The organism is Pseudomonas sp. GW821-FHT05H12 (assembly GCF_059419385.1).
Genome location: NZ_JBWKRS010000003.1, coordinates 195238 through 250604, shown reverse-complemented (window position 1 = coordinate 250604; position 55367 = coordinate 195238). Strand labels below are relative to the sequence as shown.

Genomic DNA, 55367 nt, shown 5'->3' with positions numbered 1-55367 from the left:
CGGCAGCAGTTCTTCGTGTTCAACGAAGAAGTCCGGATTAGCCTCAAGGTACGCCGCGACGGCGGCGGCCTCCAGACTTTCGCTCGGGGACGCGTGTGCGGGTACTTGAGGCTTATCGGTCATTGGCTTGGCTCACTCATAGACGGACCTGTCCTTCGTATACGCGCGAGGCCGGCCCGGTCATCATCACCGGGTGGCCAGGGCCTGCCCATTCGATGGACAAGCGTCCACCGGGCAGGTCGATCAGCAGGGGCGAATCCATCCATCCCTGGCTGATCGCGGCCACGGCAGCGGCGCAAGCACCGGTACCGCAGGCCTGGGTTTCGCCGGCGCCGCGTTCCCAAACGCGCAGTTGCGCGCGGGAACGGTCGATCACCTGCAGGAAGCCCACATTGACCCGCGCCGGAAAGCGCGGGTGATGTTCGATCTTCGGCCCCAGTTCATGCACGGGAGCGTTGTTGATGTCATTGACCCGCAGCACCGCATGGGGGTTGCCCATGGAGACCGCTGCCAGGTCGACGATCTGACCGTCGACGTCGACCGCGTAGCTGGTCGCCTGCTCGGTGGCCTGGAACGGGATGTCCGCTGGCACCAGGCGCGGCGCACCCATGTTGACGCTGATCTGGCCGTCGCTGCGGATATCCAGCTCGATCACGCCGCTCTTGGTCTCGACGCGAATCTGCCGCTTGGCGGTCAGGCGCTTGTCCAGCACAAACCGGGCGAAACAGCGGGCACCGTTGCCGCACTGCTCCACTTCGGAACCGTCGGAGTTGAAGATCCGATAACGGAAATCCACCTCCGGGTTGCTCGGCGCCTCGACGATCAGCAACTGGTCGAAACCAATCCCGGTGTGACGGTCGCCCCACTGTTTAGCGTGCTTGGGCAGGATATGCGCGTGCTGGCTGACCAGGTCGAGGACCATGAAATCATTGCCCAGCCCGTGCATCTTGGTAAAACGCAGCAGCATGGCTTACTCCGGCAGCAGGCTTTCGCCAGCATACAACTCGGCTACCGTCTCGCGGCGACGCACTTCAAACGCTTGATCACCGTCCACCAGCACCTCGGCGGTACGGCCGCGGGTGTTGTAGTTGGAACTCATGACAAACCCGTAGGCACCGGCCGAATGCACGGCCAGCAGGTCGCCTTCTTCCAGCGCCAGTTGACGTTCCTTGGCCAGGAAGTCGCCGGTTTCGCAGATCGGGCCGACGATGTCATAGCTGCGGCCAGCGCCTTCGCGCGGCGTCACGGCGGTGACATTCATCCAGGCCTGGTACAGCGCCGGGCGGATCAGGTCGTTCATCGCCGCGTCGACGATGGCGAAATCCTTGTGCTCAGTGTGCTTGAGGTACTCGACCTGGGTCAGCAACACGCCGGCATTGGCGACAATGTAGCGGCCCGGCTCGAACATCAGGGTCAGGTCGCGGCCTTCGATGCGCTCACGCACGGCCTTGATGTAGTCGGCGATCAGCGGCGGCTCTTCGTCGCGATAACGCACGCCCACACCGCCACCGAGGTCGATGTGGTGCAGGTAGATGCCGCATTCGCCGAGGCGGTCAATCAACGCCAGCAGGCGGTCGAGGGCATCGAGGAAGGGGGGCAGGCTGGTCAGTTGCGAGCCGATATGGCAGTCAACACCCAGCACTTCCAGGTTTGGCAGCTGGGCGGCGCGGATGTACACGTCCTCGGCGTCGGCAATGGCGATGCCGAACTTGTTCTCTTTGAGACCGGTGGAAATGTACGGGTGGGTGCCGGCGTCGACGTCCGGGTTGACGCGCAGGGAGATCGGCGCACGCACGCCCATCTCGGCGGCCACGACCTGCAGGCGCTCCAACTCGTCGGTGGATTCGATGTTGAAGCAATGCACGCCGACTTCCAGGGCGCGGCGCATGTCTTCGCGGGTCTTGCCGACGCCGGAAAACACGATTTTGTCAGCGGTGCCGCCAGCGGCCAGCACGCGTTCCAGCTCGCCACGGGATACGATGTCAAAACCAGCGCCCAATCGCGCCAGGACATTCAGGACTCCCAGGTTGGAGTTGGCCTTGACCGCGTAGCAAACCAGATGCGGCACGCCGTTCAGCGCGTCGGTGAAAGAACGGTACTGGGCTTCGATATGCGCACGGGAGTACACATAGGTCGGGGTGCCAAAGCGCTGGGCAATCGCGGACAACGCCACGCCTTCCGCGAACAGCTCGCCGTCCCGGTAGTTAAAAGCGTCCATGGGTTTCCCTTATTCGTAGGTGTCGTGCTTATGCGCTTTGGCTGGCTTTTGCGACGATTGCGCCTGTTCATTCGGGTCTTTGCTGTCATCGGGCAGGTACAGCGGGCCTTTTTGACCACAGGCACTAACGAGGCAAGCGACCGCGACGAGCGCAGCAAGAGAAGAGATCAGGCGCTTCATGGCGAAATCCTTGAATATGCATTAATTGCGCCCGAGTATACCGACCACCCGCCAGCTTGCCTATGCGCTGGAATACCCGTCTGGCGGGGGTTTGCCGAGATAGTTGGGATGCGTACTACGCTGGCTGAGGATATTTCATGCCGTCACCTGTGATGAAATCGGTATCCTTTGCAATCGGCGAAGCTCGCCCGTATCGTGCGGCGCTTGAGCAAAACCAGACACTTTTGAGGTTGCCACAATGAGTTTGACCGAAGCCCGTTTTCACGACCTGGTGGATTCGACCCAGCAGGCGCTGGAAGATATTTTCGACGACAGCGGCCTGGACGTGGACCTGGAAAACTCGGCCGGCGTGCTGACCGTCAAGTTCGAGAGCGGTCAGCAATTGATCTTCAGTCGCCAGGAGCCTTTGCGTCAGCTGTGGCTGGCAGCACGTTCCGGTGGCGTTCACTTCGACTATGACGAAGAAAGCGGCAAATGGCAGTGCGACAAGAGTGAGGAACTGCTGGGTGAAATGCTCGCGCGGCTGGTCGAGGAATATACCGGCGAAGCGCTGGATTTCGACGAGATCTGACCGTGACCCAGCCTGCACCCATTCGCCCGCCCAAGCCGCTGTTCAGTAATGTCAGTCCGGCGGTGCCGTCACCTTGTATCAGTTTGTGTCGCCTGGATGAGCAAAAAGTCTGCCTCGGCTGCTTCCGCCACGTGGAAGACATCCGGGAATGGCGCTCCGCCGACGATGCGCGGCGCCGGGTGATCTGCGCCGAGGCCGAGCAGCGCAGGGCGCGCGCCTGAGGTCGTCTTGTTTATTTGTGACGCTGTGGTAGTGTCCGGGTACGCCTCAACTCATCGAGGCCCGTGAGAACCCCGCCTTTTCCTGGCGGGGTTTTGCTTTTTTGTGCAGAAAAAAGGAGTCTGCCTGAATCATGACCACCGCACCGTCCATCATCCTCACCCGTCTTGACGTGCAGCGTCTGGAGCAACTGATCGACCGCCTGGGCGACGAGTCTCCCGGCGTCGAAGCGTTGCAAGCCGAACTCGACCGCGCCGAAGATGTGGTTGGCCACGATGAAGTGCCTGCGGGTGTCGTGACCATGAACTCCAGCGTGCATTGCCGTGAGCAGGGCAGTGGCAAGGACTACCACCTGACCCTGGTCTACCCGAAGCACGCGAATGCCGACGAAGGCAAGATTTCGATCCTGGCACCGGTGGGCAGCGCATTGCTGGGCCTGCAAGTGGGCCAGCACATCGACTGGCCGGCGCCGGGCGGCAAGACGCTCAAGCTGGAACTGCTCAGCGTTGAAGGCCAGCCGAAAGACGGCGGCGCCTTCCCTCTCTAAAGCTGGCTCAACGCTTCGTTGAGCGACAGCTCCAGCTCGGCCTTGTAGCGCAGGTACAGGTTGCTCGGGCTTTGCACATCACCGAGCAGGCCGGACAGGTCCAGGTCGGTGATGTAGCAACGGTAGCGCTCGGTCTCGCGGCGCTGCCCGACAATCTCCTGGGCAACCACGGCAAACAACTGGTCACCAAATTCCAACTCCGAAAATTCCCGCTGGTTGCAATACAGGGTGATGCCAACCAAACCCGGCGCCGCCTTGCCGATGATCGCCTGCACATCGTAGAACGGCTTGTTCGCCGGGTTCTGCGGCGCCGGGCGTGGCTCGATGCCGCGCGCGCGCGTACTGCCGGACGGCAACAGCTGGTAATACAGGGTTTGCACGCCGCCCAAGGGTTGTTGGGTGTCCAGGGGCGAGAGCGCCTCGCGTCGATAGATGATCGACTGCAGGAAGCGTTGCAGCGGCGCCAACAGGCTCTGTTCATCATGAAATGGCAGGCGCTGTTGCCACAGCGCATTGAATTCATCCAGCACGTACAGCTCGGCGAAACCCTCATTGACCCGGTAGAACACCTGCACACAATCGGCCTGGCCCATGGGCAGCAGCAGTGCCAGGTCATGATCCTCCAGGGCCATGGCGTCAAGGTGCAGCGGGCTGTAGCTGGCCAGTTCTTCGCTGAGGTAGGCGATCAGCGCGTCCTGGGTCGGCAGCGAGACATGGGTAGCTTGCCCCGGCATCAGCTCCATGACGTGATAGTGCTGTTGCACCTGAAGCAGGTAGCGATGGTTGCCCTGGCCCAGCAGCAGGTTTTGCGCGGTGTCGAAAATTTCCTCAACGCGCTGGGCAATGAACTGCGCACGGTTGTGACAGAAGCAGCGCACCCGCAGCCGAGGCAGGTGATCCGACGGCAGTTGGTTGAGGTAGTCGCGCAGGCAATCGAGCAAGGCGTGGGGGCCGTCGTAGCGGCTGACCATCACCTCGTTCCAGCTATTGAGCGTGACCTGGTCCAGGGTCAGCACCAGGTTGTCGCGCACCCCGGCGTAGCTCAGGGAGTCGGTGCGCTCGGTGGTCATCAGGATGTTCAAATCGCGGTGATGCTTGAGCGGATCGACCCCGACGTTGATCAGCAGCAACACTTCCTCCGGCACCGCCGAGCGCAGCAGGCGCTCTTCGTCGACGCTGGCCAGGGGCAGGGCGATGGTTTGTTGCAGGCTGCCGAGCAGGTTGAACAGCTCGAACTCGGTCATGTCGCTGGTGCCCGGGTGCAGGGCCAGGCGTGTGCTGGTGTCGATCACTCCGTTGCGATGGCACCAGGTCAGCATCTCCAACAGGTCGCGGCTGCGCTTGATCGGCGCGAAGTGTTCCCACTCCAGAGCCGTGAGGTTGCCGTTGTACAGGCCCCAATGGTGCTGGCCCGGCTCCTTGCGGTTGGGCGACTGCACCAGGGTGAGGGTGTCTTCGGCCAGGTCCGGGGCGATCCCCGGGTTGATGAACTCGACCTTGCCGGCCTTGCGTTCAAAGGCTGCGTACAGGCGCCTGCCCAGCACATTGAGGTCGCGTTTGTTGATCAGGCTGACGGTCTGCTCGGTGCGGGCAAACTGGGTCAAGAAGCGGTAGCTGTAGTTGAGCTCATTGACCAGGGCGCGGCGCTCGGACGCCACCTGGCGTACTTTCCACTGGCTGCGACTGTCCAGCAGCGCCAGTTGGCGCTGGTCCCAGCCCCATTCATGGGCCAGGCGCTCAAGCAGCAAACGCTGCCAGCTGGTGCTGCCCTTGCCGGCACTGAGTTTGCGGTTGACCTTCAGGTACAGCGCCCGCCGTACCAGTTCCAGGCGTTCCGGCTCGTTACGGGCCTTAAGGTACTCCTCGATGCGGCGGTAGACCACGATGTACGGGTCCAGCTCATCCAGGTCCATCTGGTTGGCGAACACTGCGCGTTTGAAGCGCAGGCTCAGGCAATGCACCTTGGGGTGTTCGCTGGCATAGACCTCAGTCAGCAGCAGCTTGAGCACGGACTTGTAGGGGGTTTCGATGCCCTTGAACAGTTGCCACAGGCCGGCACCAATGAACTCACCCGGGGGAATGTGCGCCAAGTGGCCGAGGTCGAGGGTTTCGTCGGCGCGGATAAAGCGCTTGGAGATCAGCGCGTGGGTGAACTCGGCATAGCGAGTTTCTTCATACACCGGCACCAGCCACCAGATCGGCGTGCGCCCGGCCAGCCAGATGGCGGTGCGATAGAACTCGTCCAGCAGCAAATAGTGCTGGGTGGTGCCGCAGTCGTCGGAGCTGAGCTGGGTGTCACGCTCACCCAGCACAAAACGCGTGGGCTCGATCAGGAAGAAATGCGCCTCGGCCCCCATGCTCAGCGCCCAGGTTTCCAGCAGTTGGCATTTCTTGCGCAGTTCGGCCAGTTCGCTTTCGCCCAGGTCCGGCGCGTGGCACACCCACACGTCCATATCGCTCTGGTCGGCCTGGGCCAGTGTGCCGAGGCTGCCCATCAGGAACAGGCCGTGGATAGGCCGGGGCGGGTTGCCATGGCGCGGCTTGTAGGAAAACGAACGGGTCAGGCGCTGGGCTTCGGTCAGGGCCTGGGCGTCGGGTTCGAAGTTCGACAGCCCGGCAGGCGTACTGCCAGATACATAACCTGGCAGCAGCGGGTGATTGACATGGAAAAACAGCGGCAACAGCGTCAGCACGCTTTGCTGGCGGGGTGTCAGCCCCTCGATTGCCCGGGCCATGCGCCCGTCGTTGAGGGCCATGAAACGCGCGCGCAACTGGGCCAGCACCTTGCGGTCGATGCCTTCGTCCAGGTCGGGGCGGATTTCATGGGTGCGGGTCATTTCGGCTTCGTAGGCTCGCAGGCCCGACGTGGGCGGCCATGTAGGAGTTTACAGTCAGAAGCGTAGGAGGTTTAGAGGTAAAAGGTTTTTGACGTCAGAATTTTATCTGCCCCACGGCAACGCCCTCGGAATCCGCAATCGGCGGACTCCATGGGCGGTATCAAGTGTCAGGCAGCTTCTTTGGTCGTGGCAGTGGTCAGGATAGTCAGCAGGGTCTGGGCCTGCTCTGCAGCGTCACGGCCAAGGCTGGTCAGGTAGCCCCCGTCCGGCTGGTCGATCAGCCCTTTGGCGTGGAGGCGTTTGGCAGCGGCGATGGCAGTCGGGGAGGCGGTCTGATGGACTTTCAGGCCTTCTTTGGTGCTGTCCAATGGGAAGAGTACAAGGATTTCCAGTTCGGCAACCAACTCAGGGGTATACGACATAAGGACTCCAGACTTTCTAAGAATTTATTAGAGGCTAGCAGGCCATAAGGTGAACGCACTTTGCCGAACTGTCCAGCGTGTTGAGTGTGCCGGGTTTATTGCTTTTCAGGGGGCAGTGTTGGCAGGGCACGCAGTGCAGTTTCATACCATTCGGTATTGAACGCGCGGTCCTCTTCCAGCAACGCGTCGATCTCGACGGCCAGCACGTGGGCCATCATTTGCAGGATGTCTTCACGCTCGTAACCCACCAGGGTCAGCTTGTTGAACGTGGCCTTGGCCGCGGGCGGGTTCTCGCTTTCGATCTGGTTCTCGATCGCTTCGATCAGGGTGGTTTCGGCGAATTCTTCTTCGTCGTTGTCGATATCGGTTGGCTCGCTCATGGCAGGCTCCTCAAGGAAAGGCCGCCAGTCTACGCCCATTCAGGCGGGTGATGCTGCTGGTCAGGTGGGCGCTAGGGATCTATAACTCTTGCAGCCAACCCCATACCCGGCCTGGAGGCACCTGCAATGCTCAAGCTCTACGGTTTTTCGGTCAGCAACTACTACAACATGGTCAAGCTGGCGCTGCTGGAGAAAGGGCTGCCTTTCGAAGAGGTGCCGTTCTTTGCCGGGCAAACCCCCGAAGCCCTGGCGGTCAGCCCGCGTGGCAAGGTGCCGGTGCTAGGCGTCAAGCAGGGGTTTATCAACGAGACCAGCGTGATCCTCGAATACCTCGAGCAAACCCAGGAAGGGCCTTCGCTGCTGCCCGCCGAGCCGTTCCAGCGCGCTCAGGTGCTGGCGCTGTGCCGGGAAATCGAGCTGTACATCGAATTGCCTGCCCGCGCCTGTTTCGCCGAAGCGTTTTTCGGGATGCCGGTGCCGGAGGCAATCAAGGACAAATCCAAGGCCGAATTGCTGCTGGGGGTGGGTTCGCTGGGGCGACATGGCAAGTTCGCACCCTATGTGGCGGGGGAGAGCTTCACGCTTGCCGATCTGTATTTCATGTACAGCATGAACCTCGCCTGTGCGGTAGGCGAGAAGCTGTTTGGGCTGGATTTGTTGGCTGAGATGCCGACGGCCAAGGTGTTGCTGGACAAGCTGCACGCCATGCCCAATGCGCAAAAGGTGGCAGCGGACCGAGAGGCGGCGATGCCGGCGTTCATGGCGATGATTGCCGCCAAAAAATAGTGTCGATCAAACCCGTAGGAGCCGGCAAGCCGGCTCCTACAGGGGGTGGATCAGCGGCTGGCGAGCAGGGCCTGGCCGCGAGCGACGGCTGCCTTGACCTGTGCCGGTGCTGTGCCCCCCACGTGGTTGCGCGCATTCACCGAACCTTCCAGGGTCAGTACGGCGAACACGTCCTGTTCGATCTGGTCGCTGAACTGACGCAGTTCTTCCAGGCTCATCTCTGCCAGGTCCTTGCCGGTGTCCACGCCGTATTTCACGGCATGGCCGACGATTTCGTGGCAGTCGCGGAACGGCAGGCCACGGCGTACGAGGTAGTCCGCCAGGTCGGTGGCGGTGGAGAAACCGCGCAGTGCCGCTTCACGCATGATCGCGTGCTTGGGCTTGATCGCCGGGATCATGTCGGCAAAGGCACGCAGCGAGTCGCGCAGGGTGTCGGCGGCGTCGAACAGCGGTTCCTTGTCTTCCTGGTTGTCCTTGTTGTAGGCCAGGGGTTGGCCTTTCATCAGGGTCAGCAGGCCCATCAATGCGCCGAATACGCGGCCGCTCTTGCCACGTACCAGCTCCGGCACGTCGGGGTTTTTCTTTTGCGGCATGATCGAGCTGCCGGTGCAGAAGCGGTCCGGCAGGTCGATGAACTGGAATTGCGCGCTGGTCCACAGCACCAGCTCTTCGGAGAAGCGCGACAGGTGCATCATCGCGATGCTGGCGGCGGCGCAGAATTCGATGGCGAAGTCACGGTCCGACACGCCGTCCAGAGAGTTGCCCCCTACGGCATCAAAGCCCAACAGTTGTGCGGTGTATTCGCGGTCGATCGGGTAGGTGGTGCCGGCCAGTGCGGCGCTGCCCAGGGGCATGCGGTTGGCGCGCTTGCGGCAATCCACCAGGCGCTCGTAGTCGCGGCTGAGCATTTCGAACCAGGCCAGCAGGTGGTGGCCGAAGGTCACGGGCTGCGCGGTTTGCAGGTGGGTGAAGCCGGGCATGATGGTGCCGGACTCACGCTCTGCCTGCTCCAGCAGGCCTTTTTGCAGGCGCGTGATTTCGCCCAGGATCAGGTCGATTTCGTCACGCAGCCACAGGCGGATATCGGTGGCCACCTGGTCGTTACGGCTACGCCCGGTGTGCAGTTTCTTGCCGGTCACACCGATACGGTCGGTGAGGCGGGCCTCGATATTCATGTGCACGTCTTCCAGGTCGACGCGCCAGTCGAACGTACCGGCCTCGATCTCGCCACGGATGGTGGTCAGGCCGTCGATGATGCTATCGCGTTCGGCGTCGGTCAGTACGCCGACCTTGGCCAGCATCGTCGCATGGGCGATGGAGCCCATGATGTCGTGGCGGTAGAGGCGCTGGTCGAAAGTGACGGAGGCGGTGAAGCGGGCGACGAAGGCGTCGACGGGTTCACTGAAGCGGCCGCCCCAGGACTGGTTGGTCTTGTCGGTGCTCATGGATTCGCTCGTGATCTGCTTAAAAGAGGCGTTGAGGTGTGCTGGCGATAATAACAGGGTTGCCCGGGAAGGCGGTGCTGCGGGTGGTCGGCATTTTTATTTGTGCGAAGGATGGCTAAGTGCCTTGCCGCCGAACGCGTCCGGGAAGAGACTGGAGGCAGCTGTTTATTGAAACGATATTTGACGATTGCACAATGTCGTCTCAGTGAGCGTCTACAGTTGCACTGATAGAGCGTGAATGCACCAAAGTCGGGTGATGCGGTCAGAGCCCAGACTATCCATTTAAAAAGGGGGGTATTCGGATTGTGTATCAGCAAACCCTACGACGGTGCCCGAAGGCAGCAGGTCTTGGGCGCAATTGAACAGGTCCGGGTAAATATGGGTGCCGCTCTCGGGGCACTTTTTGCCGCTCGCGCTAGTCTTAGCGTGGATCGCTGTGACGCAAGTCACCGCACCTGTCTACGCTATCCTTGTGCGAGACTCACGCAGGAATCCAGCGCAATATGAATGTCCTGATCGTTGATGACGAACCCCAAGCCCGCGAGCGACTGAGCCGACTGGTCAGTGAACTCGAGGGTTATACAGTCCTTGAACCGAGCGCCACCACGGGCGAAGAGGCGTTGGCGTTGATCGACAGCCTCAAGCCGGACGTGGTGTTGCTTGATATCCGCCTGCCCGGCCTCGATGGCCTGCAAGTCGCTGCCCGCCTGAGCGAACGTGAATCACCACCGGCCGTGGTGTTGTGCGCCGCCCAGGACGAGTTCCCCGCGCAGACCCTGGAGGACAGTGGCGTAGCCTTCCTGTTCAAGCCAGTGACGGGCGAAGCGCTGCTCAAGGCCTTGAAGAAGGCCGAGCGCCCCAACCGTGTCCAGCTCGCGGCGTTGACCCAGCCGGCAGCCCAGAGCGGCAACGGGCCGCGCAGCCATATCAGCGCCCGTACCCGTAAAGGCATCGAGCTGATTCCCCTGAGCCAGGTGGTCTACTTCATTGCCGATCACAAGTACGTGACGCTGCGCCATGAGGCCGGCGAGGTATTGCTCGATGAGCCGCTCAAGGCCCTTGAAGATGAATTCGGCGATCGTTTCGTGCGCATCCACCGCAACGCGCTGGTTGCCCGCGAGCGAATAGAACGCCTGCAGCGCACGCCATTGGGGCACTTCCAATTGTTCCTCAAAGGGCTTAACGGCGATGCCCTGATCGTCAGCCGACGCCATGTCGCCGGTGTGCGCAAGATGATGCAGCAGCTTTAGCCCGCGGCTCTGGCGCGGCCTGTATTCCATATCCCGGTGCGACGTGGCCAGGGAGGCCCCGCACTTGCTGATTCAAATCAAAGCGTATTTGCCTGAGCTGTTATTATCTGCCGTATCTATTCAGTACGGATTGATCCATGTCCTCTCGCGAAATCCGCATCGCCACCCGTAAAAGCGCCCTGGCCTTGTGGCAGGCCGAATACGTCAAAGCACGCCTTGAGCAGGCCCACCCGGGCCTCGTAGTGTCCCTGGTGCCCATGGTCAGTCGCGGCGACAAGCTGCTCGACTCGCCGCTGTCGAAGATCGGCGGCAAGGGGCTTTTCGTCAAGGAACTGGAAACCGCGCTACTGGAAAACGAAGCCGACATCGCCGTGCACTCCATGAAAGACGTGCCGATGGACTTCCCCGAAGGCCTGGGCCTGTACTGCATCTGCGAGCGTGAAGACCCACGCGATGCGTTCGTTTCCAACACGTATGCTTCTCTCGACGATCTGCCGCTAGGCAGCATCGTCGGCACCTCCAGCCTGCGTCGCCAGGCACAGTTGCTGACCCGTCGCCCGGACCTGCAGATCCGCTTCCTGCGGGGCAACGTCAACACCCGTCTGGCCAAGCTGGATGCCGGTGAATATGACGCGATCATCCTCGCCGCTGCCGGCTTGATCCGTCTGGGGTTCGAGGATCGCATCACCTCGGCCATCAGCGTCGAGGACAGCTTGCCGGCCGGCGGGCAGGGCGCCGTGGGCATCGAATGCCGTACCGCAGACAGTGAAATCCACGCGCTGCTCAAGCCTCTCGATCACCCCGACACCGAAGTTCGTGTGACCGCCGAGCGTGCCTTGAACAAGCACCTCAACGGCGGCTGTCAGGTGCCCATCGCCTGCTACGCCGTGCTTGAAGGTGAAAACCTGTGGTTGCGTGGCTTGGTGGGCGACCCGGACGGCGGCACCTTGCTCACCGCTCAGGTGCGAGGCCCGCAGCGTGATGCCACGGCCCTGGGCATTCAGGTGGCCGAAGAACTGCTGGAAAAAGGCGCCGGCGCCATTCTGCAGAAAGTCTATGGCGAGGCCGGTCCGCAGTGACCGACTGGCGTGTGCTGCTGACGCGGCCTGCCGAGGAGTCGACGGCACTGGCGGCGACGTTGTCCGATGCGGGCATCTTCAGCAGCAGCCTGCCCTTGCTGGACACCGAGCCCTTACCCATCACACCGACACAGCAGGCTGTGTTCGATGATCTAGGCCGCTATTGCGCGGTGATCGTCGTCAGCAAACCGGCTGCGCGCCTCGCTGTGCAACGGTTGGACCAGCGCTGGCCGCAAGTGCCCTGGTTCAGTGTCGGTGCTGCGACTGCGCAGGTACTGGCCGATCAGGGCCTGGACGTTCATTATCCGCAAACCGGCGACGACAGCGAGGCCTTGCTGGTGCTGCCGGCCCTTCGCGAAGCAGTTGCACGGCCCGGTGCGCGGGTGTTGATCCTGCGGGGGGAAGGCGGCCGGGAGCTGCTGGCTGAGCGTTTGCGCGAGCAAGGTGCTAGTGTCGAGTATCTGGAGTTGTACCGCCGTTTCCTGCCGGTGTACGCCGCTGGGGCACTGATGCAACGCATCCAGTTGGAACGCTTGAATGGCCTGGTGGTCAGCAGTGGGCAGGGTTTTTTGCACCTGCAGGCGTTGGCCGGCCCGGATTGGCCGCACGTGGCACAGTTGCCGTTGTTCGTGCCGAGCCCGCGAGTCTGTGAGATGGCACGGGCAGCGGGCGCAGAAAAAGTTGTGGATTGTCGCGGTGCGAGTGCCGCGGCTTTGTTAGTGGCGTTGCGCAGCTCTGTCCCATGAGGCAAGCCGCTCCCACTCTCTGAATACGCAAAGGACGGATACGTGAGCGAAACAGCCTTGCCTAAAGAAGAAGCCCAGCCCGCACTGAGTGCGCCGGTTGAGCCACCAGTCACCGCGCCACGTCGTGGCAATGGTCTGGCAGTCGTGGCCCTGTTGCTCGGCGCCGCGGGGGTTGCCGCCGGCGGCTGGGGGATCTGGCAGGTCCGTGCCCTGCAAGCCAGCAGCCAGCAACAGCTGGGGCAGGTGCAGACCCTCGATGACCAATCCCAGTCGCTCAAGCAGAGCCAGCAGCAACTGGCCGCACGCCTGGCACAGCTGCCCGCCGCAGATGAACTGGAGGAGCGTCGGCGTCTGGTCGCCCAGCTACAAGGCGATCAGCAACGCCTGAGCCAGCGCCTGGAAACCGTGCTGGGCGCCAGCCGCCAGGACTGGCGTTTGGCGGAAGCCGAGCACCTGATCCGTCTGGCCAGCTTGCGCCTGTCTGCCCTGCAGGACATCAACAGTGCCCAGGCGCTGGTGCAGGGTGCCGACGAGATCCTGCGTGAGCAGAGCGACCCGGGTTCCTATGCCGCGCGTGAGCAGTTGGCCAAGAGCCTCGTTGCCCTGCGCAGTGTCGAGCAGCCGGACCGCACCGGGCTGTACCTGCAGCTGGCAGCGCTGCGTGACCAGGTGGTGCAACTGGCGGCCATCGCGCCGGAATACCAACTCACCGAGCCGGCGTCGCAAGGGCGTCCGACCACCGATACGGACAGCCGCTGGAGCCAATGGTGGGAGCAGATATCCCGCTATTTTCGCATCGACTTCAACCCCGATGACAACATCCGTCCGCTGCTCGCGGGCCAGGGCTTGAACCAGGTGCGCCTGGCGTTGAGCCTGGCACTGGAGCAGGCGCAGTGGGCCGCGCTCAATGGCGAAACGGCGGTGTATAGCCGTGCCCTTGGTGAAGCGCGCAGCGTATTGCAGGACAACTTCAATCAGGACAACCCGCAGAGCAAGGCCATGCTGGCGCGTATCGCCGAGCTTGAGCCGAAAGCCGTTTCGGTGGTGACACCGGACCTGGCGGCGAGCCTTGCGGCGGTGCAGGCCTACCTGGATCGTCGTCACCTGTCTGCTGATGAAGCCAAGGCGGCGGCGGGTACGCCGGCGACCCAGGAGTAGAGCCGATGAAGCGTTTCTATGTGATCCTGGTGCTGGCGGTTGCAATCGCCCTGGCACTGGCCGTGGGCATTTCGAAACACACCGGCTACGTGCTGATTACCTATCCCCATCTGCTGCATTACGAGTCGAGCCTGTGGGCCACGCTGGTCGCGTTGTTTGTGGTCGGCCTGGCGATCTACCTGGTCCGCGTGTTGCTGAGCCTGCTCACGACCTCGGGTGGGGTGGTCAACCCATGGTCGCGACGCAACCGCAGCCGCCGCGTACAGATTGCGATCGAGCAGGGCCAGATGGACCTTGCCGAAGGCCGCTGGGCCAGCGCCGAACGCCACTTGCACCGTGCCGCTGAGGCTGAGCGCCAGCCGCTGCTTTACTACCTTGGCGCCGCGCGTGCCGCCAACGAACAGGGGCGTTATGAAGAGTCCGACGGCCTGCTGGAGCGCGCCCTGGAGCGTCAGCCCCAGGCCGAGCTGGCGGTTGCCCTGAGCCATGCGCAGCTGCAACTGGACCGTGGCGATACCGACGGTGCGCTGACCACCCTGCAGGCGATGCACGAGCGCCACCCGCATAACGCCCAGGTATTGCGCCAGTTGCAGCGCCTGCATCAGCAGCGCGGCGATTGGTCGTCGGTGATTCGACTGATGCCTGAGCTGCGTAAAGACAAGGTGCTGCCTGCCCCGGAACTGGCCGAACTTGAGCGCCGCGCCTGGGGTGAAAACCTCAGCCTGGCAGCCCAGCGCGAAGACCAGAGCGAAGCCGGGTTGCAGTCCCTTGAGCGTGCGTGGGAACAACTCACTTCTGCCCAACGTCAGGAGCCGCCCCTGGTCTTGGCCTACGCCGAGCAGCTGCGCCGGCTGGGCGCCGATACGAAAGCCGAGGAAGTACTGCGCGGTGCTATCAAACGCGGCTACGACAGCCACTTGATCCGGCTCTATGGTCTGCTGCGTGGTAGCGATCCGGCCCGCCAGTTGAAGTTTGCCGAAGGCTGGCTCAAGGACCATCCGGGGGACGCCAGCCTGCTGTTGACGCTGGGGCGCCTGTGCCTGCAGAACAGCCTGTGGGGCAAGGCGCGGGACTACTTGGAGAGCAGCTTGCAGGTGCAGCGCAATCCTGAAGCCTGTGCCGAGCTGGCACGCTTGCTCGCGCAATTGGGTGACACAGAACGCAGCAACCAGTTGTTCCAGGAAGGCTTGGGGCTTCTGGACAATCGTTTGCTGGCGTCACCGTTGCCAGTACCTGTGCGAGCGTGAGATAGGAAAACAAGCGGAGGCTGGTTCGGAAGTTTCCGGGGCCAGCCGTTCGATTCCCTGTAAATACGGGGGACAGAAGATGGGCAAGCAAATTCCTACTGTTGGCTGCTCGAAGTCATCCAGGTTCTGACGGCATATCCTCATGCCCTCGCCGAATCGTCTGCTCTAGTGCGTATTGAAAGGAGTCAGGCCTTTCCTCTACCGTAGCGGCCTGTCTCCTGCGGTACGGATAAACAATGTCTTTGGCCCCTTCACGCTCCTTGTTTTTCCTGGCGTTCCTGGCGGGTGCGCTGACGTTGGGCGCGTCTTTTTATGTCGAGTACGGCGCGCTGCTACGTCCCTGCTTCCTGTGTCAGGTGCAACGCCTCTTTGTGGCGACGTTCACCTTGATCAACCTGGTGGCCGCCCTTCATAACCCCAAGCGCCCTGCGGTCGTCCTGTATGGGGTGGCCAGTATGGGTTGTGCGTTGCTGGGGGCGGTCACTGCTGTACGCCAGGTGTTGCTGCAAAATGTCGCACCGGATCAGCCGGCCGAGTGCTGGCCCAGCTTGCAATCGATGATCGAAAACCTGTCGTTTTGGCAAGCTTTGCGATCGACCATCAAAGGCACCGTGGACTGCGTCGAGATCAACTGGACGCTGTTTGACCTGAGCCTGCCGGAGTGGAGTCTGTTGTGCTTCGTGGCGATGCTGATCCTGGGCATCCTGCAGTTTTCACGGCTGTTTTTCAGCCAATCCTTGGGGTTGGCAAAGCGCTGAGAGTGGGCCGAAGGTTGTAGGACGGGATTAAACACTTGTATGAACTTTCTGTCCTGCGTACCTTGAAGCCATAGTCATGCGGGCATAATCTGGCCCGCACGCATTAGCGAAACCGTTTGTCAGATGCAGCCTTGTCCGGCTGCTGCTTTATCCTTGAAGTGTTGCGCGGGCACCAGGCGGCAGCGCCCCTACTAGGGAAGAGAGATCATCATGCTGGAAAGTTGTCAGAATGCTCAGGAACGCTGGGGTGGTGTGCATAAGCTGATCGACAGCTGGCTGAAGGCACGTCACGAACTGGTTCGGGCCTTTGATGCTCTCGGCGCCAAGCCCGAAGCATTGGCACAGAACCGCGAACCGTTGCAGGATTTCTGTGGGGTCTTGGTGGACTACGTGTCTGCTGGCCACTTCGGGGTCTACGAGCAACTGACCAAGGAGGCGGAAGCCTTTGACGATCAGCGTGGCCTGGACCTTGCCGAAACCATTTATCCGCGTATCGACGCCATCACTGAAAAGTTGCTGGCGTTCACTGATCTGTGCGATGCCGGCAACTGCGTGGCGGCGAAATTCCAGGAGCTGGGCGCGCTGCTTCATGAGCGTTTCGAGCTGGAAGATTGCCTGATCGAAGTGTTGCACAACGCGCACAAGGAAGAGTCCGCCACCCAGGCCTGAACCCTGATGGCGAGGTAAAAAAAACGGTGCGCATGGCGCACCGTTTTTTATTGGGTCAGTGGCGGGTTCCGAGCAGTTCGATCTCGAATACGAGTGGCGAATAGGGTGGGATCAACTCACCTGCGCCGTCAGCGCCATAGGCTTGGGCAGAAGGAATCACCAAGCGCCATTTCGCGCCGACCGGCATCTGCTGCAAGGCGCTGCTCCAGCCGCTGATTACGCTGTCCAGGCGGAACCACTGCGGTTGCGTGCTCTGATCGAAGACGGGCCCATCGGGCAATCGCCCCACGTATTTGACCTGTACCTCATCACTGGCCAATGGCTTGCTGCCACTGCCGGGCGAGAGCTCGGTGAGCAGGATGCCATCCGCCAATTCGCGCACGCCACTCAGTGCTTTTTCCTTGGCTAAAAATTGCTGCTCGGCGGCGAGTGCCTTTTCGGTTTGTGGAACCTGGGCATCGGCTTCGCTTTGCGCTTCATGCTGGGCGAGCACCTGTTCAATGCGCGCATTGTCCAGGGCCAGGGGTTTGCCTTGGTAGGCTTGTTTGAGACCGTCGAGCAATGCCTGGAGCTGCAGGTCGGGAACCTCTTGGCGCAAGCGCTCGCCCAGACTGGCACCCAGGCTGTAGGCGAGGTCGTGCGGGTCTGGGGCCGTCGTTTTGGACGGCGTTTGCTCGCCCGCATTGGCTGCGCAAATCGCCAAGCCAAGCACTAGAAAAAGGTAACGCGACATGGGCATTCTCCCGCCGAAAGTGCGACGGATTATGCCAGTGTGGATGGGTAAAAAGTGGCGCGGTTTTTCGTTATATCGATAAGAATTTTCGCGCGTTGCAACGCAACGCAAACGATACTGTCAACATGCCCTAGCGGCGGTAAGAGCAGAGGGCTAGTATGAGCCGCACCCACGTCAGCCAGGAGGTAAACCATGTCGGCCAAACAGAAGCCTGTTAATACCCCGTTGCATTTACTCCAACAACTTTCGGGCAGCTTGCTCGAACACCTGGAAAGCGCTTGTTCCCAAGCGTTGGCCGATGCAGAAAAGCTGCTCGCCAAGCTGGAAAAACAACGCGGTAAAGCGCAAGAGAAGCTGCACAAATCCCGCACCAAACTGCAAGACGCCGCCACTGCCGGCAAGGCCAAGGCACAAGCCAAAGCCAAAGACGCTGTCAAAGAACTTGAGGACCTGCTGGACGCCCTCAAGGATCGCCAAGCTGAAACCCGCACCTACATTTCCCAACTCAAAAAAGACGCTCAAGAAAGCCTGAAACTGGCCCAGGGCGTTGGTCGTGTGAAGGAAGCTGTAGCCAAAGTGCTGGGCGCTCGTACGCCTGCAAAAGCTGTTGCTGCGAAAGCACCTGCTAAAGCTGCTGCCAAGCCAACTGCCAAAACTGCTGCTGCAAAACCGGCCGCTAAGCCAGCTGCTAAAACTGCTGCTGCGAAACCAGCCGCTAAGCCAGCTGCTAAAACTGCTGCTGCGAAACCAGCCGCTAAGCCAGTTGCCAAACCTGCTGCTGCGAAACCAGCCGCTAAGCCAGCTGCTAAAACCGCTGCTGCGAAACCAGCCGCTAAGCCAGCTGCCAAACCTGCTGCTGCAAAACCAGCCGCCAAGCCAGCTGCTAAAACCGCTGCTGCGAAACCAGCCGCCAAGCCAGCTGCCAAACCTGCTGCTGCAAAACCAGCCGCCAAGCCAGCTGCCAAACCAGTTGCTGCAAAACCAGCCGCTAAGCCAGCTGCCAAGCCTGCTGCTGCAAAACCAGCCGCTAAACCAGCTGTCGCCAAGCCTGCCGCTGCCAAACCAGCACCGGCCAAGCCAGCCACCCCAGCGGCTACCCCGGCAGCCTCCACCGCTCCAGCCGCGACCGCCAGCAGCACGCCTGCTCCGGTAGCATCCAGCACGACCCCAACCAGCGCTTCCTAAGTGCTGGCAGCCACGGCGCGCAGCAGTTGCAGCGCGTCGTGGTCAAGGTTGGCGGCTTCGGTCGCCAAGCCTTCAAGCCATCTGTGCTGACCTTCCTTCTTCGGCCATGCCTGCGCCACTGCCTCCAGGCGCGTCAGTAATTCCCGCTCTGCATCCAACTCCAGGGCCTTGACCCGCTCCCGCAACTTATCCAAAACCTCATCCTGCTGCGCCATGGCGCGCCATTGCATGCGCACCTGTCGTAACGGCTCGATGACCTGCGCCTGCCAGAGCCCGGCGACCTGCTTGAGCGCCTGCAGACGTTCGGGTGTCTGCGCTACACCCCGTTGCTCCAGCCAGGCGCCACACAACAACAGGCACACATCCGCCCCTCGTTCCTGCAAGCGCAGGCAGGCGGCTTCGCAGCCCGAGCGGGCGTAAGTCGAAAGGGCAAAGCTCCACAGGTCAGCGCACATATTCACACCCAAGCCAGCGGCCAACGAAGCTGGTAGACTCCGCCGCCATTATGATCCGACTTCAAAGCCTAACATTACAGCGTGGCCCGCAACGTCTTCTCGAAGACGCCGAGCTGACCCTGCACGCCGGTCACAAAGCCGGCCTGATCGGTGCCAACGGCGCCGGCAAATCCACGTTGTTCGCCCTGTTGCTGGGTGAGCTGACCCCGGACTCCGGGGACTGCCTGCTGCCCGCCGACTGGCGCATCGCCCACATGCGCCAGGAGATCGACACCCTGGACCGCATCGCGATCGACTACGTGCTCGATGGCGACCTGCGCCTGCGCCAGGTGCAACACGACCTCGCCGAGGCTGAGAAAGCCCAGGACGGCGCCGCCCAGGCGCGCCTGCACTCGGAGCTCGACAGCGCCGACGGCTATACCGCCGACGCCCGTGCCCGCAAGATGCTCGCAGGCCTTGGGTTTACCAACGAACAGATGGACCGCCCGGTCGCCGACTTCTCTGGCGGCTGGCGCATGCGCCTGAACCTGGCCCAGGCGCTGATGTGCCCCTCGGACTTGTTGCTGCTCGACGAACCGACCAACCACTTGGACCTCGATGCGATCCTGTGGCTGGAAGACTTCCTCAAGAGCTACCAGGGCACCTTGCTGCTGATTTCCCACGACCGGGATTTCCTCGACGCCGTGGTCGATAACATTGCCCACGTCGAACAGAAGAAGATCACCCTCTACCGTGGCGGCTACACCGCGTTCGAGCGTGCCCGTGCCGAGCGCTTGGCCCAGCAACAACAGGCCTACGAGAAACAGCAGGCGCAACGTGCGCACATGGAAAGCTACATCGCCCGGTTCAAGGCTCAGGCCACCAAGGCCCGGCAGGCCCAAAGCCGGATCAAGGCGCTGGAGCGCATGGAAGAACTGTCGGCCGCTCACGTCGATTCGCCGTTCGACTTTGTATTCCGCGAGTCGGTGAAGATCTCCAGCCCCTTGCTGGATCTCTCGGATGCACGTCTGGGTTACGGTGACAAAACCATCCTGGAAAAGGTCAAGCTGCAGTTGACGCCGGGCGCACGCATCGGCCTGTTGGGCCCCAACGGCGCGGGCAAGTCGACGCTGATCAAGAACCTGTCGGGCGAGCTATCGCCCCTGGCCGGTCGCCTCACCCGTGGCGAGAACACGGTGGTGGGTTACTTCGCCCAACATCAGTTGGACTCGCTCGATTCCAAGGCCAGCCCGTTGCTGCACCTGCAGCGCCTGGCGCCCACCGAGCGCGAGCAGACCTTGCGCGACTTCCTCGGCGGTTTCGACTTCCGTGGCGCGCGCATCGATGAGCCGGTGCTGAACTTCTCCGGCGGCGAAAAGGCCCGCCTGGCCCTGGCGTTGATCGCCTGGGACCGCCCGAACCTGCTGCTGCTCGACGAACCGACCAACCACCTGGACCTGGAAATGCGCCTGGCGCTGACCATGGCTCTGCAGGAATTCAGTGGTGCGGTGTTGGTGGTGTCTCACGATCGCCACTTGCTCAAGAGCACCACCGACAACTTCCTGTTGGTGGCTGACGGCAAAGTTGAAGAGTTCGATGGTGACCTCGACGACTACGCGCGCTGGCTGACCGACTACCGCCTGCGTAACGCGCCGGTCAGCAACACGCCAGTCAACCCGGACAAGACCGACAAGAAAGCCCAGCGCCAGGCCGCTGCCGCCTTGCGCCAACAGCTGGCGCCGCACAAGCGTGAAGCCGACAAGCTGGAAGCCGAGTTGGGCAAGGTGCACGAGCGCCTGGCCAAGATCGAGACCAGCCTGGGTGACAGCGCCGTGTACGAAGCCGCCCGCAAGGACGAGCTGCGTGACCTGCTGGCCGAACAGGCCAAGCTCAAGGTGCGCGAGGGGCAGTTGGAGGAAACCTGGATGGAAGCCCTTGAACTGCTCGAAACCTTGCAAGCGGAGCTGGAGGCGCTGTCCTGATGGAAGCCCTGCAACTGCCGCTGCCGGCGCAATGGGTAGAGCCTGTGTGGATCGGCGTGCAGATCCTGCTGATCCTGCTGGCCGGCTACCTGGCCCAGCGTTTTGTCGCCAAAGGCCTGACTCGCCTGGGCGAGCGCTACCCGTTCCCACCGCAACTGCTGATGCCCCTGCGCGGCGGCTTGCGCTGGTTGATCATGGGCAGTGCGCTGATCTTTGTGCTGGGCCGCCTGGGCGTGTCTGCCACGGTGTTGTGGACAGCATTGTCGGGGTTTGTGGCGGTGGCGGCAGTGGCGTTCTTCGCCATGTGGTCGGTGCTGTCCAACCTGCTGTGCGCGATCTTGATCTTCACGGTCGGCCCGTTTCGCCTGGGTGACATCGTCGAACTGGTGGACACCGTCGACAAGCCGGGAGTGAAGGGCCGGGTCGTGGCGATCAACCTGCTGTACACCACTCTGGTCGAAGTCGCGGAAGCCGGCACCGACAGCGCCATGGTGCAAGTGCCCAACAGCCTGTTCTTCCAGCGCTCGGTGCGGCGTTGGCCAGGTAACCATGTGTTCCCGGGCGACCGCTAGCATTCACATCTTGTAAAAATCTATAGCCAGCCTTTGGTCGGCGGAGTTAGCTTAGGGCATCACAGCAAACTCCCTCCTGAGGTGTGTAATGGCACTCGATACGTGGCTGGCCTTTTTCGTGGCCAGTTGGATCATCTCCCTTTCTCCTGGTGCAGGCGCCATCGCTTCGATGTCCAGTGGCCTGCAATACGGTTTCCTGCGCGGTTACTGGAACGCCATCGGCCTGCAACTGGGCCTGGCGATGCAGATTGCCGTCGTGGCCGGCGGGTTGGGTGCCATTCTGGCGGCGTCGTCTACTGCGTTCTATGCGATCAAATGGTTCGGCGTGGCGTACCTGGTGTACCTGGCCATCAAGCAGTGGCGCGCCTTGCCCATGGACATGACCGATGACGCGGCGGTGCGCCCGATCGGCAAGCCGATGGCGATGATGTTCCGCGGCTTCCTGGTCAACGCCAGCAACCCCAAGGCCTTGGTGTTCATGCTGGCGGTGCTGCCGCAATTCGTGAACCCGCAGGCGCCGCTGCTGATCCAGTACCTGATCCTGGGTGCGACGATGATCAGCGTGGATATGATCGTAATGGCGGGCTATACGGGGCTGGCGTCGAAGGTATTGCGTCTGTTGCGCACGCCAAAACAGCAAAAACGCATGAACCGTACGTTTGCCGGGTTGTTTGTGGGGGCGGCGGGTTTCCTCGCCAGTCTGCATCGCGCAACGGCGTAACCCGATCAAACCTGTAGGAGCCGGCTTGCCGGCGATAGCGGTATACCTGATGTACCGCTATCGCTGGCAAGCCAGCTCCTACAGGGGGCAAGAGCGATTCAGCGCAGGATCTTTGGCGCCTCATCCCTCGGCAGGTTATTGCGCAACGCCGGCTTGCCCGGGTCCTGGTACCCGCCACCCAACTGCTCCGCCAACTGGCGCGCCACATCTTCGCCCAGCGCTTTCGACACTTCCTTCACCACACGCGGCCGATTCAGGCTCACGCGCACGTCACGGCTGTTCACCAACTTGGTGTCCTGGCCTTCACCCATGGCGGTGAACGCCGAGGTGATTTCGTAGGTGCGGGTGTTGATCAGGCTGAAATCCGCCACCAGCGTCAGGCCCAGCACCGCCGAGTAGCTGTTGGTGCGGTCGATGGCGTTGATGTCCTGGGTGAAGTCGATGTCCGACAGCGTGCCGAACAGCACGTAGTCAGCCCCCTTGAAGTGGCCAGCCTTGATGCGCTTGATCACGTCGTAAACGTCACCCTTGGCATCGGCGGTGTAGGGCGTGCCCTGTACCAGCTGGAACTGGCGGGACTTGAGGATCTCGCCCTTGATGTCACCGCTGAACTTACGCAGCTCGGTCTGCTCGATGTAGCTGGTACGGCTTTCGTACTCGCTGTAGTTCGAGGCACCGCTGGCGTTGTAGGCACTCGCCTGGTAGTTGTTGCTCGCCGAAACCTGGTGGATGTACTCCTCGATCCGCGCCTCGTAGGCCAGGTCGGTCACCGCGATCTTCGGGGCGGCCTCGGCGCCAAAGGCGCACAGCAGGCCGATCATGCCGATCCATGCACGCATTGCTTAGCGCTCCGTGGTCTTGCGGATTTCTTTCTCGTCCATCCATTCGGCCAGGCCGCTCTCGACGTCAATCAGCTGCAGGCTGAACTTGTAGAACACGTCCTTGTAGTCCGAGCTGCGCTTGACGATGGAGCTGATGGACCCTTCCAGGCGGTATTTGGCGGCGACCATGTTGCCGGTCTTGCTGACGGTGGACTTCTTGTACAGGCCGCTCTGGTTCTGCAGCTTGAGCTGGTCGACCTGGCTCTGCATGTCGGTATTGTCGCTGGCGAAGCGCGCGGTGCCGGTCTTCATCAACTGGGTCTTGATCGACGTGGTGATCTCGCGGGTATCGATGTATTCGCTGGTCTTGTTCTTCACGTCATACACCTGCACCACCGGGCGGCCCTGCAAGATGCCGGACTGGGCCAGGGAGCGGGTCATGCTTTCGGCGATCATCTGCAAGTCGGTGGAACCGAACTCGTTGGTTACCGTTTCCACGGCCTTGGTGTCGCCGTAGCTGATGTTCTTGCTGCCCAGTACAGGCGAGGTGTTGGAGCAGCCGCTGGCCAGCAGGGCAACGAGAGCGAGCATCGAGAAGCGTGCAAACATGGGGAATTCTCTCTGAAACGTAAAAGGGGAACGGCTCAAGGCGTCTTCACTTCAAGGCGGAAGTCTGCCGCCTGGGGCAGGTTGGCAATGGCCGGCAGGAAGGTCGCCTGGTTGGCGTACAGGTTCAGCACTTTCCAGGTTTCTTCGTCGCCCACCGGAAAGCCATCGGCGCCCAGCCAGGCGAAGCGGTAATACATCGTCTGGTTGCTGCTGGTGATGTTGCTCAACTGCACCTTGGCGGTAAGGAAGCCGTTCTCGCGTGCAACGCGGATGGCGCCGACGGCGATACCCTTGAACTTGCCCATCACCACGATTTTGCTCGCAGCGCTGCCGGGCTCCGGTGGCGGCGGGGTGGCGCAGCCGGCGAGCAGGACCAGCGCCAGGGCGCCGAGGATGAAATGACGCATAGCGTGCTCCTTAAGGTTGCTTGAGTGTGGCGATGGCCTGGGGCGTGCTGCTTGGCACGACATGGGCGGCAAGGCCCCCGGCGAACACCTGGTTGCCGACCACGCGCAAGGTGATCACCTGGTAGCGCTGATCGGCCTTGACCGTCACCAGCGTGCCGCCCAGGGCGTTGGGCAGGCTGACCTGATGCTCGCCGTGTTTGAGGCGCAGGCGGGTCACCTGGGTCATGTCTGGCAGGGTGCGCCAGGTGCGGGTGTCGGCGCCTTCGGTCACGGCCGAGGCGATGCCTAGCACCAGGCCGGCCATGGGGTTGGTCTTGTTCAGGTTGTTTTGCGCCACGCCACGGCTGACCGCACGCACCGTGGTGCGCAGGATGATGCCCGGCATGTCATCGCGCAGGGCGCGGCGGGACATGGCAGTGGTGCTGTTGAGGGCGGTGAGGTTCTGCTGTTTGCCGTCGACGCCGATCTGGGCGAAGGTCGCGGTAGACGTGTCGGCCTTGATCACCGGGAACGACAGCGGCGTGATCACCAGATGGCCGTCGATAGGAATCGGCAGTGGCAGGCGAATCGAGTCGCGCGCCGGTGCCAGGCCGCTCTGGACCACGATCAGCACATCGGTTTCGTCGGCTTCGACCTTGGATTTGTCCAGGTCCAGCAATGCCTGTTCCAGCAGCGGCGTGTTGGGGCGCAACTCGGCAGCCTTGCGGTAACCGGGGGCCGCCAGGTCTTTTTCGCCGAGGGCTTCGTAGACAAAGCCAGCCAGGTAATGGCTGAACGCACTCTGGTAGCTGTTTTTCAGGCCAACCACGTCTGGCGCGTTCAAGGCTTCCACCGGGTAACCACTCAGGTCTTTCATCTGGGTGGTCACACCTTCGCGCTGGGCTTCGTCCTCGCGCTTGAGGTATTCCTTGTCGCGCAGGTCGGCAATGACCGCTTCGCGTTCGTGGGTCTTCTTGATTTCGGTGCGGGCACCGTCGAAGTCGTTCAGGGCCAGCAGGTTCAGGGCCATCTGGGTGGTCAGCATGACTTTTTCGTAGTCATAGCCTTCGTAGCGGCGCACCTTGTCATTGACCAGGAAACTGCCGAACTGGGCGAGGTACTTCTCGCTGTCGAACTTGACGGACTCTTCCCACTTGTAGACTTGCAGATCGGCGCTGCGCCACGCGGTCTGGCTGCCGGTCAGGTCGCCCTTGGCCCGCAACAACTCACCCTTTTCGAAGAAATAGAGCAGGTCCTTGTCTTCGCCGGTGTTGTTCTTTTCCAGGAGGGTCAGGGCGCCGTCGACATTGCCGGTGGCCAATTGCTGGTTGGTAGCTTGCAGCTCGGTGTCATAGCTGCGGAACATCGAACAGCCGGAGAGCAACGTGACCGCGACGAGCGCGAGCGAAGGTAAGGCGCGAAATGCCATGCAGCTTCTTCCCTGAAAGTATTCAACCGGTGTGGTAATTCCTCATAAAAACGAGGAACGAAATTCCCTTTCGCACTAACAGGGCGCGGCATTATAAGCGCCATTACTGGCAAAACAATGGCTTATTGATGTGATTCAATCCACAAAATGCCAGCATCGAATTTCTAAAAATGCCCCGGCCTTCCAAACGCCAACTCACTAACGCCTTGAGTCAAACCCTTTAAGGTTTGACAATGTGTTACTTCGTATTTCCCTTTGAGATTCATTCATGACTGCCCCCTTTCGTTTTCTCGCCTGGCTGCTGTTGCCGGCGCTGATGTCGTGCAGCTTCAACTTATTGGCCGCTACCGCTGAAGGTGCTCCACAAGCCCTGCATTTGTTGGACTACATCGGTGCTGACTACCCTCCAACGGTGGAGGCGGGCAAGGTTATCGACGAATCCGAATACCGTGAACAGGTCGAGTTTCTCGGGGTGTTGCAGGGCCTGGTGGCCGAACTGCCACAGAGGCCAGAGCGTGCGGCGTTGATCAAAGGTGTCGACGAATTGTTTGCCGCTGTAACTGCCCACGAAGACGGCGCTGCCGTCGCCCGCCAAGCCCGCCAGTTGGGCGCCAAGCTGGCCGTGGCGTATGAAGTCAGCCAAGCCCCGGCGATCACGCCGGACCCCACCCGAGGGGCGCCGCTCTACGCCCAACATTGTTCGGTGTGCCACGGCACGGCCGGTGCAGGTGATGGCCCGGCGGGCATGGGCATGACCCCGCCACCCGCCAACCTGCGTGACGCCACGCGCCTGGACCGCCTGAGCCTCTATGCGATCTACAACACCCTTGGACTGGGTGTCGAAGGCACTGACATGCCGTCGTTCTCCGACCAACTGGACGACCGCCAGCGCTGGGACCTGGCCACTTACATCGCCGGTTTCACGGCCGACCCGGCGGCGGCCAAGAGCGAGCAGCCGTTCAACCTCGCTGACCTGGCGCGCCAGACCCCCAATGAAGTGCTTGCCGCCAACGGCCCCGACGCTGCCGCCACGTTCCGCGCCCAGCGGGCCCAGCCCCCGCAGGTCAAGCGTGGCCCGGCGCAATTGCTGGACTACACCGCGACCACCTTGGACAAGAGCCTCGCCGCGTTCCGCAACGGTGACCATGAGCAGGCGTATGACCTGTCTGTTGCGGCCTACCTGGAAGGCTTCGAGCTGGTAGAAAGCTCCCTGGACAACGTCGACGCCAACGTACGCAAAGACACCGAGAAGGCCCTGATGGCTTACCGGCAGTCGTTGCAGGACGGGCTGCCGGTCGAGCAGGTGCAACAGCGCCTGGACGTGGCCAAGGGCAAGCTCACTGAGTCTGCTGGCTTGCTGGGCAGCGATGGTTTGAGTTGGTCGCTGAGCTACATCTCCGGCTTGCTGATCCTGCTGCGCGAAGGCCTGGAAGCGATTCTGGTGCTGGCGGCGATCCTCGCGTTCCTGCGTAACACCGGCCAGCAATCGGCGGTGCGCAGCGTCAACGCGGGCTGGGGCCTGGCATTGCTGGCTGGCTTGGCCACCTGGGCGCTGGCGGCGTATGTGATTGACGTGAGCGGTGCGCAGCGCGAATTGCTCGAAGGCTGCACGGCGCTGTTCGCCAGTGTGATGGTGTTGTGGCTGGGGGTGTGGATGCACGACCGGCGTCATGCCGCGGCCTGGCAGGATTACATCAAGAGCAGCCTGGTGGGCGGCGGCGGTCGTTTCGGTTTTGCGATGCTGGCGTTCTTCTCGGTGTACCGCGAGCTGTTCGAAGTGATCCTGTTCTACGAAACCCTGTGGCTGCAAGCCGGGCCTGCCGGGCATAACGCTGTGCTGGCGGGTGGTGCCACGGCGCTGGTGCTGCTGGTGGGCTTGGCCTGGGTGATCTTGCGCGGTTCGGCGAAGCTGCCGTTGGCGCTGTTCTTCGGGATCAACGCGGCGCTGCTGTGTGCGTTGTCGGTGGTGTTTGCCGGCCATGGTGTTAAGGCGTTGCAAGAGGCCGGCATCTTCGGCACGCGGCCGGTGCCGTTCTTTGACTTTGACTGGCTGGGCATTCACGCCGACGCTTACTCGCTGAGTGCGCAAGCCGTGGCGATCCTGGCAATTGTGGTGTTGTATGGTCGCAGTCGGTTGGTCGAAAAGCGCCGCATTGCCGCTTGAACGAACGCGGTCAAAAAATGTGGGAGCGGGCTTGCCCGCGATTGCGGTGTGTCAGCCGATGTAGGTGTTGGCTGATCCGGCGCTATCGCGGGCAAGCCCGCTCCCACACTGGATCTATGTTGTTAATGAGAGGGTGGATGGATGCGCGTATGGATCGATGCCGATGCCTGCCCCCGGGCGGCCAAGGATCAGGTGGTCAAGTTCGCCCTCAAGCGCCAGTTCGAGGTGGTATTGGTGGCGGGGCAGAGCCAGATCAAGCCGAGTTTTGCGTGCGTGAAGTTGATCGTAGTGCCCAGCGGCCCGGATGCGGCGGACGATTACCTGGTGGAACACGCCGTGCCCGGTGAGCTGGTGATCTGCAGCGATGTGCCCCTGGCTGATCGGCTGGTAAAGAAGGGCGTGACGGCGCTCGACCCCCGTGGCAAGGAGTTCAGCCCGGCGAACATGAGCGAGCGTCTGGCGGTGCGCAACCTGTTTACCGACCTGCGTGAACAGGGCCAGATGGGCGGTGGGCCACCGCCCCATAGTGAAAAGGACAAGCAAGCCTTCGCCAATGCCCTGGACCGCCTTCTCACCCAGTTGATGCGTCTGGCTTGACCTTGTAGTGAGCGGGCTTGCCCCGCGCCGCGGTGTGTCAGGTAAGCGTGTGGCGCCTGGTATACCGTGGCGCGGGGCAAGCCCGCTCACTCCATTCAATGGGTTGCTTAGTCGTTTTCGTGGGTGAGTTCGAGCACCCGGTCCACCAGCTTGTTGATGCCTGACGCCACTTCACTGATGTTCTTGCCCAGCATGTAGGCCGGTGTGCTTACCAGCTTGCGCGCCTTGTCTTCCACGATGTCTTCGACGGCGCATTCCTGGTGGGTGGCGCCCATCTTGTCCAAGGCGGCCGCCGTATCGGGGCAGTTACCGATGGTGCAGGTCACGCCCGGGCCGTAGATCTTCGCGGCCAGCGCCGGCGAGATGCAGATCAGCCCCACCGGCTTGCCCGCTTCGGCAAACGCTTCAGCCAGTTCCAGCACCTGCGGGTTGACGCTGCAACCGGCGCCTTGCACGGCAAAGTTGGACAGGTTCTTGGCTGCGCCAAAGCCACCCGGCACGATCAGCGCATCAAATTCTTCAGCATTGGCTTCGCGAATATCCTTCACGTCGCCGCGGGCGATCCGCGCCGACTCCACCAGCACGTTGCGCGATTCGGGCATCTCTTCACCGGTGAGGTGGTTGATCACGTGCAGTTGCGCAATATCGGGGGCAAAACATTGGACCTGAGCACCGCGCTGGTCCAGGCGCAGCAAGGTGATCACGCTTTCGTGGATCTCTGCGCCGTCGTACACGCCGCAGCCGGAAAGGATCACTGCAATCTTTTTGCTCATGGGCATTTCTCCTGGGGTCATGGCGTTAAATGTCTACTAATTTGTCACCTGTTGCCAATGGGCTCTTGCGCGGCTGCACCTAATCTATATGTAACAAAAACAAACCGGACCAGACCATGGACTTCGTGCCTTACGCGGTACCGTTTTTCATCGCCTTGATCGTGGTGGAGCTGCTTGCCGACCACTGGCGCGGCGAGCGCAACTATCGGGTGGCGGATGCCATCAACAGCCTCAGCACCGGCGTGCTGTCCACCACCACAGGGTTGTTGACCAAGGGGGTGGGGATCCTGACCTACGCCTTCGCCCTCAAGCACCTGGCGCTCTTCGAATTGCCGGCCCAAAGCGTGTGGACCTGGGTGTTCGCCTTTGTGTTCTACGACTTCTGCTACTACTGGCTGCACCGCATGGGCCATGAGCGCAATATCCTGTGGGCCGCGCACTCGGTGCATCACCAGAGCGAGGACTACAACCTCAGCACCGCCCTGCGCCAGACCAGCACCGGCTTTCTGCTGAGCTGGATCTTCTACCTGCCGCTGGCCGTTGTCGGTGTGCCGCTGGTGGTGTTTATCAGCGTGGCGTCCCTCAACCTGCTGTACCAATTCTGGGTGCATACCCGCCACGTGCCCAAGCTTGGCTGGTACGAGTGGTTCTTCGTTACGCCGTCCAATCATCGGGCCCACCATGCACAGAACGCTCTCTACATGGATCGCAACTACGGCGGGGTGTTCATTGTTTGGGACCGCCTGTTTGGGTCGTTCCAGGAAGAAGACGACAACGAACCGGTAATTTTCGGCGTGACCACGCCTTTGGCCAGCTGGAACCCGCTGTGGGCCAACCTGCAGTTTTATGCACAGCTGTGGAGTGATGCGCGGCGCACCGAGAGTTGGTGGGACAAACTGCGCATCTGGTTCATGCGCACTGGCTGGCGCCCGGCCGATGTGAAGGCCAAGTACCCGATGGCCAAGCCGGACCTGAGCCAGTTCCGCAAATTTGAAGTGCCGCTGGATGTGCGCCAACAGGTGTACATCGCCCTGCAGTTTGCGGCGTATGTGGGGTTTGGCAGCTATCTGATGAATTTTGGCGAGGGGTTGCCCACTGCGGCGCTGATCCTGGGCTGGAGTGCGATGGCGCTGGGGTTGTTTACCCTGGGGGTGGCCCTGGAGAACCGCCCCTGGGCCTTCAAGGCCGAGCTGGTACGCCTGGTGTTGAATGTGCCGCTGGTATGGCTGGCGCCGTTGGTGGGCCTGTGGCCGGCCAGCAACCTGGGTTGGCTGGGCCTGGTGAGTTACAGCCTGCTCAGCGTGATCGGCCTCTACTGCTGTAGAAGCCGGCTTACTCGACTGGCGTCTTAGGTGCTTCTACCGGAGCCTGCCCGGCAGCGAGCCGGGCCTTGGCGTCGGCGCAGGCCTCACGGGCGATGCGCGCGTTCTTGAAGCGACGGCGCAGCCACAGGCCGAAGCCCAATACCAGCAACGCGCCGAGCACCCACAGCTCGTATTTCTTGATGCTGCCCAGCATCCCTTCCAGCACGGCGCCGAAGTGATACGCCGCAGCGCCCAGGGCCACGGCCCAGATCGCGGCACCAATGCCGTTGAGGATCAGGTAGCGCAGCGGCGGATAGCCGGAAAGGCCAATCGCCACAGGCATGACCGTGCGCAACCCGTAGACGAAGCGGAAGCTCAACACCCAGATATCCGGGTGCTTGCGAATATGCTCCAGGGCCTTGTCACCCATCAATTGCCAGCGCGGCTTGCGCGCCAACAGCTTGCGGCCGTGTTTGCGGCCCATGTAATACCAGAGCTGATCGCCGGCGTAGCTGCCGAAAAAGGCAACGATCATCACCAGCTTGATATCCATGTAGCCACGGAATGCCAGGAAGCCTGCGAGAACCAGGATGGTCTCGCCTTCAAAGAAGGTGCCCAGGAAGAGCGCAAAGTAGCCGAAGTCATGCAGAAATTGTTGAAGCATGGTCTGGGGTGCTGGCGAAATGAACGCGCAGCCTACGCCTTCGCGAACATTCATGAAAGTATCGAGATGTGTCACGAAGTGAACAATTCCTACATAAACGACGAATGCGACTACAGGTCGCATCGATAAGCACAACTGTCATTCCTTCGTCATAATGGCCGCTTATAACTGCAACGCTCGCCCGTAAACGCGGGCTCAGGAGTCTGTCGTGAGCTTTACCCCTGCCAATCGCCTGTTCCCCGCCACCCGTCTGCGCCGCAATCGTCGTGATGATTTTTCTCGCCGCCTGGTCCGTGAAAACGTACTGACGACGAATGATCTGATCCTGCCGGTATTTGTGCTCGACGGTGAAAACCGGCGCGAAGCGGTGGCCTCGATGCCGGGTGTGGAGCGCTTGACCATTGATCAATTGCTGATCGAAGCGGCGGGTTGGGTCGAACTGGGGATTCCAGCGCTGGCGCTGTTCCCGGTGACGCCTTCTGAACTCAAATCCCTCGATGCCGCTGAAGCCTGGAACCCTGAGGGTATCGCCCAGCGCGCCACCCGCGCCCTGCGCGAGCGTTTCCCGGAGCTGGGGGTGATCACCGACGTGGCGCTGGACCCGTTCACCACCCACGGTCAGGATGGCATTCTCGACGAAGACGGCTATGTTCAGAACGACATCACCGTCGATGCGCTGGTCAAGCAAGCCTTGTCTCATGCCGCTGCAGGCGCCCAGGTGGTTGCACCGTCGGACATGATGGACGGCCGCATCCAGGCGATTCGTGAAGCCCTGGAGCTGGCTGGCCACGTCAACGTGCGGATCATGGCCTATTCGGCCAAGTACGCCAGTGCCTATTACGGTCCGTTCCGCGATGCGGTGGGCTCGGCGCTGAACCTGGGCAAGGCCAACAAGGCCTCGTACCAGATGGACCCGGCCAACAGTCAGGAAGCCCTGCACGAAGTGGCGGCCGACCTCGCCGAAGGCGCCGACATGGTGATGGTCAAGCCCGGGATGCCCTACCTGGACATCCTTTACCGGGTCAAAGAGGAATTCAAAGTGCCGACCTTTGTCTATCAGGTCAGCGGTGAATACGCCATGCACATGGCCGCGATCCAGAATGGTTGGTTGAGTGAAGGGGTGATCCTCGAATCCCTGACTGCCTTTAAACGTGCTGGCGCTGATGGCATTCTGACCTACTTCGCCGCCCGCGCTGCCCAATTGCTTAGAGAGCAACAATAGCCCTCACAGGAACACTCGATGAATACCGAAGGACTCTCCGAAGTTGCTGTAAAAGACGCTCACCCGGTGGTTGAACAAGTCACCGAGACCCCGCCGGAGCTGGAGCCCGCACCGCCCGCCGTGGTGGCCGAGCCGCCTGTGCCGGCCCCGGTGGCGGCCGTCACCAACCTGGATGACAGCAGCCTGTACATCCACCGCGAGCTGTCACAACTGCAATTCAACATCCGCGTGCTGGAACAGGCGCTGGATGAGTCCTATCCGTTGCTGGAACGGCTCAAGTTCCTGCTGATCTTCTCCAGCAACCTGGACGAGTTCTTCGAGATCCGCGTGGCCGGCCTCAAGAAGCAGATCACCTTTGCCCGTGAACAGGCCGGCGCAGACGGCCTGCAACCCCACCAGGCGCTGGCGCGCATCAGCGAGCTGGTGCACGGCCATGTCGACCGCCAGTACGCGATCCTCAACGACATCCTGCTGCCGGAACTGGAAAAACATCAGGTCCGCTTCATCCGTCGCCGCCACTGGACCACCAAGATCAAGACCTGGGTGCGCCGCTACTTCCGCGACGAGATCGCGCCGATCATCACCCCGATCGGCCTTGACCCGACGCACCCGTTCCCGCTGCTGGTGAACAAGAGCCTCAACTTCATCGTCGAGCTGGAAGGTATCGACGCGTTCGGTCGCGATTCCGGCCTGGCGATCATCCCGGCGCCACGCTTGCTGCCACGGATCATTAAAGTACCCGAGGAAGTGGGTGGCCCTGGCGACAACTATGTATTCCTGTCGTCGATGATCCATGCGCACGCCGATGACCTGTTCCAGGGCATGAAGGTCAAGGGCTGCTACCAGTTCCGCCTGACCCGTAACGCCGACCTGGCGCTGGACTCCGAAGACGTCGAAGACTTGGCCCGTGCCCTGCGCGGCGAGCTGTTCTCGCGCCGTTACGGCGATGCGGTGCGCCTGGAAGTGGCGGACACCTGCCCGAAACACCTCTCGGACTACCTGCTCAAGCAGTTCAACCTGGGCGAGACCGAGCTGTACCAGGTCAATGGCCCGGTGAACCTGACGCGCCTGTTCAGCATCACCGGCCTGGACAGTCACCCGGAGCTGCAATACACCCCGTTCACCCCGCAGATCCCGAAACTGCTGCAAAACAGCGAGAACATCTTCAGCGTGGTGAGCAAGCAGGACATCCTGCTGCTGCACCCATTCGAGTCCTTCACCCCGGTGGTCGACTTGCTGCGCCAGGCTGCCAAGGACCCGCACGTGTTGGCCGTACGCCAGACCCTGTACCGTTCCGGCGCCAACTCGGAAATCGTCGACGCCCTGGTCGACGCCGCGCGTAACGGCAAGGAAGTTACCGCGGTGATCGAGCTGCGAGCGCGGTTCGACGAAGAATCCAACCTGCAACTGGCCAGCCGCCTGCAAGCGGCGGGTGCGGTGGTGATCTACGGCGTGGTCGGCTTCAAGACCCACGCCAAGATGATGCTGATTCTGCGTCGCGAAGCTGGCGAGATCGTGCGTTACGCCCACTTGGGCACCGGCAACTACCACGCCGGCAACGCCAAGCTCTACACCGACTACAGCTTGCTGACTTCCGACGACGCCTTGTGCGAAGACGTCGGCAAGTTGTTCAGCCAACTGATTGGCATGGGCAAGACCTTGCGCATGAAGAAGCTGCTGCACGCGCCGTTCACCCTCAAGAAGGGCATGCTCGACATGATTGCCCGCGAGACCCAGTTCGCCCTCGACGGCAAACCGGCGCACATCATCGCCAAGTTCAACTCGCTGACCGATCCGAAGATCATCCGCGCGTTGTACAAGGCAAGCCAGTCCGGTGTGCGCATCGATTTGGTAGTGCGTGGCATGTGCTGCCTGCGCCCGGGCATTGTCGGCGTGTCGCACAACATCCATGTGCGCTCGATCATCGGGCGCTTCCTGGAGCACACGCGGGTGTTCTACTTCCTCAACGGCGGCGAAGAGCAGATGTTCCTCTCCAGCGCTGACTGGATGGAGCGCAACCTCGATAAGCGGGTAGAGACCTGCTTCCCGGTGGAAGGCAAGAAGCTGATTATGCGGGTCAAGAAGGAGCTGGAAAGCTACCTCACCGACAACACCCACAGCTGGAGCCTGCAGTCGGACGGCCGTTACGTGCGCAACACGCCAACCGGCAACCAGAACCCGCGCAGTGCGCAGGCGACGTTGCTGGAGAAGTTGGGTAGCCCGATTTTGTCGGTGAATTGAGGCGTTACCCAGCAGCATAAAAAACGGCCCCATCGAGGGCCGTTTTTTATGCTGGCGCTTTACCCCTGTAGGAGCCGGCTTGCCGGCGATGACGTCAGTGCAGTCGTCGCTGGGCTTGAGGCTGCCATCGCCGGCAAGCCGGCTCCTACAGGGGGGGGCGTCGTTTGGGTTAGCGCAGGTTCAGGCTGAAACCCACCCGCGTCAGCCACTCGGCTTCCTGGGCGAAGTCCGCCTGGGTCAGTTGGTTTTCATCCAGCCAGCCTTTGGGGAATACCACGTCCAGGCTGTCGCCGTCGGCGCGCAGGGTCACCTGGGGCATTTCCTGGGTGCCACGGATGTGGTGGAACAGGATCGCAAAGCGCAGCAGCACGCACAGGCGAATCAGCTTGATGCCTTCGTCGCCGAACTCGGCGAACTTGTCCCGGGGAATGTTGCGACGATGGCCGCGTACCAGCAGGGCGAGCATCTGTTGGTCTTCGCGGGAGAAGCCGGCGAGGTCGGAATGCTCGATCAGGTAGGCACCGTGCTTGTGGTAATGGTAGTGGGCGATGTCCAGGCCCACTTCATGCACCTTGGCGGCCCAGCCCAGCAGCTCGCGCCAGACACCGTCTTCGAGGTCCCAGTCCTCGGCCACCTGGTCGAAGGCGTGCAGGGCCTTGCGCTCTACGCGGGCGGCCTGTTCCAGGTCGACGTGATAACGCTCCATCAGCGACGTGAGGGTGCGCTCACGCACGTCTTCGTGGTGATGGCGACCCAGCAGGTCATAGAGCACGCCTTCGCGCAGGGCACCGTCACAGTGGTCCATGCGTTGCAGTTCGAGGGCGTCGAAGATGGCTTCGAGAATCGCCAGGCCGGCTGGGAAAATGGTACGGCGGTCGGGCTTGATGCCATCGAAGTCGATCTTCTCGGCATCCCCCAGCTTGAACAGCTTGCGCTTGAGCCATGCCAGGCCTTCGGCGTTGACCTCGCCGGTGCCATGGCCGCCGGCCTTGAGGGCCAGGCCGATGGCGCGGATGGTGCCAGACGAGCCGATGGCTTCATCCCAGGTCAGGCGGTGCAGGGCATGCTCGATGCTCATGATCTCCAGGCGGGCGGCCGTGTAGGCCTGGGCGTAGCGCGCCGGCGTGATCTTGCCGTCCTTGAAATAGCGTTGGGTGTAGCTGACGCAGCCCATCTGCAGGCTTTCGCGCAACAACGGTTCAAACCGCTGGCCAATGATGAATTCAGTACTGCCGCCACCGATGTCGGCGACCAGGCGTTTGCCAGGGGTATCAGCCAAGGTGTGGGATACGCCGAGGTAGATCAGGCGGGCCTCCTCACGGCCGGAGATGACCTCTACCGGGTGCCCCAGGATCTCTTCCGCGCGGCGGATGAATTCGCCGCGGTTGCGCGCTTCACGCAGGGCGTTGGTGCCGACGATGCGTACGGCGCCCAGGGGCATGCCGTTGATCAGTTGGGCAAAACGCTTGAGGCAATCGAGGCCGCGTTGCATGGACTCTTCGTTGAGCTGGCGCTCGTCGTCGATGCCGGCAGCCAGCTGCACTTTCTCGCCGAGCCGCTCAAGGATGCGGATTTCGCCGTTCTGGGCCTTGGCCACGACCATGTGAAAGCTGTTGGAGCCCAGGTCGATGGCGGCGATCAGGGACAGATTCTTGGCTTGGGATTGCGGCATGGTTTGGGGGTCTCGGTCGATAACCTTGCCATCGTGCCACGATCGACCGCTGACGCCAACGCGTAGTGCGCCGGGAATTTCTCTGAGGGGGCTTGTGGGAAGTAAATGTAGGAAATGTAGGCTGCTATTCCAGGCTTGAGTCGAGATGTTCGACGACTCTGTAGGAGTCTTTAACTTTCAGTGGTTGTTCTTAAGATTTCGATTTGGCCTACAAGTTAAAAGCTGCTGGCAACACCATTGATATGTTTGGGACTACTGTTTGATCAGGCACGGGCGACCTATTGTTTTAATCGTTCCCACAATAAACAAGGTTCCATCTTATTCTTAAGTGAAGTGCCAAAGCGACAGACTGTCACTCGGCAATTTTGCCGTGGTGTTATTTATTTATGAATTTGTATTGGCAGAGCAAAAATAAATACACCGGAAAAACTTCAGTGACAGGTCGAATATGAAAAAAATAGTTGGATTTGCAATCAGCATGGCGTGCTTGTCTGTGGCAGTCAGTGCACAGGCCACCACCAGTGCGCAATTGGTGGTAAGAGGGACGATTACCCCGGCGTCCTGCAACCTCAGCCTCGCCGGCAGCGGAGTCATCGATTATGGCGTCATACGCTCTGGTGAGTTGTCCCAGACGGCGTTCAACCCGCGTGAGGAGCGCAGCACTTCCCTGGTGGTCAGCTGTGGGGCCACGCCTGCGATGTTTGGCCTGACCTTCACCGATCTGCAGGCCGGCAGCAAGGTGCCCGGTATCCTGGGTACGGGCTTTAGCGAAGCGCAGAACTACGGCCTTGGCTCCACAGGCGCCCGGCGAACCGGAGGCTACTCGATCACGCTCAAGGACCTGAGGGCTCCGGGCCTGGTGCTCAACCCAATCATGCGCACCGGCACGGGAGCCTGGCAGAACAGCGATGGCAAAGTTGCCCAAGCGCCTGCTCAGTACTCGTGGCGCAGCGGCACCGCAGCAACACCGGCATCGATTGCCCAGTTGACTGGCACCATCGCCGTGAAGGCTGTTATCAACAAAGCGCAGGATCTGGACCTGAGCCGCGACGTTTCCATTGATGGGCGCGCCACACTGGTATTGAGCTACCTCTAAATAGTTGGCAACAGCCGATAAAGAATCCATTTGTTTCTTGTCGGCTGTTTTTGTGTGGGTGTTTGATTATTAGAAGTTGGCGTGGCCAGCTCCGGGGAAACTAAGTGCGCGGTCTTTCCATAATAAGTAAGGCTTTTGCTTTAAGTGCAATGGTTAACGGCTGTTTGCCGGGCATTGCTGTAGCGGACGGCATGCGGCCTGAAACCACGTTGATTGTTCTTTATGAGGAGGAGGGGGAGGCCACCCTTAATGTGAAGAACACGGATGATGGCCCTGCACTGCTTCATTCAGTGGTGGAGAATCTCCCGGAAGACCAGGAGCCCTTGCTTGTCGTCACCCCGCCTATCACCCGTGTAGAGGCGGGCGAGACGCAATTGGTGCGCTTCATCAGCACACTCAAGGAGCCCTTGAAGACCCAGCGTTTGAAGCGTGTGTCCTTTGAAGGCATTCCTCAGGCTCGGGCTGCGGGCGCTGCGACCATTGGTATCACCCTGCGACAGAACTTGCCGCTGATCCTGCACCCAGAGGGCCTGCCCCGACACGCCACCCCTTGGGAGCTGCTGAGGTGGGCCCGTGATGGCGAACGCCTGGTTGTTCACAACAGCAGTGCATACGTCGTACGGCTGGCACCTGATGTGAAGTTGCTGCCACACAATGGGCTGGCCACGTTGCCGCGCACTTACATCTTGCCGGGGGAAACCCTGACGGCACGGCTGGAAGGCCGGCTTGAGGGGACGACCGTTGAGATCCAGCCGGCTACGGTCTATGGGTTTGCAGCCGACAGCTATCAGGCTCCTATCAACACCAGCGAGGGTTGAGGGGGCCATGTCCAACCTAACAACGCGAGCCAGCAACGGTTTCGCCACGCTCTGGCTTGGTCGCCCCTCATTGTTCGTGGGGCTGGCGACGCTGTGTGGGCTGCCTGGCTTGGTGTCTGCCTTGGAGCTGGGCGAAGGGTTCGACCTCGCGGCACTGACTACCCATGGTATTGATCCTAAGGTCTCTGATTACTTTCGCAGTGCCGCACGTTTTCGTGAGGGTGTCCAAGTGGTGGGGCTGCGGGTCAATGGCAACCCACTGGGGTTGGTCGATGCGCGGTTCGATCAGCGCGGCCAATTGTGTTTTACCCCGGGGTTCCTGGAAAAGGCCGGTTTGGTGACGCCCGCCGAGGTTGCCCATGAAGGGGCGACAGCGGATCAGGCTTGCCATGATTTTCTTGGCGCGTTCCCTACGACCATGGTGCGGTTGCGTCCGGGCAATGACGAGGTGGTATTAGTCGTGCCGACCCAATCGTTGCGCGAGCCCGAATGGGAGGCTGGGCGCTTTTCGTCGGGGGGCACGGCCGCCGTGTTCAATTACGACGTGCTGGGTTTTGACAGCCGTACACGGGGCGAACCCAGCCGGTTTGTGTCGGCCTACACGGAGGCCGGTTTCAACCTGGGGGACTGGATTGTGCGAAGCCGCCAATTTTATGTTTCCGACAACGGTGAGTCGCGTACCGAACACCTTTATGCCTATGCCCAGCGGGATCTGGCTGCGCTGCAATCAACCTTCCAGGTGGGGCAGTTGTCGAGTAATAACCCGGTATTCGGTGGTACGCAGTTCTCGGGTTTCCAGTTATCCCCCGATGGACTGTCCCGCACCCGGGCAGGCGCAAATAACGTAGTGGTCGAGGGCCTTGCCCAGAGCCAGTCGCGTATTGAAGTCCGCCAGTCCGGGGTGCTGATTCACAGCACGCTGGTGCCTGAAGGGCCTTTTCGGCTGACCGGACTGCGGTTGCTCAATGGCACCAGCGACCTGGACGTCACCGTGATCGATGTACGAGGCGCAAAGCGTAGTTTTGTGGTGTCGGCGGCGTCGTTCAGGGGCGTAGCGCCTGCTGCACCCGGCTATTACTTTTCGGTGGGCAAGGTGCGGGGGCTTTCGGACGGTGACAGTCATACCCCAATGTTTGCGATGGGCAGTGGCACCTGGGGCCTGGGGCGTGATTCAAGCTTGGGCCTGGGCCTGTTGAGTGCCGAAGATTACTGGGCGGCGGGCGGTACCCTGGGCAGCGTTTTTTTTCAGCGGGTAAATGTGGCCGCACGTCAGAACGTATCCCGGGACAACCGCCAATCAGTCTCCGGGGCCCGCAGTACCCTGTCGGTAAGCAGCCCGGTGTACGCCGACCTTGACCTTAACCTGAGTGCCACCCATCAGACCCCTGGCTATCGCGAAGTAGTTGAAACCGGTCGAACGCTCAGGGCGGGCGATCTCAATTCCCGTTTCAAGAACCAATACACGGCGGGCCTCAGTTGGGTTGACCCTGTGATGGGTGGGTTCTCCCTGGGCTATACGCGCAGCGCCCAATTTGATGGGCGGTCGGTGGAGCATGTTTTTGCATCATGGAACAAATCGTTCAGTGGCACGGACGTCGCGTTGATTGCCGATTCACAGGTTGGCGGTCGAGGGGCGAGGCACGACGCCACACCGGGAAACCGCAGGCGGGAGACAGCGCTGGATGAGGGGCTTTCCTTGCGGCTGCAGGTCAGTGTGCCATTGGGCGGTGATCGTCGCGACAGCAGTTATGCCAGTCGTCGGGGCCAGCAGTTGAACGCCGGGACGGCGCTCAGTGAGCGGGTCAACGACGCGGTGAGTTACGAAGTGGGAAGCGAGCGGGACTTCAAGGCCCGGGAGCAATCGGTGCGTGGCCAACTCAACCTGATACCGCGTTATACCCAGGTCGGCCTGGGCGCCAGCCGTGACTCGCAGAGCACCAGTTATTCGGGGCAGTTGCGCGGCGGTGTCGTGGCGCACGAGCGTGGAGTGACCTTCTCGCCCTACACGGTCCAGGACACATTCGGCATCGTCTCGGTGGGCGACATCGGCTCGGCAAGAATCGACACCCCTCAAGGCCCGGTCTGGACCGACCCACGTGGGAAGGCGGTCATCGCCGGCCTGCCGGCCTACACCAACAGCCGTATCGAAGTGCAAACCCGATCCCTGCCCAAGCGGGTCGATTTGAAGAATGGCACTCAGGTGATTGCCGCCGGCCGAGGGTCGTTCAATACCGTGGACTTCGAGGTGGTGAAGGTGCGTCGCGTGTTGCTCAAGGCCAGCGATGAGCAAGGTCGGCCACTGCCCCAGGGCGCGTCGGTGTTCGGCGCGGATAACCGCTTCCTGACCAGCGTGGTGGGTGATGGCATGATTTTCCTGAGTGACGTCAGAGAGCCGCAGAGCCTGCGGGTTTCACTGTCTGACTCATCCTCCTGCCAACTGCGCCTGGCCCCCGAAGCAGAACTCAACAATGACAAACTGTATGAAACCACGTCGGCGGTGTGCCATGGCCGTTAAAGCAATGCATTTGGGCCTGCTCTTGTGTGGGGCGGTAATTGCCTTGAGTGCACGGGCAAATGACTGTCGATTGTCCATCAGCCAGCCTCGTGTCGATTATGGTGCTATCCGCAGTGAGCGCCTGGTTGAACGTGCTTCGGTGGCGATGGGCACGCGCACGGTGCATCTGAACATTCTGTGCGTGGAGCCCTCGACAATGGCGTTGCGTTTCAACGGTACAGCGGCCGATGGGGAGAGTTTTCGCTTTGGGCGCGAGGGGCGCTTTCGAATAAGCCTCAAGCATGCCCAATTGGATGGACGTGCGGTGGAGTGGGCAATGATGGGGGAGCAGTCCGGCGGCCAGCTACTGCCGGGCCGGATACTGTCGGCGCCCTGGGTTGGTCGTCGATTGACGGCCCAGGTTGAGATCGATACCGACCTGCCTGCCGACGCCCTGCGCGTACGCAGCTACACGGTGCTGGAGGGGCAGGGCAGTTTCGAGCTGGTCAGTCTGCCTGTTCCACCGAGCCGATGAAGTTGGCGAACTCGGGCGTTTGCGGGTGGGCGAACAACACCTTGGGGTCCCCCACTTCATGCACCTTGCCCTGGTGCATGAACACCAGCTTGTCGCCGACTTCGCGGGCAAAGCGCATTTCGTGGGTCACCATGATCAAGGTCATGCCGTCCTTGGCCAGTTGACGCACCACGCTGAGCACTTCGTTGACCAGTTCCGGGTCGAGGGCGGAGGTGATTTCATCGCACAGCAGCACCTTGGGTGACATGGCCAGGGCGCGGGCGATCGCCACGCGTTGCTGTTGGCCACCGGACAGGCGATCAGGAAAGGCGTCGAACTTCTCGCCCAGCCCGACGCGCGCCAGCATCTGCTTGGCCAACTGGGCCGCCTTGGCCTTGGGCACCTTCTGCACCACTTGTGGCGCGAGCATGACGTTTTCGCCCACCGTCAGGTGCGGGAACAGGTTGAACTGCTGGAACACCATGCCGACTTTCTGCCGCAGGGTGCGCAGGTCGGCGCGGGCGGCGTCGAGGTATTCGCCGTCGACTTCGATCACGCCGTCGTTGATCGATTCCAGGCCGTTGAGGGTACGCAGCAAGGTGGATTTACCCGAGCCGCTGCGGCCGATGATCGCCACCACCTGGCCTTCTTCAACGGTCAGGTCGATGCCCTTGAGCACATGGTGATCGCCGTAATACTTATGCAGGGCGGAAATTCTAAGCAGAGGCATGCAGTCTCCTTTCCAGGTAGCGCGCACTGAGGGACAAGGGGTAGCAGAGCAAGAAGTAACCAAGGGCCACCAGTCCGTAGACCATGAAGGGTTCGAAGGTGGCGTTGGCGAGCATGCCGCCGGTCTTGGTCAGTTCGGTAAAGCCGATGATCGAGGTCACTGCGGTGCCTTTGATCACCTGCACCGAGAAACCCACGGTGGGCGCCACGGCAATTCGCAGGGCCTGGGGCAGGATCACGTAGCGCAGTTGCTCCAGCGGGTTAAGCGCCAGGCTGGCCGAGGCTTCCCACTGCCCGTGGGCGATGGAGTCGACGCAGCCCCGCCAGATTTCGGCGAGGTAGGCGCTGGTAAACAAGGTCAGCGCAATGGCAGCTGCCAGCCAGGGCGAGATATCCACACCGAGCAGCGCGATGCCGAAAAACACCAGGAACAGCTGCATCAACAACGGCGTGCCCTGGAACAGTTCGATATAGGTACGGGCCACATTGCGCGGGAAGGCCTTGGTGCTGATGCGCATCGTCATCACCAGCATGCCGATCACCCCGCCGCCGACAAACGCCACCAGCGACAGCAGCAAGGTCCATTGCAGGCCGGTAGCGAGGTTGCGCACGATGTCCCAGAAAGAGAAATCACTCATCGGCTGTTCCTCATCACGTAACGGCGGCCGATCCAGTTGAGCAACTGGCGAATCATCAGCGCCATGCACAGGTACACCAGGGTGGTCAGTGCATAGGTTTCAAAGGCGCGGAAGTTGCGCGACTGGATAAAGTTGGCGGCAAAGCTCAGTTCTTCAGTGGCGATCTGCGAACACACCGCCGAACCGAGCATCACGATGATGATCTGGCTGCTCAGGGCCGGCCATACCTTGCCCAGCGCCGGCAGCAGCACCACGTGGCGGAACGCCTCGAAACGGGTCATTGCCAACGCTGCCGCCGCTTCCAGTTGGCCACGTGGAACGGCCTGGATGCCTGCGCGAATGATCTCGGTGGAGTAGGCGCCGAGGTTGATCACCATCGCCAACACAGCGGCTTGCCACTCGGTGATTTTCAGCCCCAGGGACGGCAGGCCAAAAAAGATGAAGAACAGCTGTACCAGGAACGGCGTGTTGCGGATCAACTCGACATACACCCCGAAGAACCAGGCGAACGGCTGGATCTTCCACGCCCGCACCACGGCGCCGACGGTGCCCAGGGCCACCCCCAGGATCGCGCCGATGGCCGTCAGTTCCAGGGTGAACAGCGCGCCGCGCAACAGCAGGTCGGTATTGGCCAGCACCGGCACAAAGTCAAATTGATACGCCATCAATCAGCTCCGTTGCGTCAAAGGTCGGCGGGCAACGGCTCTTTAAGCCATTGCATCGCGTTCTTTTCCAGGCTGCCGTCGGCCTTGGCGGCGACCAGGATCTGGTTGACCTTTTCCAGCAGCGCCGGCTCGTTCTTGTTCACGCCCACGTACACCGGCGAGTCCTTGAGTTTTACCTTCAGCGCAGGTACGCGTTTGGGGTTGCGTTCGCTGATCGCCACCATCACCACGTTACCGCTGGCAATCAGGTCGACCTGGCCGGCCAGGTAGGCGGCAATGGTCGAGTTGTTGTCTTCGAAGCGCTTGATGGTGGCTTCCTTGGGCGCTACGGCGGTCAGCTCTATGTCTTCGATCGCACCGCGTGTCACGCTGATGGTTTTGCCCTTGAGGTCGTCGGTGGTGCTGACAGGCGCGTCAGGCGGGCCAAACACAGCCAGGTAGAACGGCGCATAGGCCCTGGAGAAGTCGATGACTTTTTCACGCTCGGCGTTCTTGCCCAGGCTGGAAATCACCAGGTCGACCTTGCCGGTGGTGAGGAACGGGATACGGTTGGTGCTGTTGACGGGCGTCAGTTCCAGCTTGACCTTGAGTTGGTCGGCCAGCAGCTTGGCGGTGTCGATGTCCAGGCCACGGGGTTTCATGTCCGGGCCGACCGAACCGAACGGCGGGAAGTCCTGGGGCACGGCGACTTTGAGGGTGCCACGGGCGACGATATCGTCCAGGCCGTTGGCCTGGGCGGGGGCCTGGCTCAGCATCAGGCTGGCAAACAGGGCTGTGAGCAGGGCGCTGTAGCGCTTGGTCATGGCAACTCTCCGGGAAGGGCGAAGGGAAATCTGTCTTGGTCCAGTGCACAGCCCATGCCAGCCCCTTCAAGTTGGCTTGCAACGCTGGTGTTTGTTGAGGTGCGGTGGTCTTACTGGTCTGAACAGTGCGCAGATTTTTCGCACCCTTTTCGAGCGTCGACAAAACCCCGCGAGCCCCTTTGGGGCGTGGCTTGCCGTGGGCTGCGAATAGCTTTACAACTAGCCGCACCGTTGACTGCAATCTTGAGTTTTCCATGAATTCCATCGCCCAAGCCGTACCGGAAGCGGCCCTGCAGGCCATCCGCAAACTGATCAATGAGCAAGGCTTCGGGCCGGGTGATGCCCTGCCGTCCCAGCGCGACCTGGCGGTGCAGTTGGGGGTCAGCCGGGCGTCTTTGCGCGAGGCGCTGTCGTCCCTGAGTGCCTTGGGGGTGGTCAGTGTGCAACCGGGCAAGGGGGTGTTCGTGCAGGCGGTGGAAGAGTCGCCGGGGTTTGCCTGGCCTTTTGCGGCGCAGGCCACGCCGCTGGATATCTTTCAGTTGCGCTATGCCCTCGAAGGCTTTGCGGCGGGGCTGGCGGCGGTCACGTTGACACTCGATGAGCTTGATAGCCTGCAAGACAATGTCGAAGCGATGCGCATGGTGCTCAAGGCGGGTGACTTTGAAGCGGCGGCGCGGCTGGACTTCGAGTTCCACCAGCGCATTCTGCTGGCCAGCGGCAACCAGGCGATGGTGAGCATCCTGAGTGCCAGTGCCGAGGTATTCCTGGAGAGCCAGAAACTACCGTTCATCCGGCCGGAGCGGGCCATGGAGACCTGGCAGGAGCACCGCAAGATCTTGCGTGCCCTGGCCCGGCGCGCCAGTGCTGCCGCGCAGAAAGCCATGCAGGAACACGTACGCAACGCGGCATTGCGCACCGGCATCGCCTTCGTGACTCCCGTGGCGCCGTGAGTTGAGCTATACCCAAACTCATGCACCACCATAGCAAGACTCAATCAGAGGCGGCTTCCTGAACGGGGGAAGGGCGGCTATGATGGGCCACGTTTTTTTTGCTTACAATCCGGAGACATCCATGAGCAACGATCTTATCAAGCACGTCACCGACGCGACCTTTGAGGCCGAAGTACTCAAGGCTCAGGGCCCGGTGCTGGTTGACTACTGGGCTGAATGGTGTGGCCCTTGCAAAATGATCGCGCCTGTTCTGGACGACATTGCGACCACTTACGACGGCAAGCTGACCATTGCCAAGCTGAACATCGACGACAACCAGGAAACCCCCGCCAAGCACGGCGTGCGTGGTATTCCTACGTTGATGCTGTTCAAGAACGGCGAAGTTCAGGCGACTAAGGTCGGCGCGCTGTCGAAGTCCCAGCTGCAAGCTTTCCTCGACGCGAACATCTAAGCGTTGTCAAAAAAGCCCCGCAAATAGCGGGGCTTTTTCGTGAAACAGGGCTAGACGCTCCCAAACTCAGGTGTTACATTCGGCCCCGCACTGGTTTCTCCACTGCCCCCTGCATGCCGTCGCCGACGCACTCCTTTTCGATTAGTACGCGATCCTGTCGCCTTCTCCGCGGCGCGGCCTCATTAAGCCAAAAGCTTAATTTCCCCCCTCCATAAATGATTACGTCATTCCTATATGAATCTGACTGAACTCAAGCAAAAGCCGATTACCGACCTGCTCCAGCTGGCCGAAGAAATGGGCATAGAAAATATGGCCCGTTCGCGCAAGCAGGACGTGATTTTCTCCCTGCTGAAAAAGCACGCGAAAAGCGGTGAGGAAATCTCCGGTGATGGCGTGCTGGAGATTCTCCAGGACGGCTTCGGCTTCCTCCGCTCTGCAGACGCCTCCTATCTCGCCGGCCCAGACGATATCTACGTCTCGCCGAGCCAGATCCGTCGCTTCAACTTGCGCACCGGTGACACCATCGTTGGCAAGATCCGCCCTCCAAAGGAAGGCGAGCGTTATTTCGCGCTGCTCAAGGTCGACACGATCAACTTTGATCGTCCCGAGAACGCGAAGAACAAGATTCTCTTCGAGAACCTGACCCCGCTGTTCCCGACCGTGCGCATGAAGATGGAAGCCGGTAACGGTTCCACCGAAGACTTGACCGGTCGTGTGATCGACCTGTGCGCTCCGATCGGCAAGGGCCAGCGTGGCCTGATCGTCGCGCCGCCGAAAGCCGGCAAGACCATCATGCTGCAGAACATTGCAGCGAACATCGCGCGTAACAATCCTGAAGTTCACCTGATCGTGCTGCTGATCGATGAGCGTCCGGAAGAAGTGACCGAAATGCAGCGCACCGTGCGCGGCGAAGTGGTTGCCTCCACGTTCGATGAGCCGCCAACCCGCCACGTGCAGGTTGCCGAAATGGTGATCGAGAAGGCCAAGCGCCTGGTCGAACACAAAAAGGACGTAGTGATCCTGCTGGACTCCATCACCCGTCTGGCCCGTGCCTACAACACCGTGATCCCGAGCTCCGGCAAGGTATTGACCGGTGGTGTCGACGCCCACGCCCTGGAGAAACCGAAACGTTTCTTCGGCGCTGCGCGGAACATCGAAGAAGGCGGCTCGCTGACCATTATCGCCACCGCACTGGTTGAAACCGGCTCGAAGATGGACGAAGTGATCTACGAAGAGTTCAAGGGTACCGGCAACATGGAACTGCCCCTGGACCGTCGTATCGCGGAGAAACGCGTGTTCCCGGCGATCAACATCAACCGTTCCGGCACCCGCCGCGAAGAGTTGCTGACGGCCGACGACGAACTGCAGCGCATGTGGATCCTGCGCAAGCTGCTGCACCCGATGGACGAAGTAGCCGCCATCGAGTTCCTGGTCGACAAGCTGAAAACCACCAAGACCAACGACGAGTTCTTCCTGTCGATGAAGCGTAAGTAAAACGACGTTTCAGGTCCGAAAAAATGGCGTCCCAAGGGGCGCCATTTTTTTTGCGTCAGAAAAGGGAGGTTTGTGCGGCATAAGTGTCAGTAAAGAAACAAAAAAGGTGAGTGAGGCTACGCTCACTTCCATTCGTATCAGGCTGACTACGTTTTATGACTGCTCTTGCTTACCGAAGAGACATCGATGGCCTGCGCGCCGTTGCGGTTCTGGCTGTGGTGCTGTTCCATTTTGGGGTGCCCGGTGTCACGGGCGGCTTCGTCGGCGTTGACGTGTTTTTTGTGATTTCAGGCTTCCTGATCACCTCGATCATCTGGCGGGAGCGCCAGGCGGGGCGCTTCAGTTTTGTGGATTTCTGGGCGCGGCGTGCCCGGCGCATCCTGCCGGCACTGTTTGTGATGATGGCGGCCACCCTGGCCGTGGGCTGGTTCCTGCTGGCGCCCAAGGATTACGAGGAGCTTGGGCGGTCAGTGCACTACCAGGTGATCTTCACCTCCAACCTGCTGTTTTCCCGCCAGCACGGCTACTTCGAAGCTGCCTCCGACATCAAGCCGCTGTTGCACACCTGGTCGCTGGCGGTCGAAGAGCAGTTCTACATCATCTTCCCGCTGCTGCTGACCTTACTGGCCAGCCGCCTGAAGCATTGGCGCCTGGCGTTGTTCGGGATTTTGCTGGTGTCGTTCGGCATGAGCCTGTGGGCGGTGGCCCATACGCCGCAAAAGGCGTTCTACCTGTTGCACCTGCGCGCCTGGGAGTTGCTGGCCGGCGCCATGCTGGCGGTGATGCCCGTGCGCGACTGGCGTGCGTCGCCCGCCCTGGCCCAAGGGGTCAGCCTGTTGTCGATGGCGCTGATACTGATCGCCGTATTCGCCTTCGATTCAGCCACACCGTTTCCCGGCGCTGCCGCGTTGTTGCCGGTGCTGGGTGTGGTCGGCCTGATCTGGGCCAACGGCCAGCAACCCACCTGGGTCGGGCGCGTGCTGAGTTCACGGGTGATGGTGGGCGTGGGGCTGATTTCCTATTCCTGGTACCTGTGGCACTGGCCGGTGTTCGTGTATGCCAGCTATGCCGCGGTTGATGGCCTGAGCCCGATGGAGCTGGGCGGTCTGATGCTGCTGAGCCTGGTGCTGGGCTACCTGTCCTGGCGATGTGTGGAAACCCCGTTTCGGGAGAAACGCCTGCTGCCCGGGCGCAAGGCGATTCTGGCGGCGGCGTGTGTCGGGATCCTGTGCCTGGGCTTAACCGGTGTGGCGTTGCGCAAGGCCGACGGTGTGCCGTCGCGTTTGTCCGAGCAGGCCCTGCGTTATGCCCAGGCAAAAAAGTGGAGCCCTGAGTTGATGGCGTGCATGGCAGACAAAGACACCCCCGACGAACGGCTGTTTTGCCATTTTGGTCCTAAAGGCAGCTCGGTGTCCGCGCTGGTGTGGGGTGACAGTCACGCCACTGCCTTGATTCCAGCACTTGAGATAGCGGCCAAGCGGCATGACATCAGCTTGGTCGAGGCCAGTTTTGCCGGTTGTGTGCCGTTGGATGGCCTGGAGAACATTGCCCGCTGCGCTCATTTCAATCATCGCGTGGAAAAGGCGATGGCCGAGCAATCCTTCAGCGATGTGGTGTTGGCGGCGCGCTGGAGCTTGTACCTCTACGGGCAGATGTCCGGTGACAAAGAGCACGCGCTGAAGGACCCCGCCACCGGTCAATACGTGCGCGCCATCGCCGAGCAGCGCTTCGCCCAGGGGCTGCGCGAGCGCATCAAAGGGTTGCGTGCCGCAGGCCACAGGGTCTGGCTGGTCAAGGAGGTGCCGCTGCAGGAAATCATCGTGCCTTACCGGCTCAGTCGTCTGGCCATGATGCACCGGCCGGTGGACCGAGAAGGCCTGCCCGTGGCCGAGCACCTCAAGCGCCAGGTTTTTATCTCCCAGCTGTTTGCCGAGTTGGCAGCGGCCGACAGCGGTATCACGGTGCTCGACCCCGCGCCCTTGCTGTGCGGCGCCGATGGCTTGTGCCGGGTCGAGCTCAACGGCCGAGCGCTGTACACCGACGACAATCACCTCTCTGATGTCGGCGCACGGCACGTCGAGGCCTTCCTGGAACCGTTGTTCCGTTCGCTGCAATCACGAGGGCTGACGGCCAATTAAGCTGCCAGCCGCCCTCAGAGCAGGTAGGATGTACGCCTATTTTACGGGTGGCATGGTTAATGAAATTCAAGGATCTTCGGGATTTCGTGCAGCAACTTGAGCAGCGCGGAGAGTTGAAACGTATCCAGATGCCGATTTCACCGGTACTGGAAATGACTGAGATTTGCGACCGTACCCTGCGCAACAAGGGCCCGGCGCTGCTGTTCGAAAACCCGACCGGCTTTGACATCCCGGTGCTTGGCAACCTGTTCGGCACCCCCGAGCGCGTGGCCTTTGGCATGGGCGCCGAGTCGGTCAGCGAGCTGCGCGAGATCGGCAAGCTGCTGGCTTTCCTCAAGGAGCCCGAGCCCCCCAAGGGCTTGAAGGACGCTTGGTCGAAGCTGCCGATCTTCCGCAAGATCATTGCCATGGCGCCCAAGGTGGTCAAGGACGCGGTGTGCCAGGAAGTGGTCATCGAAGGCGACGACGTTGACCTGGCCATGCTCCCGGTGCAGACCTGCTGGCCCGGCGACGTCGGCCCGCTGATCACCTGGGGCCTGACCGTCACCAAGGGCCCGAACAAGGACCGCCAGAACCTCGGCATCTACCGCCAGCAAGTGATCGGCCGCAACAAGGTGATCATGCGCTGGCTCAGCCACCGTGGTGGCGCGCTGGACTTCCGCGAGTGGTGCGAAAAGCACCCCGGCAAACCGTTCCCGGTTTCCGTGGCCCTGGGCGCCGACCCGGCGACCATCCTTGGCGCTGTGACCCCGGTGCCGGACAGCCTGTCCGAGTACGCCTTCGCTGGCCTGCTGCGCGGTAACCGCACCGAGCTGGTGAAGTGCCGTGGCAACGACCTGCAAGTGCCCGCCACTGCCGAGATCATCCTTGAAGGCGTGATTCACCCGGGCGAAATGGCCGACGAAGGCCCGTACGGCGACCACACCGGCTACTACAACGAAGTCGACAGCTTCCCGGTGTTCACCGTCGAGCGCATCACCCATCGGATCAAACCGATCTACCACAGCACCTACACTGGCCGTCCACCGGATGAGCCGGCCATTCTCGGCGTGGCGCTCAACGAAGTGTTCGTGCCGATCCTGCAAAAGCAATTCCCGGAAATCACCGACTTCTACCTGCCGCCCGAGGGCTGTTCGTACCGCATGGCCGTCGTGACCATGAAGAAGTCGTACCCGGGCCACGCCAAGCGGGTAATGCTGGGTGTGTGGTCGTTTTTGCGACAGTTCATGTACACCAAGTTCGTTATTGTCACCGACGACGACATCAACGCCCGCGACTGGAACGACGTGATCTGGGCCATCACCACGCGCATGGACCCCAAGCGCGATACGGTGATGATCGACAACACGCCGATCGACTACTTGGACTTCGCTTCGCCGGTGTCGGGCCTTGGGTCGAAGATGGGCCTGGACGCAACCCACAAATGGCCAGGTGAAACCACCCGCGAGTGGGGCCGGGTGATCGTCAAGGATGAAGCCGTGACTGCCCGTGTCGATGCGATCTGGAAAGAATTGGGAATAGATTGATGCGTGTAACCCTGCAACCTTCCGGCGCTGTGCTGGAGCTGGTCCCTGGCGAGCGAATCCTCGAAGGCGCGCGTCGCCTGGGCTATGAATGCCCCCAGGCCTGCCGCAATGGCGTGTGCCACGTGTGTGCGGCGCTGTTGGTGGAAGGCCGGGTGGCGCAGGCTGGTGAGGTGCGTGATCATGGCGAGTTCTACACCTGCATCGCCGAGCCGCTGGAAGATTGCATTGTGTTGTGGGATGGCGTGCTGGCGCCGGGAGAGTTGCCGTTGCGCAAGTTGTCGTGCCAATTGAGCGAATGCGTGGAAGTCGGTGGCGACGTGTGGCGCGTGCGCCTGCGGGCGCCGGCCGGCAAGGCGGTGCGCTATCACGCCGGGCAGTACCTGATGATCGAGCGGGACAATGGCGAGAAGTCCGCCTTCTCCCTGGCGTCCGCGCCCCACGCCGGGCGCGAGCTGGAACTGCATGTGCTGGCCCGCGAGGACAGCGCCCGCAGCCTGCTCGAGCAACTGCAGCGCAACCAGATGGCGCGCATAGAGCTGCCGTTCGGCGACACTCACCTGGCCGAGCTGCCGGACGGGCCCCTGGTACTGATCGCTGCGGGCACCGGCATGGCGCAGATGCACAGCCTGATCGAGCATTGCCGCGCCTCCGGCTTCAAGCACCCGGTGCACCTGTACTGGGGCGTGCGTCGTCCAGAAGATTTCTATGAGATCGAACACTGGGACCAGTGGCAGCAACTGCCCAATCTGTTCCTGCACAAAGTCGTCAGCGACCTGTGCGGTTGGGAAGGGCGTTGCGGGTTGTTGCATGAAGCGGTGTGCGAAGACATCAGCGACCTCAAGGCCGTGCATGTCTACGCCAGCGGTTCGCCGGCGATGATCTACGGCACGCTGGACGCGCTGGTAGAAGCCGGCATGGATGCACACCAGATGCGTGCCGACGTCTTCGCCTACGCCCCCCGTCCCTGACTTCACGCGGATTTGATGTGGGAGCTGGCTTGCCTGCGATGGCGGTGTGTCAGCCAAATATTTGCCACTGATACACCGCTATCGCAGGCAAGCCAGCTCCCACAATGATTTGCGTTGCTGTCAGAAACGCACACCAGTGGTCACCATCGCCGCGTTGAACCCCAGCAACACCACTTCCGCCGCCACCGGCCCGTAATGCGTACCGACCGACGGGATGATCACCGGCGCAACGCCAAAACGGTTCAACGGGATCTTGTCGCGGTATTCGCCGCGATAGCCCTGGATCACCCCCGCTGTGAGCTTTAAATACACCGGGTAGTCAGCCATGTCGTAGCGCTTGCCTGCATAGGCGTAATACGAGCGCTGGCTGAACGAGTTGCGAAAGGTCGCGCCGCCAATCACCAGTCCCGACGCTTGATTGCGCTCCAGGCCGATCAGGTCCTGGTGGTTGTTGTGGTCGGGGTCGGGCGAAAAGTGGCGGGTGTAGAGGCTGGTCTGCGCGTACCAGAAACCCTTGTCGTCATTGGCCGCAGGCGTTTCGCCGGCCAGGGCGGCAGAGGCCTGGGCGAGGAACAGCAGGCCAGGCAGTGTGGATTTTTTCATGGGTGCGACCTCGATAGTCGGTTTGAAAGGCGGCTAGTTGGGTCGTGACATGGGCGCTATTTTGACGGCTTGACGCCAGCCCAGGCTGAACCGGGGCTGAAAGTACCGGGATTGCCTGGGCCAATCCTGATGAACGGGCGCGGGTGCTTATACTTTCGCTTATTCTTTTTGGGTATTTAATTTATTCAATAGATATCTTTAGGCTATATCGCAACGGACTACCGATTATCTGCCACTAACCAATAACTGACCGCCACCGCCCGCCAGCCGGATCGATCGTATGCATTCAGAGCATTGACGTTCTGACTTTGATTCCAAGGGGAGCGGTATGGGGAGTTACAAGAAACACGCGCTGTACACGGCGATTTTGTCGGCCAATTTGCTGACCGCCGTGGGATTCAATCCAGCACAGGCGGCAGAAACAGCCGCCGCCGATGCACCCAAACTCGACACGGTTATTGTCACCGGCACCCGCGCACAGGAGCGCACGGCCAGTGCGTCGCTGTCGCCCATCGATGTGATTTCCGGCGACACCTTGCGCAGCACCGGCTCCGACGAACTGGGTGCGGTGTTGGCGCGGTTGATTCCTTCGATCAATTTCCCGCGCCCAAGCCTGGTGGACGGTGCTGAATTGGTGCGCCCTGCGCAGTTGCGCGGTCTGTCGCCGGATCAGGTGCTGGTGCTGGTCAACGGCAAGCGCCGCCACACCAGCGCGTTCGTCAACCTGGGTGGTGCGGTGGGCCGCGGTTCGGCGCCTGCCGATTTGAATGCGATTCCGCTGTCGGCGGTCGATCATATCGAAGTGCTGCGCGACGGCGCGTCTGCGCGCTACGGCTCCGACGCGATTGCCGGTGTGATCAACGTGATCCTCAAGCACGACGACCACGGCGGTTCGGTTTCCACCAAGTATGGCGAGTACAAGAAGGGCGATGGTATCCAGCGCAATCTCAGTGGCAATACCGGCTTTGCGTTGGGCGACAATGGCTTTTTCAACCTCTCCGGCGAAGGTGCCGACAACGACTACACCAACCGCGCCGGCAATGACTTGCGGCCGGCGAGCGTCGGTTCGACCACCTATGGTCAGCGGGTCTTCCGCCAAGGCGAGCCGGCCACCAATGAAGGCAAACTGCAGTTCAACTCCGCCTACGCCTTCAACGACGGGCTGGAGTTCTACACCTTCGGCGGCTACAGCAAGCGGCGTGGCGAGACCGCCGCGTTCTATCGCGCCAGCAATGCCTCCAACAACATTGTGGCGCTCAACCCCAATGGCTACCTGCCGCTGATCAAGGGCAACCTCGAAGACACTTCGCTGGTAGCGGGCTTGCGCGGCCTGTTGGCCTACGACTGGCATTACGACCTGTCGGCCAACTACGGCAAGAACCAATATGCGCTGAGCACTGAAACCATCAACACCTCCCTGGGCCTGGCCACGCCGCGCAAGTTCGACAACGGCACCCTGAGCAATGACCAGAAACAGGTCAGCCTGGACCTGTCCCGTGAATTCGATGTGGGCTTTTTGCCGTACCCGGTTTCTGTGGCGTTTGGCGGCGAGTACCTGCACCAGGGCTATGAAATCGAAGCGGGCGAACCGGCGTCCTACTACCAGACCGGCAGTTCGGGCCTGGGTGGTTTCCGGGATGCCGACGCCGGCAGCAGTTCGCGACACAACTGGGCCCAATACCTGGACCTGGAAACCAACTTCACTGAAAAACTCAGCGCGTCGGCCGCCGTGCGGCATGAGGATTACAGCGATTTTGGCTCCAACGTCAGCGGTTCGCTGTCGGCCCGCTACGACTTCACCCCGCAGGTGGCCTTGCGCGGCAGTATTTCCAACGGCTTCCGCGCGCCGTCCCTGGCCCAGCAGAACTTTGCCTACACCTCGTCGCAGTTGATCGGCAGCACCATCCAGGAAGCCGGCACGTTCCCAGCCAACAGCAGAGTGGCCCGTTTGCTCGGCGCCGAAGACTTGAAGGCCGAGAAATCGCGCAACTACAGCCTCGGCCTGGTACTGGAACCGGCGGATGACCTGACCGTGACGATGGACGTGTACCGCATCGACATCCGCGACCGCATCAGCCTGTCCTCCAACCTTAACCTCAACCCGGCGACCATTGCCTACCTGCAAGCCAATGGGGTCGGCAACATCAATTACACCAGCGCCCGTTACTTCACCAACGCCACCGACACCAGCACCGACGGTGTCGACCTGGTTGCCAACTATCGCTACCAGTTCGACAACGGCATCCGCTGGAACAGCACCGTGGGCTACAACTACAACCACACCAAGGTCACGGACGTGAAGGCCAACCCGGCCATCCTCGACAGCCTGGGCGCCAACCTGGTGCGGGTCGACCGTCGCGAGCGCATTGGTTTGCTCGGCGACACGACGCCCCAGCACAAGCTGAGCCTGGGCAACGACTTCACCTACGGCCATTGGGCGCTGCACAGCAACCTGGTGCGCTATGGTGAATTCACCAGTTACCAGGCGGACAAGGTCAACGACCAGACCTTCAAGGCCGCGTGGGTGCTGGACCTGTCGGCGGACTACAAGCTCAAGAACTGGACCTTCACCCTGGGCGGCGACAACGTCACCGACAAATACCCGGAAAAGGTCAATGCTTTCGCCAGCAGCGGCGGCAACCTCGCCTATAGCACTTTTTCGCCGTACGGTTACAGCGGCGCGTTCTATTACGGTAAAGTTGCCTATAACTGGTAGTACGCAGGAGACCTAAGCGATTCGCCATGACCGTTATTGAAACCGATCTCTCGCATTTGGCTTACCCTCCGCGGCTCGACCTTGGGCCGCAACTCACTCACGAACAGTTGATGAGCTCAATGCAGGCCACCATGGCGCGGCATAAGGGCGGGCCGGTCTGGCTATTCGCTTACGGTTCTCTGATCTGGCGCCCGGAATGCTCTTCCACCGAGCGGGTGCGGGCCCGGGTCCATGGCTATCACCGGGGGCTGTACCTGTGGTCCCAGGAGCATCGGGGGACGCCGGAGTTGCCGGGGCTGGTCTTTGGCCTGGATCGCGGCGGCTCATGCAGCGGGTTCGCCTACCGTTTGCCGGAAGACCAACTGGAAGCTTCGCTTTACGCGCTGTGGTGCCGCGAAATGCCCTATCCCTCCTACCGGCCACACTGGCTCAGTTGCCGTCTTGAAGATGGCAGCCAGGTGCAGGCATTGGGGTTTGTCCTGGAGCGGCATCTGCCGAGCTACGCCGGCAACTTGCCCGATATCGTGCTCAACCACGTGCTACAGAGCGCTTGCGGGCGTTACGGCACGACTCGCGATTATGTCGAGCAGACCGTTAACGCCCTGCGTAGCCACGCCATGCCAGATAAGAACCTGGAGGCGCGGCTCAAGCGTTGTGCCAAGGATTGCTCAGGCGGTAGCTGAGCGCGCCTCGCTGACACTGTTGGTGTGCCACAGCGTCGGGATGAGGAACGCGATGGCCAA

55 protein-coding genes (2 of these 55 only partly in view) are annotated in these 55367 nt (G+C 61.4%); 32 read left to right on the top strand and 23 right to left on the bottom strand.

What is annotated here, in order from left to right; genetic code table 11:
* The 4 genes in view from AC07SU_RS04490 to lptM are tightly spaced (at most 13 nt apart) and all read right to left on the bottom strand, a layout consistent with a single transcriptional unit that may run on beyond the window.
* A protein-coding gene (locus tag AC07SU_RS04490; protein WP_494996311.1) for a DUF484 family protein crosses the window boundary here: on the bottom strand, positions 1–123 show its 5' end (the start). The gene continues 594 nt to the left of window position 1, outside the view; only the first 123 of its 717 coding nucleotides appear in the window; the start codon lies at positions 121–123; its stop codon lies off the left edge, out of view.
* A gap of 13 nt (positions 124–136) precedes the next feature.
* Complete coding sequence (gene dapF / locus AC07SU_RS04485) at positions 137–967, bottom strand: diaminopimelate epimerase (protein WP_494996310.1); 831 nt, start codon at positions 965–967, stop codon at positions 137–139.
* Positions 968–970: 3 nt separating this feature from the next.
* On the bottom strand, positions 971–2218 hold the full coding sequence (gene lysA / locus AC07SU_RS04480; RefSeq protein WP_494996309.1) for a diaminopimelate decarboxylase: 1248 nt from the start codon (positions 2216–2218) through the stop codon (positions 971–973).
* A gap of 9 nt (positions 2219–2227) precedes the next feature.
* A complete protein-coding gene (gene lptM / locus AC07SU_RS04475) occupies positions 2228–2398 on the bottom strand; it encodes an LPS translocon maturation chaperone LptM (RefSeq protein WP_034110232.1) in 171 nt (56 codons plus the stop codon).
* A gap of 238 nt (positions 2399–2636) precedes the next feature.
* Between lptM and cyaY the strand changes: the two genes are divergently transcribed.
* The 3 genes from cyaY (at position 2637) to rnk (ending at position 3735) form a co-directional block, all read left to right on the top strand.
* On the top strand, positions 2637–2969 hold the full coding sequence (gene cyaY / locus AC07SU_RS04470) for an iron donor protein CyaY (RefSeq protein WP_248485311.1): 333 nt from the start codon (positions 2637–2639) through the stop codon (positions 2967–2969).
* Between the two features lie 2 nt (positions 2970–2971).
* Positions 2972–3190, top strand: a complete 219-nt coding sequence (locus tag AC07SU_RS04465; RefSeq protein WP_494996308.1) for a DUF1289 domain-containing protein — start codon at positions 2972–2974, stop codon at positions 3188–3190.
* 131 nt (positions 3191–3321) lie between these two features.
* Positions 3322–3735, top strand: coding sequence for a nucleoside diphosphate kinase regulator (gene rnk, locus AC07SU_RS04460; RefSeq protein WP_135311347.1), 414 nt, complete (start codon positions 3322–3324; stop codon positions 3733–3735).
* Here the strand turns inward: rnk and AC07SU_RS04455 are convergent.
* The 3 genes from AC07SU_RS04455 to AC07SU_RS04445 all read right to left on the bottom strand — a co-directional run bounded on the left by AC07SU_RS04455 (position 3732) and on the right by AC07SU_RS04445 (position 7374).
* Positions 3732–6572 (bottom strand): class I adenylate cyclase, encoded by a 2841-nt coding sequence (locus AC07SU_RS04455; protein WP_494996307.1) that lies wholly within the window; start codon positions 6570–6572, stop codon positions 3732–3734. The genes rnk and AC07SU_RS04455 overlap by 4 nt on opposite strands.
* Before the next feature lie 167 nt (positions 6573–6739).
* Positions 6740–6994 carry a TIGR02647 family protein gene (locus AC07SU_RS04450; RefSeq protein WP_176994426.1) on the bottom strand — a complete coding sequence of 85 codons (255 nt, stop codon included), beginning with the start codon at positions 6992–6994 and terminating at the stop codon, positions 6740–6742.
* Positions 6995–7089: 95 nt separating this feature from the next.
* Positions 7090–7374, bottom strand: a complete 285-nt coding sequence (locus tag AC07SU_RS04445; protein WP_178920286.1) for a hypothetical protein — start codon at positions 7372–7374, stop codon at positions 7090–7092.
* 126 nt (positions 7375–7500) lie between these two features.
* Between AC07SU_RS04445 and AC07SU_RS04440 the strand changes: the two genes are divergently transcribed.
* A complete protein-coding gene (locus AC07SU_RS04440; RefSeq protein ID WP_494996306.1) occupies positions 7501–8160 on the top strand; it encodes a glutathione S-transferase family protein in 660 nt (219 codons plus the stop codon).
* A gap of 50 nt (positions 8161–8210) precedes the next feature.
* On the opposite strand, the gene argH is transcribed toward AC07SU_RS04440, so the two are convergent.
* Entirely contained in the window at positions 8211–9605 is a 1395-nt protein-coding gene (gene argH / locus AC07SU_RS04435; RefSeq protein WP_176994423.1) for an argininosuccinate lyase, read from the bottom strand.
* A gap of 503 nt (positions 9606–10108) precedes the next feature.
* Here argH and AC07SU_RS04430 point away from each other — a divergent pair.
* The 7 genes from AC07SU_RS04430 (at position 10109) to rsd (ending at position 16512) form a co-directional block, all read left to right on the top strand.
* Positions 10109–10855 (top strand): LytR/AlgR family response regulator transcription factor, encoded by a 747-nt coding sequence (locus AC07SU_RS04430; protein ID WP_176994422.1) that lies wholly within the window; start codon positions 10109–10111, stop codon positions 10853–10855.
* A gap of 137 nt (positions 10856–10992) precedes the next feature.
* Positions 10993–11934, top strand: a complete 942-nt coding sequence (gene hemC / locus AC07SU_RS04425) for a hydroxymethylbilane synthase (RefSeq protein WP_176994421.1) — start codon at positions 10993–10995, stop codon at positions 11932–11934.
* The gene (locus tag AC07SU_RS04420; RefSeq protein WP_494996305.1) at positions 11931–12680 is read left to right on the top strand and encodes a uroporphyrinogen-III synthase; all 750 of its coding nucleotides are present in this window, start codon (positions 11931–11933) and stop codon (positions 12678–12680) included. The genes hemC and AC07SU_RS04420 overlap by 4 nt, the downstream gene beginning before the upstream one ends.
* Before the next feature lie 42 nt (positions 12681–12722).
* Positions 12723–13838 carry a uroporphyrinogen-III C-methyltransferase gene (locus tag AC07SU_RS04415; protein ID WP_494996304.1) on the top strand — a complete coding sequence of 372 codons (1116 nt, stop codon included), beginning with the start codon at positions 12723–12725 and terminating at the stop codon, positions 13836–13838.
* A gap of 5 nt (positions 13839–13843) precedes the next feature.
* On the top strand, positions 13844–15085 hold the full coding sequence (locus AC07SU_RS04410) for a heme biosynthesis protein HemY (protein WP_494996303.1): 1242 nt from the start codon (positions 13844–13846) through the stop codon (positions 15083–15085).
* A gap of 236 nt (positions 15086–15321) precedes the next feature.
* Positions 15322–15843, top strand: coding sequence for a disulfide bond formation protein B (locus tag AC07SU_RS04405; protein ID WP_494996302.1), 522 nt, complete (start codon positions 15322–15324; stop codon positions 15841–15843).
* A 210-nt stretch (positions 15844–16053) separates the two neighbouring features.
* On the top strand, positions 16054–16512 hold the full coding sequence (rsd, locus tag AC07SU_RS04400; protein ID WP_176994418.1) for a sigma D regulator: 459 nt from the start codon (positions 16054–16056) through the stop codon (positions 16510–16512).
* Between the two features lie 55 nt (positions 16513–16567).
* Here rsd and AC07SU_RS04395 read toward each other — a convergent pair whose 3' ends face one another.
* Complete coding sequence (locus AC07SU_RS04395) at positions 16568–17245, bottom strand: FKBP-type peptidyl-prolyl cis-trans isomerase (protein WP_494996301.1); 678 nt, start codon at positions 17243–17245, stop codon at positions 16568–16570.
* Between the two features lie 192 nt (positions 17246–17437).
* Here AC07SU_RS04395 and AC07SU_RS04390 point away from each other — a divergent pair, with 192 nt between their 5' ends.
* Positions 17438–18430, top strand: coding sequence for an AlgP family protein (locus AC07SU_RS04390; RefSeq protein ID WP_494996300.1), 993 nt, complete (start codon positions 17438–17440; stop codon positions 18428–18430).
* Here AC07SU_RS04390 and AC07SU_RS04385 read toward each other — a convergent pair.
* Entirely contained in the window at positions 18427–18885 is a 459-nt protein-coding gene (locus AC07SU_RS04385) for a TIGR02444 family protein (RefSeq protein WP_494996299.1), read from the bottom strand. The genes AC07SU_RS04390 and AC07SU_RS04385 overlap by 4 nt on opposite strands.
* A gap of 50 nt (positions 18886–18935) precedes the next feature.
* Here AC07SU_RS04385 and AC07SU_RS04380 point away from each other — a divergent pair, with 50 nt between their 5' ends.
* The 3 genes from AC07SU_RS04380 to AC07SU_RS04370 all read left to right on the top strand — a co-directional run bounded on the left by AC07SU_RS04380 (position 18936) and on the right by AC07SU_RS04370 (position 22139).
* On the top strand, positions 18936–20846 hold the full coding sequence (locus AC07SU_RS04380) for an ATP-binding cassette domain-containing protein (RefSeq protein WP_176996894.1): 1911 nt from the start codon (positions 18936–18938) through the stop codon (positions 20844–20846).
* Positions 20846–21418, top strand: coding sequence for a mechanosensitive ion channel family protein (locus AC07SU_RS04375; RefSeq protein ID WP_176996893.1), 573 nt, complete (start codon positions 20846–20848; stop codon positions 21416–21418). The genes AC07SU_RS04380 and AC07SU_RS04375 overlap by 1 nt, the downstream gene beginning before the upstream one ends.
* 88 nt (positions 21419–21506) lie before the next feature.
* Positions 21507–22139: a LysE family transporter gene (locus tag AC07SU_RS04370; protein WP_176996892.1), complete on the top strand. Its 633-nt coding sequence runs from the start codon at positions 21507–21509 to the stop codon at positions 22137–22139.
* Between the two features lie 98 nt (positions 22140–22237).
* Here AC07SU_RS04370 and AC07SU_RS04365 read toward each other — a convergent pair whose 3' ends face one another.
* The 4 genes from AC07SU_RS04365 to AC07SU_RS04350 are packed head-to-tail and all read right to left on the bottom strand — an operon-like array spanning position 22238 to position 25384.
* On the bottom strand, positions 22238–22978 hold the full coding sequence (locus AC07SU_RS04365; protein ID WP_494996298.1) for a penicillin-binding protein activator LpoB: 741 nt from the start codon (positions 22976–22978) through the stop codon (positions 22238–22240).
* Positions 22979–22981: 3 nt separating this feature from the next.
* Complete coding sequence (lpoB, locus tag AC07SU_RS04360; RefSeq protein ID WP_494996297.1) at positions 22982–23569, bottom strand: penicillin-binding protein activator LpoB; 588 nt, start codon at positions 23567–23569, stop codon at positions 22982–22984.
* Between the two features lie 35 nt (positions 23570–23604).
* A complete protein-coding gene (locus tag AC07SU_RS04355; protein WP_038844227.1) occupies positions 23605–23976 on the bottom strand; it encodes a YcfL family putative periplasmic lipoprotein in 372 nt (123 codons plus the stop codon).
* A 10-nt stretch (positions 23977–23986) separates the two neighbouring features.
* Entirely contained in the window at positions 23987–25384 is a 1398-nt protein-coding gene (locus AC07SU_RS04350) for a COG3014 family protein (protein WP_494996296.1), read from the bottom strand.
* A 268-nt stretch (positions 25385–25652) separates the two neighbouring features.
* Between AC07SU_RS04350 and AC07SU_RS04345 the strand changes: the two genes are divergently transcribed.
* Together AC07SU_RS04345 and AC07SU_RS04340 are read left to right on the top strand one after the other, a co-directional pair.
* Positions 25653–27548, top strand: a complete 1896-nt coding sequence (locus tag AC07SU_RS04345) for an FTR1 family protein (RefSeq protein ID WP_494996295.1) — start codon at positions 25653–25655, stop codon at positions 27546–27548.
* A gap of 141 nt (positions 27549–27689) precedes the next feature.
* Positions 27690–28145, top strand: a complete 456-nt coding sequence (locus AC07SU_RS04340) for a YaiI/YqxD family protein (protein ID WP_494996294.1) — start codon at positions 27690–27692, stop codon at positions 28143–28145.
* A 107-nt stretch (positions 28146–28252) separates the two neighbouring features.
* Here the strand turns inward: AC07SU_RS04340 and elbB are convergent, their stop codons facing one another.
* Entirely contained in the window at positions 28253–28918 is a 666-nt protein-coding gene (elbB, locus tag AC07SU_RS04335) for an isoprenoid biosynthesis glyoxalase ElbB (RefSeq protein WP_494996293.1), read from the bottom strand.
* Between the two features lie 116 nt (positions 28919–29034).
* Between elbB and AC07SU_RS04330 the strand changes: the two genes are divergently transcribed.
* Positions 29035–30270, top strand: a complete 1236-nt coding sequence (locus AC07SU_RS04330; protein ID WP_494996292.1) for a sterol desaturase family protein — start codon at positions 29035–29037, stop codon at positions 30268–30270.
* On the opposite strand, the gene AC07SU_RS04325 is transcribed toward AC07SU_RS04330, so the two are convergent.
* Positions 30251–30886, bottom strand: a complete 636-nt coding sequence (locus AC07SU_RS04325; RefSeq protein ID WP_176996908.1) for a DedA family protein — start codon at positions 30884–30886, stop codon at positions 30251–30253. The genes AC07SU_RS04330 and AC07SU_RS04325 overlap by 20 nt on opposite strands.
* Before the next feature lie 208 nt (positions 30887–31094).
* On the opposite strand from AC07SU_RS04325, the gene hemB reads away from it, so the two are divergent.
* Together hemB and ppk1 are read left to right on the top strand one after the other, a co-directional pair.
* Positions 31095–32108 (top strand): porphobilinogen synthase, encoded by a 1014-nt coding sequence (gene hemB, locus AC07SU_RS04320; protein ID WP_494996291.1) that lies wholly within the window; start codon positions 31095–31097, stop codon positions 32106–32108.
* A gap of 18 nt (positions 32109–32126) precedes the next feature.
* Positions 32127–34349, top strand: a complete 2223-nt coding sequence (gene ppk1 / locus AC07SU_RS04315; protein ID WP_176996883.1) for a polyphosphate kinase 1 — start codon at positions 32127–32129, stop codon at positions 34347–34349.
* Between the two features lie 169 nt (positions 34350–34518).
* Here ppk1 and ppx read toward each other — a convergent pair whose 3' ends face one another.
* On the bottom strand, positions 34519–36021 hold the full coding sequence (ppx, locus tag AC07SU_RS04310; protein WP_178919936.1) for an exopolyphosphatase: 1503 nt from the start codon (positions 36019–36021) through the stop codon (positions 34519–34521).
* Positions 36022–36469: 448 nt separating this feature from the next.
* On the opposite strand from ppx, the gene AC07SU_RS04305 reads away from it, so the two are divergent.
* The 4 genes from AC07SU_RS04305 (at position 36470) to AC07SU_RS04290 (ending at position 40964) form a co-directional block, all read left to right on the top strand.
* Complete coding sequence (locus AC07SU_RS04305) at positions 36470–37117, top strand: DUF1120 domain-containing protein (protein ID WP_494996290.1); 648 nt, start codon at positions 36470–36472, stop codon at positions 37115–37117.
* 149 nt (positions 37118–37266) lie between these two features.
* The gene (locus AC07SU_RS04300; protein WP_494996320.1) at positions 37267–37935 is read left to right on the top strand and encodes a fimbria/pilus chaperone family protein; all 669 of its coding nucleotides are present in this window, start codon (positions 37267–37269) and stop codon (positions 37933–37935) included.
* 7 nt (positions 37936–37942) lie between these two features.
* Positions 37943–40450, top strand: a complete 2508-nt coding sequence (locus AC07SU_RS04295) for a fimbria/pilus outer membrane usher protein (protein ID WP_494996289.1) — start codon at positions 37943–37945, stop codon at positions 40448–40450.
* Positions 40440–40964 (top strand): DUF1120 domain-containing protein, encoded by a 525-nt coding sequence (locus AC07SU_RS04290; protein ID WP_176996879.1) that lies wholly within the window; start codon positions 40440–40442, stop codon positions 40962–40964. The genes AC07SU_RS04295 and AC07SU_RS04290 overlap by 11 nt, the downstream gene beginning before the upstream one ends.
* Here the strand turns inward: AC07SU_RS04290 and AC07SU_RS04285 are convergent.
* Genes AC07SU_RS04285 through AC07SU_RS04270 form a run of 4 tightly spaced genes read right to left on the bottom strand, consistent with a single transcriptional unit; the run spans position 40936 to position 43778 of the window.
* Positions 40936–41673 carry an amino acid ABC transporter ATP-binding protein gene (locus AC07SU_RS04285; protein WP_494996288.1) on the bottom strand — a complete coding sequence of 246 codons (738 nt, stop codon included), beginning with the start codon at positions 41671–41673 and terminating at the stop codon, positions 40936–40938. The genes AC07SU_RS04290 and AC07SU_RS04285 overlap by 29 nt on opposite strands.
* Complete coding sequence (locus AC07SU_RS04280; protein WP_494996287.1) at positions 41660–42310, bottom strand: amino acid ABC transporter permease; 651 nt, start codon at positions 42308–42310, stop codon at positions 41660–41662. Before AC07SU_RS04280 ends, AC07SU_RS04285 begins: the two co-directional genes overlap by 14 nt.
* Positions 42307–42975 carry an amino acid ABC transporter permease gene (locus tag AC07SU_RS04275; RefSeq protein WP_176996876.1) on the bottom strand — a complete coding sequence of 223 codons (669 nt, stop codon included), beginning with the start codon at positions 42973–42975 and terminating at the stop codon, positions 42307–42309. The genes AC07SU_RS04280 and AC07SU_RS04275 overlap by 4 nt, the downstream gene beginning before the upstream one ends.
* A 17-nt stretch (positions 42976–42992) precedes the next feature.
* On the bottom strand, positions 42993–43778 hold the full coding sequence (locus AC07SU_RS04270; protein WP_176996875.1) for a transporter substrate-binding domain-containing protein: 786 nt from the start codon (positions 43776–43778) through the stop codon (positions 42993–42995).
* A gap of 254 nt (positions 43779–44032) precedes the next feature.
* Here AC07SU_RS04270 and AC07SU_RS04265 point away from each other — a divergent pair, with 254 nt between their 5' ends.
* The 6 genes from AC07SU_RS04265 (at position 44033) to AC07SU_RS04240 (ending at position 51305) form a co-directional block, all read left to right on the top strand.
* Positions 44033–44728, top strand: coding sequence for a FadR/GntR family transcriptional regulator (locus tag AC07SU_RS04265; protein WP_494996286.1), 696 nt, complete (start codon positions 44033–44035; stop codon positions 44726–44728).
* A gap of 121 nt (positions 44729–44849) precedes the next feature.
* Complete coding sequence (gene trxA, locus AC07SU_RS04260) at positions 44850–45179, top strand: thioredoxin TrxA (RefSeq protein WP_429474742.1); 330 nt, start codon at positions 44850–44852, stop codon at positions 45177–45179.
* A 234-nt stretch (positions 45180–45413) separates the two neighbouring features.
* Positions 45414–46673 carry a transcription termination factor Rho gene (gene rho / locus AC07SU_RS04255; RefSeq protein WP_016973082.1) on the top strand — a complete coding sequence of 420 codons (1260 nt, stop codon included), beginning with the start codon at positions 45414–45416 and terminating at the stop codon, positions 46671–46673.
* Positions 46674–46828: 155 nt separating this feature from the next.
* Positions 46829–48811: an acyltransferase family protein gene (locus AC07SU_RS04250; RefSeq protein WP_494996285.1), complete on the top strand. Its 1983-nt coding sequence runs from the start codon at positions 46829–46831 to the stop codon at positions 48809–48811.
* Between the two features lie 59 nt (positions 48812–48870).
* Positions 48871–50337, top strand: a complete 1467-nt coding sequence (gene ubiD / locus AC07SU_RS04245) for a 4-hydroxy-3-polyprenylbenzoate decarboxylase (RefSeq protein WP_016973080.1) — start codon at positions 48871–48873, stop codon at positions 50335–50337.
* Entirely contained in the window at positions 50337–51305 is a 969-nt protein-coding gene (locus AC07SU_RS04240; protein WP_494996284.1) for a CDP-6-deoxy-delta-3,4-glucoseen reductase, read from the top strand. Before ubiD ends, AC07SU_RS04240 begins: the two co-directional genes overlap by 1 nt.
* Positions 51306–51425: 120 nt before the next feature.
* On the opposite strand, the gene AC07SU_RS04235 is transcribed toward AC07SU_RS04240, so the two are convergent.
* Positions 51426–51908 (bottom strand): sn-glycerol-3-phosphate transporter, encoded by a 483-nt coding sequence (locus AC07SU_RS04235; RefSeq protein ID WP_494996283.1) that lies wholly within the window; start codon positions 51906–51908, stop codon positions 51426–51428.
* 328 nt (positions 51909–52236) lie between these two features.
* On the opposite strand from AC07SU_RS04235, the gene AC07SU_RS04230 reads away from it, so the two are divergent.
* Together AC07SU_RS04230 and AC07SU_RS04225 are read left to right on the top strand one after the other, a co-directional pair.
* On the top strand, positions 52237–54624 hold the full coding sequence (locus AC07SU_RS04230) for a TonB-dependent receptor plug domain-containing protein (RefSeq protein ID WP_494996282.1): 2388 nt from the start codon (positions 52237–52239) through the stop codon (positions 54622–54624).
* 26 nt (positions 54625–54650) lie between these two features.
* Positions 54651–55307 carry a gamma-glutamylcyclotransferase gene (locus AC07SU_RS04225; protein WP_176996868.1) on the top strand — a complete coding sequence of 219 codons (657 nt, stop codon included), beginning with the start codon at positions 54651–54653 and terminating at the stop codon, positions 55305–55307.
* Here AC07SU_RS04225 and glpT read toward each other — a convergent pair.
* Positions 55293–55367 carry the final stretch of a glycerol-3-phosphate transporter gene (gene glpT, locus AC07SU_RS04220; RefSeq protein WP_176996867.1) on the bottom strand. It continues 1275 nt past the right edge of the window, so only the last 75 of its 1350 coding nucleotides appear in the window; its start codon lies beyond the right edge, outside the window; its stop codon occupies positions 55293–55295. The two genes, AC07SU_RS04225 and glpT, sit on opposite strands and share 15 nt — an antisense overlap.

Excerpts from the sequence above, each read along its gene's own strand:
- dapF (WP_494996310.1), bottom strand. The coding sequence starts at position 967 with ATGCTGCTGCGTTTTACCAAGATGCACGGGCTGGGCAATGATTTCATG.
- lysA (WP_494996309.1), bottom strand. The coding sequence starts at position 2,218 with ATGGACGCTTTTAACTACCGGGACGGCGAGCTGTTCGCGGAAGGCGTG.
- lptM (WP_034110232.1), bottom strand. The coding sequence starts at position 2,398 with ATGAAGCGCCTGATCTCTTCTCTTGCTGCGCTCGTCGCGGTCGCTTGC.
- cyaY (WP_248485311.1), top strand. The coding sequence starts at position 2,637 with ATGAGTTTGACCGAAGCCCGTTTTCACGACCTGGTGGATTCGACCCAG.
- rnk (WP_135311347.1), top strand. The coding sequence starts at position 3,322 with ATGACCACCGCACCGTCCATCATCCTCACCCGTCTTGACGTGCAGCGT.
- AC07SU_RS04455 (WP_494996307.1), bottom strand. The coding sequence starts at position 6,572 with ATGACCCGCACCCATGAAATCCGCCCCGACCTGGACGAAGGCATCGAC.
- AC07SU_RS04450 (WP_176994426.1), bottom strand. The coding sequence starts at position 6,994 with ATGTCGTATACCCCTGAGTTGGTTGCCGAACTGGAAATCCTTGTACTC.
- AC07SU_RS04445 (WP_178920286.1), bottom strand. The coding sequence starts at position 7,374 with ATGAGCGAGCCAACCGATATCGACAACGACGAAGAAGAATTCGCCGAA.
- AC07SU_RS04440 (WP_494996306.1), top strand. The coding sequence starts at position 7,501 with ATGCTCAAGCTCTACGGTTTTTCGGTCAGCAACTACTACAACATGGTC.
- argH (WP_176994423.1), bottom strand. The coding sequence starts at position 9,605 with ATGAGCACCGACAAGACCAACCAGTCCTGGGGCGGCCGCTTCAGTGAA.
- AC07SU_RS04430 (WP_176994422.1), top strand. The coding sequence starts at position 10,109 with ATGAATGTCCTGATCGTTGATGACGAACCCCAAGCCCGCGAGCGACTG.
- hemC (WP_176994421.1), top strand. The coding sequence starts at position 10,993 with ATGTCCTCTCGCGAAATCCGCATCGCCACCCGTAAAAGCGCCCTGGCC.
- AC07SU_RS04410 (WP_494996303.1), top strand. The coding sequence starts at position 13,844 with ATGAAGCGTTTCTATGTGATCCTGGTGCTGGCGGTTGCAATCGCCCTG.
- AC07SU_RS04405 (WP_494996302.1), top strand. The coding sequence starts at position 15,322 with ATGTCTTTGGCCCCTTCACGCTCCTTGTTTTTCCTGGCGTTCCTGGCG.
- rsd (WP_176994418.1), top strand. The coding sequence starts at position 16,054 with ATGCTGGAAAGTTGTCAGAATGCTCAGGAACGCTGGGGTGGTGTGCAT.
- AC07SU_RS04395 (WP_494996301.1), bottom strand. The coding sequence starts at position 17,245 with ATGTCGCGTTACCTTTTTCTAGTGCTTGGCTTGGCGATTTGCGCAGCC.
- AC07SU_RS04390 (WP_494996300.1), top strand. The coding sequence starts at position 17,438 with ATGTCGGCCAAACAGAAGCCTGTTAATACCCCGTTGCATTTACTCCAA.
- AC07SU_RS04385 (WP_494996299.1), bottom strand. The coding sequence starts at position 18,885 with ATGTGCGCTGACCTGTGGAGCTTTGCCCTTTCGACTTACGCCCGCTCG.
- AC07SU_RS04380 (WP_176996894.1), top strand. The coding sequence starts at position 18,936 with ATGATCCGACTTCAAAGCCTAACATTACAGCGTGGCCCGCAACGTCTT.
- AC07SU_RS04375 (WP_176996893.1), top strand. The coding sequence starts at position 20,846 with ATGGAAGCCCTGCAACTGCCGCTGCCGGCGCAATGGGTAGAGCCTGTG.
- AC07SU_RS04370 (WP_176996892.1), top strand. The coding sequence starts at position 21,507 with ATGGCACTCGATACGTGGCTGGCCTTTTTCGTGGCCAGTTGGATCATC.
- AC07SU_RS04365 (WP_494996298.1), bottom strand. The coding sequence starts at position 22,978 with ATGCGTGCATGGATCGGCATGATCGGCCTGCTGTGCGCCTTTGGCGCC.
- lpoB (WP_494996297.1), bottom strand. The coding sequence starts at position 23,569 with ATGTTTGCACGCTTCTCGATGCTCGCTCTCGTTGCCCTGCTGGCCAGC.
- AC07SU_RS04355 (WP_038844227.1), bottom strand. The coding sequence starts at position 23,976 with ATGCGTCATTTCATCCTCGGCGCCCTGGCGCTGGTCCTGCTCGCCGGC.
- AC07SU_RS04350 (WP_494996296.1), bottom strand. The coding sequence starts at position 25,384 with ATGGCATTTCGCGCCTTACCTTCGCTCGCGCTCGTCGCGGTCACGTTG.
- AC07SU_RS04345 (WP_494996295.1), top strand. The coding sequence starts at position 25,653 with ATGACTGCCCCCTTTCGTTTTCTCGCCTGGCTGCTGTTGCCGGCGCTG.
- AC07SU_RS04340 (WP_494996294.1), top strand. The coding sequence starts at position 27,690 with ATGCGCGTATGGATCGATGCCGATGCCTGCCCCCGGGCGGCCAAGGAT.
- elbB (WP_494996293.1), bottom strand. The coding sequence starts at position 28,918 with ATGAGCAAAAAGATTGCAGTGATCCTTTCCGGCTGCGGCGTGTACGAC.
- AC07SU_RS04330 (WP_494996292.1), top strand. The coding sequence starts at position 29,035 with ATGGACTTCGTGCCTTACGCGGTACCGTTTTTCATCGCCTTGATCGTG.
- AC07SU_RS04325 (WP_176996908.1), bottom strand. The coding sequence starts at position 30,886 with ATGCTTCAACAATTTCTGCATGACTTCGGCTACTTTGCGCTCTTCCTG.
- ppk1 (WP_176996883.1), top strand. The coding sequence starts at position 32,127 with ATGAATACCGAAGGACTCTCCGAAGTTGCTGTAAAAGACGCTCACCCG.
- ppx (WP_178919936.1), bottom strand. The coding sequence starts at position 36,021 with ATGCCGCAATCCCAAGCCAAGAATCTGTCCCTGATCGCCGCCATCGAC.
- AC07SU_RS04305 (WP_494996290.1), top strand. The coding sequence starts at position 36,470 with ATGAAAAAAATAGTTGGATTTGCAATCAGCATGGCGTGCTTGTCTGTG.
- AC07SU_RS04300 (WP_494996320.1), top strand. The coding sequence starts at position 37,267 with ATGGTTAACGGCTGTTTGCCGGGCATTGCTGTAGCGGACGGCATGCGG.
- AC07SU_RS04295 (WP_494996289.1), top strand. The coding sequence starts at position 37,943 with ATGTCCAACCTAACAACGCGAGCCAGCAACGGTTTCGCCACGCTCTGG.
- AC07SU_RS04290 (WP_176996879.1), top strand. The coding sequence starts at position 40,440 with ATGGCCGTTAAAGCAATGCATTTGGGCCTGCTCTTGTGTGGGGCGGTA.
- AC07SU_RS04285 (WP_494996288.1), bottom strand. The coding sequence starts at position 41,673 with ATGCCTCTGCTTAGAATTTCCGCCCTGCATAAGTATTACGGCGATCAC.
- AC07SU_RS04280 (WP_494996287.1), bottom strand. The coding sequence starts at position 42,310 with ATGAGTGATTTCTCTTTCTGGGACATCGTGCGCAACCTCGCTACCGGC.
- AC07SU_RS04275 (WP_176996876.1), bottom strand. The coding sequence starts at position 42,975 with ATGGCGTATCAATTTGACTTTGTGCCGGTGCTGGCCAATACCGACCTG.
- AC07SU_RS04270 (WP_176996875.1), bottom strand. The coding sequence starts at position 43,778 with ATGACCAAGCGCTACAGCGCCCTGCTCACAGCCCTGTTTGCCAGCCTG.
- AC07SU_RS04265 (WP_494996286.1), top strand. The coding sequence starts at position 44,033 with ATGAATTCCATCGCCCAAGCCGTACCGGAAGCGGCCCTGCAGGCCATC.
- trxA (WP_429474742.1), top strand. The coding sequence starts at position 44,850 with ATGAGCAACGATCTTATCAAGCACGTCACCGACGCGACCTTTGAGGCC.
- rho (WP_016973082.1), top strand. The coding sequence starts at position 45,414 with ATGAATCTGACTGAACTCAAGCAAAAGCCGATTACCGACCTGCTCCAG.
- AC07SU_RS04250 (WP_494996285.1), top strand. The coding sequence starts at position 46,829 with ATGACTGCTCTTGCTTACCGAAGAGACATCGATGGCCTGCGCGCCGTT.
- ubiD (WP_016973080.1), top strand. The coding sequence starts at position 48,871 with ATGAAATTCAAGGATCTTCGGGATTTCGTGCAGCAACTTGAGCAGCGC.
- AC07SU_RS04240 (WP_494996284.1), top strand. The coding sequence starts at position 50,337 with ATGCGTGTAACCCTGCAACCTTCCGGCGCTGTGCTGGAGCTGGTCCCT.
- AC07SU_RS04235 (WP_494996283.1), bottom strand. The coding sequence starts at position 51,908 with ATGAAAAAATCCACACTGCCTGGCCTGCTGTTCCTCGCCCAGGCCTCT.
- AC07SU_RS04230 (WP_494996282.1), top strand. The coding sequence starts at position 52,237 with ATGGGGAGTTACAAGAAACACGCGCTGTACACGGCGATTTTGTCGGCC.
- AC07SU_RS04225 (WP_176996868.1), top strand. The coding sequence starts at position 54,651 with ATGACCGTTATTGAAACCGATCTCTCGCATTTGGCTTACCCTCCGCGG.